Below are 57,671 nucleotides of genomic sequence, written 5' to 3' on the forward strand. Positions count from 1 at the left end.
AGAAGCAGGTGATCGATAAGGCTATTCACCTCTTCGAAGATCTCAACATCGCTCACAGGCTGCACCACAAGCCTACACAAATGTCCGGCGGAGAGGCTCAGCGTGCGGCAGTGGCGCGTGCGCTGATCAATTCCCCCAAAATCATCTATGCCGATGAGCCTACGGGCAACCTGGATTCTAAAAATGCCGATGACCTCCACCAGCTTTTTTTTGATTTGAGGGATAAGTATCAGCAGACTTTCGTGATCGTGACCCACAACCCGAAGCTCGCAGAAATCACCGACAGGAAACTGGTGATGAAGGATGGGCTGATAATCTGATGTCGAAATGCTTATAAAACAATTAGCTGAGGACGACAGGCCGCGCGAGAAATTCCTGATGAAGGGGAGGGCTGCGCTCTCCGATGCGGAGCTGCTCGCCATCATCCTGAAAATTGGGCACCGCGAAGCATCTGCCGTAGAGCTGGCGCGGAGAATCCTGAAAACTGTGGACGGCAGCTGGCACGAACTCTCCAAAATGTCTGTGAAGGATTTAACCAAATTCAAAGGCATCGGCGAAGTAAAAGCCATAGAAATCCTTACCGCATTGGAAATTGGCCGCCGCCGGGCATCGCAGGAAATCCCGGATAAACCGGTAATCACAGGGAGCAGGATGGCTTATGAAATCTTCAAGCCACACCTGGCAGATTTGCAAAGGGAAGAGTTCTGGGCAGTTTTTCTTAACCAAAGAAACCGCGTACTGCACCTTGACTGCCTTACGCGGGGGGGCATCGTAGCTTCTGTGGTGGATGTGCGCGTGCTTTTTAGGATGGCGCTGGAGCACTATGCCACGGGGATAATAGTGGCACACAACCACCCCACGGGCGTGCTGGCGCCCAGTACGCAGGATGTAGAGATCACAAGGCAGATAAAGGCGGCGGGAAGCACGCTGCAGATCCAGCTGCTGGATCACCTGATAATAGGGCAGGGCGGCTTTTACAGCTTCGCAGAAGAAGGAGCGTTATGATAAGGTATCTGCGGCACAGCGATATAGATTTTGATGCTTACCGAAGGAGTTTGAATTCTTCAGACAATTACCGTATTTATGCGGAGCCCTGGTATCTGGATGCCGTGACGGGCGGCTGCTGGGACTGCCTTGCGGATGAGGGCTACAGCAGAATTATGCCGCTGCCGTATGCGAGGAAGTTGGGTGTAAAGATCATCGTACAGCCATTGTTCTGCCAGCAGCTGGGGGTATTCGGTATCGGGAAAAACTCGGGTTCGGTTAATGATTTTTACAAAAAAATAAAGCATCTGCCTCTGCGTTCGTATGCTTTCAATGAAGAAAATACGGCTGGTAATGGCAAGTTTATCACCCGGAAAAATTTTGTATTAAGCCTAAACGAGAGCTATGAAGCTCTGCGGATAAATTTTAACAAAAACAGAAAGCGCGACATCAACCGCATCGGGAGGTTAAAAACGCAAGTCAGTACAGACTTCGTCGTCCAAGATTTTGTAAATGCCGTGCAGCAGGAATATCCTGATTTGCCCTATTATCGCAGCCCGGTATTCTTCAGGCTTCTGGAGGAAATTAAAAACCGCGGGCTTTACGACTTCCGTGGATTGATCTCCGATGGTAAAGAAATTGCCTCGGTTCTTTTCCTGGTTTCCGGCAGGCGGCGCATTCTTCTAATGTCGGTAAAAAGTACCTTCGATGCTTACCGCGGCGCAGCGGCATTCCTCATAAGTCGCTACATTCAGGAAAATGCCCAACAGGATTTACTGCTGGATTTCGAGGGTTCGATGATCCCCGGTATTGCCCGGTTTTACGGAAGTTTCGGCGCTTCGCCAAAAAATTATCCTGTCCTCAGCCGGCCATATTTGTTTTTCTAAAATTCTCCATCCATTTTCTTACTTTTGTGCCACGAAATGAACTTAGAGGATCTTCTACCATACGCAGCCGCGCTGATAATAGCCGCGCCATTCCTGGTATATTTCAGGCAATTTCTTAAAGATTTTGTCCGTCTGAAGGAGCAGGAACTCAGGTTGCTCGGCGCCGGTGTTTCTTCGCAGAGCCGCGCCGTGGCCTATGAGAAAATGACGATATTTCTGGACAGGCTCCGGCCTTCAAATCTTGTCCAGAATTTCAGTGCAGATCTCAAGCCGCACGAATTTATCTACCTTTCGGAGAAAAGCATTAATGAAGAATTCAGCTACAATGCACCGCAGCAGCTGTATTTGTCAAAAAAATTGTGGAAGGAGATTACCCTTGTGAAAAATGAAATCATAAATTTGAGCCATAAAACCTACGAAGGCCTGGGGGAGAATGCGACACTCGATGATTTTAAAACCATATTTCTTATGAACTATGCCACCGGGGGTGATTTCGTGGGAGAAACGATGGACAGCCTGAAACGAGAGGCTTTGTATTTTGCAAAACAATCAAATAATTTATAAATGAAACCAGAATTTAGAGCGCACCCGTGGCACGGTATTTCCACGGGGGAGAAGGCGCCGGAGGTAGTAAATGTCTTTGTGGAAATCGTACCGTCTGATACGATTAAGTATGAAATTGATAAAGAAACCGGGCACCTGAAGGTGGACAGACCCCAGAAATTTTCAAACATCATCCCAGCGCTTTACGGCTTTATCCCAAGAACTTATTGTGCGGATGAAGTACTCCGGGTGGCTCAGGAAAATGGAAGCGAGGATGTTACAGAAGGCGACCTGGATCCGCTGGATATCCTCGTGCTGAGCTCTCATAATGTAAACCACGGCAATATAATGCTCGAGGCGAAGCCGATAGGCGGGTTTAAAATGATAGACGGAGGGGAAGCTGATGATAAAATAATCGCGGTGATGGCTGGTGATCAGGCATTTGGAGATGTAACGGATATCGAAGATCTGCCGCCTGGTATGGTGATAAGGCTGAAGCACTATTTCCTTACCTACAAAAATATGCCTGGGGAGGAGCTGCAGTGCCGCATCGATTCCATCTATGGTAGGGAGCACGCGTATGATGTAATCCGCGCTTCGCAGAAGGACTACGAAGCTCTCGGATAGCCATTTTTTTGCTAAAATCTTAACGGCAGTCTTCGGGCTGCCCTTTCTTTTTCTTCGTTATAGGAATTTTATTTAATTTTGAAGAATGGAAAATTTCGTGGTTTCGGCGAGGAAGTATCGTCCACAGGAATTTGATACTGTGGTTGGTCAGTCGCACATTACCGATACTTTAGAGCACGCCATCGAAAGCAATCAGCTGGCGCAGGCGATGCTTTTCTGCGGACCGAGAGGTGTCGGCAAAACCACTTGTGCAAGGATTCTCGCAAGAAAAATTAACGAGAAGGACGGCTCTACTTCGGAAGATGGCTTCGCTTACAACATCTATGAGCTGGATGCTGCGAGCAACAATTCCGTGGATGATATTCGCGAACTTGTGGACCAGGTGCGTTTCGCGCCGCAAGTTGGCAAGTACAAAGTCTATATCATCGATGAGGTGCATATGCTTTCTCAGTCGGCATTTAATGCCTTTCTGAAAACGCTGGAGGAGCCGCCGTCTCACGCCATTTTCATTTTGGCAACCACGGAAAAACACAAGATTATCCCGACGATTCTTTCGCGCTGCCAAATCTTTGATTTTAAGCGGATTACGATTGAGCATATTCAGCACCACCTGAGAAAAATCGCAGAAAAAGAAGGCGTAAATTATGAGGACGATGCGCTGTACTTGGTGGCGCAAAAAGCGGATGGTGCCTTGCGTGACGCCCTGTCAATTTTTGACCGGCTGGCCACCTTCACGCAGAAAAACATCACGCTGGAAAAAGCGGCGGAAGTTCTCAACATCCTGGATTACGACCAATATCTGAAAATCGCTGATTTGGCGAAAGCAGAGGATATTCCGGGAATTTTATCAGCGTTCAATGAGATTGTGCAAAAAGGCTTTGACCCGCAGATTTTCATCGCAGGCTTGGGCAATCATTTCCGTGATTTGATGATGGCGCAAAATCCGCAGACTTTAGGTTTGATAGAAGTTGGCGAGCAAACCAAGCTGAAATACGGCGAGCAAAGCAAAAACTGGTCGGCGCAGCAATTGATTGATGCGATTGAAATTTGCAATCACGCCGATATTAATTACAAAAATTCCAAAAACCCGAGGCTTACCGTGGAAATTGCGCTGATGCAGTTGGCGAGCCTACAATCTTCGCAAAATCTTAAAAAAAAAAGTTCCTGATTTTAGCACCCCACGCTGAGAGCAGTGAATTTATATCTAAATCTTCAGAGCCTAGCGCTCTCTTATCAAAGCCTGCCAAGCAAGAAACGGCGGAAATTCCGGAACGGATTTCCCGGCAAATCACTACTGAAAAGCCAACCGGAGTATTGCCATCTTCAAAAAAATTCAGTATAGAAGATGCGCTCTCGGAAGCACCAGCAATGAAACAAGAGATTGAGAGTGCTTCGCAGGAATTGCCGGCACAGCATTTTTCAGACACTGACTTGCAAAATGAGTGGGCGGTATTTCTTTCCGAATTAAAGACTGAAGATGTGGTGATTTTCAGCGCGATACAGAATTTCAGACTCAGCAAAAAGGACGAGGAAACGATAGAAGTCCTCTACCCCTCGGAAGCGGCAAGGTCGGAATTCGAGAAAGTTCAAAATAGATTTTTTAATCATTTCAAAACTAAAGTAAACAATCAGAAAATAAAAACGGAATTCCGGATGGAAGCCGCGCTGCGCAAAGAGGTAGTGACTACGAGAAAAAAATTTGAAAAATTTGCAGAAATCAACCCCCTGCTGAAGGATTTGCACGAGCTGATGCAGTTTGATTTGAGTTGATTATTTTTGCCGGAATGAATTTACATCAAATCCATAACAGCTGGATTGCTGATTTTCCCCAGCCGCTCATTATCGCAGGGCCCTGCAGCGCCGAGTACGAGGAGCAAGTGCTGCAAACAGCAGCCGGAATCCGGCAGAGCGGAGCCGCAGTGCCGGTGTTCCGCGCAGGGATCTGGAAGCCGCGTACCAAGCCCAACGGTTTTGAGGGAGTGGGCGCCATAGGATTGGAATGGCTAAAAAAGGCTAAGGAAGAATTCGGTTTCCGCACGGCAACGGAGGTGGCTACCGCCCGGCATGCGGAGGCTGCACTTGCTGCGGATATTGATTTCTTATGGATAGGCGCACGCTCGGCGGCGAATCCCTTCACAGTGCAGGAAATCGCTGACGCTCTGGCAGATACGGGAAAAATCATCCTTGTAAAAAATCCTGTGAATCCCGATCTAGCGTTGTGGATTGGCGCTTTCGAACGCCTATCGGGTAGGGGGATCACGAAGCTCGGGGCCATCCACCGCGGATTTTCTACCTACCAAAAGGTAAAATACAGGAACAATCCCAACTGGCAGATTGCGCTGGATTTCAAAAATGAATTCCCAAACATCCCGCTTTTAATAGATCCTTCGCACATTTGCGGAAACCGGGAGGGTATTGCGGAAATCACACAATCGGCAATGAACCTGGGCTATCAGGGTGCGATGATCGAGACGCATTTTCAGCCAGAGAAGGCTTGGAGCGACGCAGCGCAGCAGATAACTCCCCATGCTTTGGCGGAGATCCTGGCCAACCTGCAGCTGAGAAACTCGGCTTGCGTCGGTGCCCCGGAAAGGCTGGATCAGTACCGCGCGATGATCTCCGATCTGGATTTGCAGCTTATCAACCTTTTGTCTCAAAGGTTTGATATGGTGAAAAATATAGGCGTGATAAAGCAGGAGCAAAATCTGGCAGTGTTCCAGCCAGAGCGCTGGAAAATAGTTTCTGAGTACGCTGCCCGCCGAGCAGAAGAAGCCAGGCTTTCGCCCGAGTTTGTGCAGAAGATTTTTAAAACCATCCACGAAGAGGCAGTGGATGTACAGAACAGGCTTATGAAAACCCACTGATTTGAAGGGCTTAGTCACAAAATCTACCGGCAGCTGGTACCAGGTGATGGAAGAGTCTTCCCGGGAATTTTTCGAAGCGAGGATTCGGGGGAAATTTAAACTTCAGAAAATTCGCCTCACCAACCCGCTTGCCGTGGGAGACCGTGTGGAATTTCAGATTGGGGAAGACGGTGTGGCGTGGATCACCAAAATCGAGCCGCGGGAAAACTATCTCATCCGGAAATCTGTAAATCTCTCGAAGGAGTTCCACATTATCGCTGCCAACCTGGATATAGCCTGCTTTCTTTTTACCCTGAAAAATCCGGAAACATCCACAGGCTTTCTCGACCGGTTTTTGGTTTGCTGCGAGGCATACAGCATCCCCCCCCTTATACTTTTCAATAAATGGGATCTGCTGGATGAGCAGGACATCCCTCTCGCGGAAAGCCTGATGGAGGTTTATCAAAATATTGGGTATGAGGCAATTAGCTTGTCCTCAGTTTCAAATTTAAATCTTGAATCAATAAAAGCCAAGATACAGGATAAAACTTCGGTATTTTTCGGGCACTCCGGCAGCGGAAAATCCACCCTTGTAAACAGCCTTCAGCCCGGGCTCAACCTGAAAACCGGAGAGGTTTCCGCAGCCCACCTGAAGGGCAGGCACACTACCACCTTTGCCCAGATGCACTTCTGGGATTTCGGCGGCGCGGTGATAGATACGCCTGGCGTGCGAGAATTCGCACTGACCGAAGTGGAGCCGGATGAAGTCCAGCATTATTTTCCTGAAATACTGTCGGCAGCGGAGGGATGCAAATATTACAATTGTATGCATATTTCCGAGCCTCATTGTGCCGTGGCAGCAAAGGTGGAAGCTGGGGAAATTGCGGAATTCCGTTTTGCTGATTATCTTAAACTCTTGGCTGAAGCTCAGGAAGCCCAGATTAAATAAAAACCTCCGCCATTACTGGCAGAGGTAAAAACTAATAACCATGAAAACTCAAATTAAAACATGAGAATCATTTTGTGATTATCAATTTTTATGCCAATGATTTTATTTCGGTATGGAAACCTAAAAATGCTTTTTTCGTAAATTTGCCAGAAATTTTATAAAATGGCAGGAAATATCACCTTTACGATGATCAAGCCCGATGCCGTAGCCGGCGGGCATATCGGAGCGATTCTTGGCAAAATTGCCGAGGCTGGGTTTAAATTTAAAGCGATGAAACTCACGCGCCTTACAGAAGAGGATGCAAAGAAGTTCTACGAAGTCCACTCTGAAAGGCCGTTCTACGGCGAGTTGGTGGAATTTATGTCCTCAGGCCCTATCGTGGCGGCAGTATTGGAAAAGGAAAATGCTGTGGAAGATTTCCGCAAACTTATTGGCGCTACCAACCCCGCAGAAGCGGAGGAGGGAACAATCCGCAAGCTGTACGCTAAAAATGTTGGCGAAAATGCTGTGCACGGCTCCGACTCTGATGAGAATGCTAAGATCGAGTCAGCATTTCATTTTGCAGGCCGTGAAATTTTTTAGACTAAGTATTGTAAACATAAAGCCGGGAACTCAGCCCGGCTTTTATAATTCCTAGTATTCAGCCTAATAGTTCGCGGATCGTGTTTTCCGGATTTTCTGTGGAAAATACTGCATTACCCGCTACCAGAACATCGGCACCAGCTTCGAAAAGTTTTGAAGCGTTCTCCAAATTTACTCCGCCATCTACTTCAATCAGCGCGGATGAATTGTTTTTTTCGATAAGATTTTTTGTCTCTACCAGTTTCCTGTAAGTATTTTCAATAAATTTCTGCCCGCCGAATCCCGGATTTACACTCATAAGCAAAACCAAATCTACCTCGGCAATTATATCCTCCAGCATCATCACCGGCGTAGCGGGGTTCAGCACCACGCCCGCCTTCGCGCCTGCCTCCTGAATCTGCTTTACGGTACGGTGCAGATGTGTGCAGGCCTCCACCTGTACGGAGACAAGATCCGCGCCAGCCTGCACGAATTGCGAAGCATACTTTTCCGGTTCCACTATCATCAGATGCACATCTACAAATTTCTCCGAGTGCTGCTTTACCGCCTTCATCACTGGGAAGCCGAAGGAAATGTTCGGGACGAATCTGCCGTCCATTACATCAATGTGAATCCACTCAGCGGCAGAACGGTTCAGCATTTCGATGTCCCGCTGCAGGTTGCCGAAATCCGCCGACAGCAGCGAGGGTGCTAAGATTTTCCTTTTCATCGGTCGTGGTATTTCAGGTTAAAATCCGGTGTTATACGCATCAGAGTTTCGTAAATCAGGCGGATCACATTAGCAACATCTTCTTTTGCCACCATCTCCACCGTGGTGTGCATATAGCGCAGCGGCAGGGAGATCAGCGCGCTCGGTATGCCGCCGTTGGCGTGTGCAAATGCATCCGTGTCCGTGCCGGTAGCCCGGCTAGAGGCCGCCCGCTGGAAGGGAATTTCTTTAGATTTTGCAGTGTCGATGATGAGCTCCCGCAAGTTGTGATGAACGGCAGGCGCAAAATATACCACCGGCCCGCCGCCGCATTTCTGGTCGCCCTCCTTCTTTTTCTCCATCATTGGTGTAGTGGTGTCGTGCGTCACATCGGTGACAATGGCGAGATTCGGTTTAATGCGCTCCGCAATCATCTGTGCGCCATATAGCCCAACTTCTTCTTGCACAGAATTTGTGATATACAAACCAAAAGGCAATTTATTTGCATTTTCCTTAATTAGCCTGGCGACCTCTGCAATCATAAACCCGCCGATACGGTTGTCCAGAGCGCGGCAGACGAAATAGCGGTCATTCAATTCAAAAAACTCGTCAGGATAAGTAATGATGCAGCCTACAGATATCCCGAGCTCTTCCGCTTCGGCTTTGGAAGTAGCGCCGCAGTCTATGAAGATATTTTCAATTTTAGGTTTTATATCTTCATCCTTACCGATTCTTGTATGAATGGCGGGCCAGCCGAAAACGCCTTTTACTACGCCCTTTTCTCCGTGGATAAGAACCGTTTTTGAAGGTGCAATTGCCTCATCTGAGCCGCCGTTGCGGATTACATAAATTAATCCGTCGTCTGTTATATAATTCACATACCAGGAAATTTCGTCGGCGTGGGCTTCTATTACCACTTTGAATTCTGCTTCGGGATTGATGATTCCGTAGGCTGTGCCGTAGAAATCTGTACGCACTTCATCCACAAACTCCGAAATATAATCTATCCAGAGCTGCTGCCCGGCGCGCTCGTAGCCCGTAGGGGATGGGGTATTAAGGTATTTTTCGAGAAAATTTAAAGATTGCTCTTTGAACATTTTTTGATTTTAAAATTAAAGGTTGCGCAAAAAATTGGTCATTTCGTCAGAAAAACTTATGCTGCGTTCCATTTTGTTTCTGCTGATTTTCTGATATGAGCCAAGTGCCCAGAGGATCATCTCCGCAAGGAAATATCTTTCCTCTGCAGGTAGGCCCGGCTGGTAGTCGCTGATTAATTTCCACAGCGGTTTCGCCCGGTCGAGTTCCTGGCGATATTGGTCGTCTGTAAGTTCATTGGAAAGTTCCAGCTCATTACCGTCAGCGAACCACGCGATCAGTGGATCATACGGCGTTGTGCTGGTTTTTTTCTGAAGTTTTTCAATTTTTGGGAAACGCTCATCGAACAAGGTCTTCACTGCGTTCTCTATCAGATTTTCCGCTACAAATGCCGCACCCTCCAGCTCGCCCTCGTATACCAGCTCTACCTTTCCGGTGATTGCCGGCACCACTCCGAGAAAATCGGATAATCTTATGGTGGTCTGGTTTTCATTGCTTTTCAGGAGGCGGCGCTCTGCCGTACTCATCAGGTTTTGATAGGCGGTAATGCTCATCCTGGCACTCACGCCGGATTTCTCGTCGATATATTCATTATTCCTTGCCTCGAAGCTGATTTGCTCCAAGACATCTTTCGCAAGTTCCGGCACGGTGATTTTTTCAGAAAGCTCGGGCTCGAATTTTGCTTCCTGCGCTGTGATTTTTTTCGCAGTCTCCAAGTCGGCAGGGTAGTGCGTGAGGATCTGCGAGCCGATCCGGTCTTTCAGTGGCGTCACGATGCTCCCCCTGTTGGTATAATCTTCCGGGTTTGCGGTAAAAACGAATTGAATATCCAGCGGCATCCTCAGCTTGAAGCCCCGTATCTGTACATCGCCTTCCTGCAGAATATTGAAGAGAGATACCTGGATTTTTGCCTGCAGATCCGGCAGCTCGTTTATCACGAAAATGCATCGGTTGGCGCGGGGGATCATGCCGTAGTGTAGCACGCGGTCGTCGGCATAGCTGAGTTTCAGGTTGGCTGCCTTTATCGGGTCCACATCGCCGATGAGGTCGGCCACCGTGGTATCCGGCGTGGCAAGTTTTTCTGAAAATCTCTCGCTGCGGTGCATCCAGCGGATCGGCGTGCCGTCGCCCATTTCCTCCATCAGCTCCTTTGCGAAGCGCGAAATCGGGCTGTACGGATCATCATTTATTTCGGAGCCGTCCACCACCGGGATGTACTCATCGAGGAGGTTCACCATCTGGCGTGCCATCCTGGTTTTTGCCTGCCCGCGAAGCCCCAGGAGATTAATGTTATGCCGGGAGAGTATCGCCCGCTCCAGTTCCGGGATTACGGTGTCCTCGTACCCGTATACGCCGGGGAAGGCATTTTCATTTTTCTTAATTTTTTGTATTAAATTTTCACGAAGTTCGTCTTTAATGCCTTTCGGCCTGTAGCCCGAAGCTTTCAGATCGCCGAAAGTTTTTATATTGGTAATGCTCATTTTAGGTATTGTTTCTGTTAATTATCTCGATTTCCTGCCGCGGTTTTGCTCATAATCCTGGAAAATCATTTCCCCCAAATTCCCCAGGCTGCTGTATATCGCCTTTCCTTGATTAGATTCTGTAAATTTTTCTATAAACTGCTCCAGCTCAGGATCTTGCGTGATCATAAAGGTGGTGATGGAAATGCCGAGCTTCCTCGCCTGCGCCGCGATGGTGTAGCACTGCCCGGTGATGAAGTCATCCAGCCCGAAGTGGTTGCGGTAGTAGTGCCCGTCCGGCAGGCGTATGCAGGTAGGCTTGCCGTCTGTGATCATAAAAATCTGCTTGTTGGAATTTTTTTTCCTCCGGAGGATGTCCATCGCCAGCTGCACCCCCGCCACCGTGTTGGTGTGGAAGGGCCCCACCTGGAGGTAAGGGATCTCCTGGATGCTTATCGGCCAGGCATCATCTCCGAAAACGATTACATCGAGGCTGTCCTTAGGGTATCGCGTCATTATCAGTTCGGAGAGCGCCATTGCCACTTTTTTTGCCGGCGTAATGCGGTCTTCGCCATAGAGGATCATGCTGTGGCTTATGTCGATCATCAGCACGGTGCTCATCTGCGTTTTCAGCTGCGTGTCCTTCACCACCAGATCGCTTTCTTCGAGGTAGAAATCCCCGATGCCGTGGTTGATTTGCGCATTCCTTAGGCTTTCCGTCATCGCGATGTGCTCCGGGCTATCTCCGAACTGAAATTCGCGGAGCTCGCCGCTGGTCTCATCGCCGGTGCCGCTTTTTCTGGTTTTGTGGTTGCCGGCACTGCTTTTCTTTAAATCGCCAAAAATCTGGTTGAGTGCGCGCTGCCGCAGCAGCTGCTCGGTTTTGGAGGTCAGGTTATAATCTCCGCCGTCGCCATCCTTGCCGGGCTTTGTACGCTGCTGGATGTATCCCTTTTGCAGCAGATCGTTTATGAAATCATCTATTGTGTATTCCGGCGTGGTCAGCTCATATTCCTCGTCCAGCTGCCGCAGCCAGTCTATCGCCTCATCAAAATCGCCCGAGGTATAGGTGATGAGTTCCTGAAAGATATCGAAAAGCTTTTCAAAAGGAGTCTGGGATTTCGGCTCATAGTTTTTAAAAATGAAGCCGGCAGAACTTTTTTTCATACCGTCAAAATTACAAAAATCATTTTCAGCATATTGTACAGCAGCGCCCGGGAAGAAAGCGGTATAGAATTTGAAACCCGAGATATTTGAAATGATGAGTTTTTTCCCAAAATTGAAGGGCATTTTGCTGATGCAGATTTTCCTAGTCTCAGGGGGTTTTGCGAATTCGCAAACTGTGGACAGCATAACGGTTACGCCGCTTAGCCAATATCCGAAGGACCAGATAAAGACAGATGAATTTGGCCAAAAATATTATTATGATGCCGCCCAGCGGGCAAAAATTTATGAGATAGAAGGGGAGGCAGTAGTGGTGCTGGATGAAGTTTTCCTTCGGGCAAAGCCTCATTTCAATAACCAGCTGGATAGGAATTTTTACTATTTCCTTAATAAGAAGCTCAACCGCGTGTACCCGCTATTCCTCACTGCATTGGTACAGTACAGGGCCCTTGAGGAGGAGCTGGCCTCGATGAACCCTTCCGACAGGCGAAAGTACACAAGGCAGAAACAGGCCGAGCTTGCCGAGCAATACGAAAAACAGCTTCGCGGTCTTACCACCACCGAGGGGCGGGTTTTTGCCAAATTAATGAACCGGGCCACGGGGAAAACCGTGTATGAAATCATCAGGGATTTTCGCGGAGGGTGGAGCGCCTTCTGGTGGAATGTGAAGGGAAATGCCGCCGATGTTGATTTAAAAACGCCCTATAGTCCGCGCCTACACCGCGAGGACGAGTATCTGGAATCTCTGCTACAGACGGGCTGGGCGCTTGGCTATCTGCAGCCGTACGAAGGCTATCAGGATTTTAAAATTAAATAAAATTCTGGCTCATATTCTGCCCTCGGAAGATTCAGTTTTAAGTTTTTCGAAAACGAGGCTGTCCACCGGCAGCGGGAAAGGGTTGCCCGTGGAATGCAGCGGGACCCAGCGCGCTTCGGAAATGCACGGATCCCGAAGGATCAGATCAGTATCATCGATATCTGCGAGATAATAAATCGTCAGCAGTTGCTCGTTCTCCCTGAATCGGGATTTTACAAAATCCTCCTGCGTGTAGAAATGCCGGAAATTTTCCGGAGTAAGATTCAGCTCTTCGCCCAGCTCGCGCCTTAGGCACTCCAGCGTGCCCTCGCCATACTCCAGTCCTCCGCCGGGGAATTTCAGAAGGCGGGTGCCGGCGTACTCCTCTGCAAGCGCGAGCACGGCGTGGTTTTTAATGCAGAGAGCATAAACACGGATGTTGAACATAATTGTTGTTTTGATTAGTTGAGCGTTAGCAGTAGGAATAAGCAGTGAGCAATATAGGAAAATTATCTTCAGCCATCATTCATCTAATAATCTTGCGGTGCACATTTCGCGTTTGCCTGGCGGCCCGGGGCGTTTTTGCACTTCAAAACCCAAAGATCGGAGGTTTCTCCGAAGGCTTCCTTTGGAAGCATAGGTGGTGAAGAGCCCTCCCGGACGCATTTTACCCCGAACCATTTTCAGCAGGGGTGTTTCCCAAAGATCTGGCTGAACCCGCGCCCCGAAACAATCGAAATAGACTAAATCTGCAGGAGGAATGTCCAGATTTTCAAGGTTGAAAAAATCGCACTGGAATTTTTTTAAATTTATCTCAGGTAAAATCACTACAGTTTCCTCCCAATCGCATGCGTGGATTTTATATAAAGTTTCCTCAAAATCTCCCTGGAATAATTGATGATAATTCAGCGATTGTGCCTCTTCTATAGTCACCGGATATTTTTCCAAAGAAAAATAGTTTATCTTCCTGATACCTTCATTTTGCAAAAATTCTTCGGCCGTTACCAAGAAGTTCAGCCCCGTACCAAAGCCCAGCTCAAGAATATTTATTTCCTCCTGAACCGTAAGTTTCAGCCCGTTTTCGATAAAAACATGCCTCGCCTCCTGAAGCGCCCCGTGTCCTGAATGGTAGTTTTCATTTAATTCATTGATATGCAGCGTGCTGCTGCCGTCCGCTGTGGTGCGGATCTCCCTGTGTAGTGCCATTTTTCAAATGTAAATGAATTATTCGTAAATTAGCATTTTATAGCTGAAAAATTATGAAAATTACAAAAACAGAAAATTCCCGCATCGGCAGTCTTGATGTTGGCAACATTACATTTGGTGAGGTATTTGGCGACCATATGCTGATAGCCAATTGGGAAAATGGAGAGTGGAGCGAGCCGCAAATAATGCCTTACGGGCCGCTGCAAATTTCGCCAGCCATCATGGTGGCGCACTACGGCCAGGCAGCATTTGAAGGTATGAAAGCCTATAAAGATGCAGATGGGCAGGTGTTTCTCTTCCGTCCCGACAAGAATTTTGAAAGATTGAACAAATCTGCGGAGCGCCTCGCGATGCCGCAGATTTCTGAGGAAATGTTCATCGGCGGGTTGAAGGCCCTTGTAGATCTCGACCGCGAATGGGTGCCGCACGGGGAAGGGCTATCGCTCTATCTGAGACCTGTACTTTTCGCATCTGAAGAAGCCCTGAAGGCGCGGATTTCAGAGAAATATATCTTCGCAATCCTTACTACGCCGGCAAAAGCCTACTACACGGCGCCGGTGTCTGTGAAGGTTTCCAAGTACTATTCCCGGGCGGCGAACGGCGGGGTAGGCTACGCAAAAGCTGCGGGAAATTACGGCGGCTCGTTCTACCCAACAATGATGGCTCAGGAAGAAGGCTACGACCAGATCATCTGGACCGATGATGCTACGCATACGCTGTTTGAAGAATGCGGCACCATGAATGTTTTTGTGCGGATAAACGACACGGTTTACACGCCGAAGACTTCCGAGCGGATTTTGGACGGTGTAACGAGAGACAGCTTCATACAGCTGGCAAAGCATAAGGGAATCGAGGTAATCATCGGAGATTTGAAGGTGGAAGATGTATATAAGGCGCATAAGGACGGTAGCCTGAAAGAAGCCTGGGGTGTAGGAACTGCGGTGGTTACCACGCAGTTTAAGGCGATTGGCTATGGTGATGAAAGGCTGGCCTTGCCTCAGCTTGATGCTGAAGATAGCTACGCGCTGCAACTGAAAAAGGCATTGGTGGATATTCAGACAAATCAGGCGGAAGATCCTTTTGGGTGGAGAGTTTTGGTAGAGAGAAAAAATTGATTTTGAGAAACTTTATATAAATAATAATCGGAAGTTTAACCTTCCGATTCTTTTTACCTTTACGGAAGCTTTCGCAAAAGTTCGGATTTTAAGTTCCAGAATTTTGTTTTAAGAAAAATCATTATTTTCGCAAATCTTAATTTGAAGATAATGATTAAGAAACTAATGCTCTCTGCAGCTGCTGCAGCGATTCTCACAAGTTGTACACCAATTTATAAAAAAATGAATGTTGATAAGCAAACTTACGAAGGGCTGAACGACGGCCTTTATGCAAATCTGCAAACTTCCCAGGGCAATATGCTGGTGAAATTTGAGGAGGAAAAATCACCGGTTACCGTGGCCAATTTCATCGGGCTTGCCGAAGGAAAAATCGATAATAATAAAAAACCGAAGGGCGTTCCGTTTTACGACGGCACCATTTTTCACCGTGTCATCCAGGATTTTATGATTCAGGGTGGCGATGCCCAGGGAACTGGAATGGGTGACCCAGGTTATAAATTTGAAGACGAGAAAAACGACCTGAAACACACCGGAAAAGGCATTCTTTCTATGGCGAATTCCGGACCGAATACCAATGGCTCGCAGTTTTTCATCACGCAGGTTCCTACACCGTGGCTTGATGGGAAGCACACGGTTTTTGGCAAAGTAGTAGAAGGCGAGCAAGTTATCGACAAAATTGCAGCCGTAGAAAAAGGGCCGCAGGACAAACCGAAAACCGATGTGGTTCTGGAAAAAGTTTCCGTTTTCAGCAAAGGAAATCAATATAAGGATTACGATGCGGCGAAGGTTTTTAACGAAGGCAAGGGAAAAATTCAGGAGAGCAATCGTGAATTTTTGAGAAAGCAGGAAGCTGAGGCAGCAAAGCAGCTGGAGGAGCTGAAGCAGGGTATGGAAACCACAACTTCCGGGCTGATGTATAAAATTACGAAGAAAGGCACCGGCCCGAAAGTTGAACAGGGGCAGATGGTTTCTGTGCACTATGCAGGCAGGCTGACGAACGGAATGGAATTCGATAATTCCTTCAAAAGAGGTGAGCCGATTGAGTTTCCTGTGGGAACAGGCCGAGTAATAAGAGGCTGGGATGAAGGCCTGCTGCTTTTGAATGTGGGCGATGAGGCTACGCTTTTAATCCCGTCCAACTTAGGCTACGGTGAAAGAGGTGCAGGCGGAATTATCCCGCCAAATGCCTGGCTGATTTTCGATGTTCAGGTAATGGGCGCGAAGTAAAAGCTATCACACCAAAACAAAAACGGCAACTGAGAAAGTTGCCGTTTCTTTTTTGAAAATCAGAGAGTTACTTCATATCGTACATAACCAGGGCGCTGATGACTTTCGGCTCAATCAGTGTGCATTTCGGCGGCATTTCGATTGAGTTTTCCGAGATTTTCACCAAATCATTATAGCTGATAGGGTGTACTCCGAAGCCTACTTCGTACTCGCCGGAATCCACCATATCTTTCAGCTGTAGAATACCATCCAGGGTAGAATTTCCTCGAACATAATTAATTCTGTCCGTTGTGCGGAAGTCTTCGATGTTCAGGATTTCATCAATCACATACTTTTCCAGCAGATAGTGGTCGAAATCACGCAGATTTTCCATCTCCGCCTGCCGCAGCTCGTGCTTTACATGTAGGCTATAAAATTTGCCGCCTAGGTACATGCTGATGTGGAATTTTTTTGATGGAAAATAAGGTTCGCTGCCCTTTTCATTTATCAGGAAGGATTTTTCCAGCTTCTTCAGAAATTCCTCCTCTGTAAGGCCGTTGAGGTCTTTGATGAGTCGGTTGTAATCGTGGATTTTAATGCTGTCTTTGGAAACGATGTAAGACAGGACAAAGTTGTGGGGCTCCGAGCCGAAGGTTTTTTTTGCCTTTTCGTTCCGGCTTTGCGCCAAAAGTGCCGTGGAACCCATGCGGTGATGCCCATCCGCAATATAAAATGACTCGATAGGGTCTAATGCCTCCTTCAGCTGCTGAATTTTCAGGCGGTTGTCTATCCTCCAGAGTTTGTGCCGAATTCCGTTGGGAGATGTGTAGTTCATTACAGGCACTGTTTTCTCCTCATTATTCATTATCAGCTCCACCTTTGGGTTAGAGTTGTAAGTCAGCAATACAGGTTCCGCCTGAATATTTACTCGGTCCAGATATTTAGCCAGCTGTTGCTTCCTCTCCGTAAGCGTAGATTCGTGTTTTTTTATTTTCCCGTTAATAAAATCCTCCACACTTATCAGCCCGAGAAGCCCGCGGTACACCGTTTTATTCGGGAGGATCTGCTCATAGAGATAATACGCAGAAACATCCTGCATAAGTACCTTATTTTCAATGAGATCCTCAAAATTTGTGCGTACTTTTTTTAGACTTTTATCCAAATCGGCAGCCTTGCCCTTTTCCGCGGGGCTCACCATATTTACATAAGTAGTCTTGTCTTCGGAAAGTGTAAGGTAATCCTGATCCGATAGGGATTCAATAGGTAGGGATGGAAAATTTCCCACATATTCTTCGCTTGGGCGTATGCCCCGGAAAGGTCTGAAAGTTGGCATTTTTTTATTTATAACTTTTGCTAAGTTCAATGATTTGCTCGGCGAGCTCTGTGCCGATTTTTTCCTGGGCATCCACCGTGTTTCCGCCAAGGTGCGGCGAAAGTGAAAGCGCAGGGTTCATCAGCAGCGAGAGCGCAGGCGTAGGTTCCTCTTCGAAAACATCCAGCGCTGCACCGGCTACCTTTCCGGACTCAATCGCATCGATGAGAGATTTTTCGTTGATCACGCCGCCTCTTGCCGTATTTACGATGAAGATACCGTCCTTCATCAGTTTAAATTGTTCATTATCAATAAGATAGCCATCGGTTTTCGGCGTATTAATCGTAAGGAAATCCAAATCTTTCAGGAATTCTTCCATATCATCCGTGGTTTCAATTTGGAAGTCCACGCTTTGCCCGTCGAAAAATTTCAGGCTAATGCTTTCCGTTCTTGCTTTGGTCGTCAGCACCTTTACCTGCATTCCGAAGGCTATTGCCATTTTCACCACCTCTTTCCCGATGCCGCCGAAACCAATCACACCCAGCGTTTTCCCGTTAAGTTCCACGGCTTTGGAATAAGATTTCTTCAAATCATTGAACTTCGATTCGCCTTCCAAAGGCATCATCCGGTTCGATTCGTGCAGGAATCTTGCGAGAGAAAGGAAGTGCGCGAAAACCATTTCTGCTACCGAGCGTGAGGAAGCGGAAGGCGTATTAATCACCTTGATGCCTTTGCTTCTCGCATATTCCACATCAATGTTGTCCATACCTACACCGCCACGCCCAATGATTTTCAGCGAAGGGCAGGCATCTATCAAATCCTGCCGAACCTTCGTTGCACTGCGTACCAGCAGCACTTCCACATTATTTTGATTGATGAAATCTGCAAGCTCTTCCTGCGGAATTTTATTTTCGAGCAATTCCTGCTCGCCTTCTTCCAGCGCCTTTTTTCCAGCTTTGGAAATACCGTCGTTTGCTAAAATTTTCATAGTTTCAATTTTTAGGATTTCGCAAAAATTCAGGCTTTAATCTAAAGATTTCATAACATCCACCAAAACCTGAACGCTTTCCAAAGGAAGTGCGTTGTAAATGCTCGCCCTATATCCACCGATGCTTCTGTGGCCATTCAGCCCGTTAATTCCGGCATCCTTCCAGAGTTTGTCAAAGGCTTCCTTCTTGGATTGGTCAGTCAAATCAAAGCACACATTCATTAAGGAACGGTCTTCCTTCGCCGCCATTCCGAAGAAGTTTTCATTATTGTCAATTTCATCGTACAGCAGTTTCGCTTTCTGCTTGTTGCGCTCTTGCGCCGCTTCTATGCCACCGTTGTTTTCCAAATGCTGAAGCGTAAGCAAGGTGGTATAGATTGGGAAAACAGGCGGCGTGTTGTACATCGAATCTTTGTCGATATGCTTCTGATAATCCAGCATTGATGGAATGTCCCGTCCGCTTTTCCCGAGAATTTCCTTTTTCACGACTACCACGGTTACGCCGGCAGGTCCCATGTTTTTTTGCGCACCGGCATACATCAGGTCAAATTTCGTGTAATCCCTATCATTACTGAAAATATCGGACGACATATCGCATACCATCAGGCAATCCACTTCTGGAAACTCGTGCATTTCCGTACCGTAAATCGTGTTGTTGGATGTGCAGTGGAAGTAATCATATTCGCTGCCCACTTTGTAATCTTTCGGGATGAATTTATAATTGTCATCCTTGGAAGAGCCCACCACATCTACAGTTCCAAACTTCTTGGCTTCCTTTATCGCGTTGTTCGCCCAGGTTCCCGTATCCAGGTAGGCCGCCTTTCCGCCATCCTTTTTCATCAGGTTGAAGGGCACCATACAAAATTGCATACTTGCACCGCCACCAAGGTAAAGCACCTCGTAATCATCGCCCAGCTTCATCAGGCGTTTCACGATGGCCCTCGCTTCTTCCATCACCGGTAGGAAATCTTTGCTTCGGTGAGAGATTTCCAGCAGGGATAGCCCGATGCCGTGGAAATCCAGGATGGCTTCCGCCGATTTTTGGAAAACTTCTTGCGGCAGGATGCAGGGCCCTGCGCTGAAATTGTGTTTTTTCATAATATTGTAGTGTTTGGTTTTTCTTTTTGTAAAGATAATAAAAATGCCCGACGAATTTGCCGGGCAATGTAAATTATTCTGCGTGAAGGAACGCTTTTTTCTGCAGCAGTGCGTCTTCGCTCTCGATATGATTTTCGTCAGGCACGCAGCAATCCACAGGGCATACCGCCGCACATTGCGGTTCCTCGTGGAAGCCTTTGCATTCGGTGCACTTATCCGTCACGATGAAGTAGAAATCATCGCTCACCGGTTCCTGCGGAGCATCGGCATCTATCGTTTTTCCCGAAGGCATCGTCACTGTTCCGCGAAGGCTCGTGCCTTCCGAAGCCTTCCAATCCACGGCACCTTCATAGATGGCGTTGTTCGGGCATTCCGGTTCGCAGGCACCGCAATTTATGCATTCGTCAGTGATTTTAATGGCCATATTTGATTAGGATTGTTTTAAATTTGCGCAAAATTACGAAAAAATAGGCAATTTTTAAGCAATGGAAATGCAGGGGAAAGTTTCAGCCTTGGCAAAGGTCGGCGATTTTTTGGGTAATTTTTTATTGACGGATGAAGTAGCTTACGGCGATCAGCAGAGAAATTTTGCAGGAATTCTCCAGCGTTCGGAGATTGAAAATCCGTGGTTTACTCAGCAGAATCTAAGATTTGCGCTAAATTCCTGGGCAGAACTATTGAATGAAGAAAATTTAAACAATTGGCTTGAAAATTATGACTTTCGTAATCAAGGAAAAAGGGTAGGGCTCATTCTTGCCGGAAATATTCCAATGGTTGGTTTTCACGATGTAATCTGCGTCATTCTTTCGGGAAATTTTCCGCTCATAAAATTATCGTCGAAAGACCGGCTTCTGATACCCTTCCTGCTGAAGCTTTGGCGGGAATTTTCCGAAGATGATGTTCAGTTCGAAATCGTGGAAAAGCTGCAGGATTTTGATGCGGTAATTGTTACTGGAAGCAATAATACGGCACGCTATCTGGAATTTTATTTCAAGGATAAGCCGAGAATTATCCGCAAAAACCGCACTTCCGTTGCCATACTTTCCGGCGAAGAAACCGATGCCGATTTGCAGAATTTAGCGGGGGATATTTTCCAATATTTTGGTATGGGCTGCAGGAATGTTACGCGGCTATTCATTCCTAAGTCATTCGAAATCAATAGGTTGTTCGAGAATTTTATCTCTTTTGGCAACATCATCTACCATCATAAATATGCCAATAATTACGATTACAACAAGGCGATTTTCCTACTGAACCGTGATGATTTTTGGGATAATAATTTCGTGATGCTGCGTGAAGAGGCGAGCCTTTTCAGCCCGATTTCAGTTTTGAACTTTTCCCGCTACGAAAATTTGCAGGAAGTGGCAGAGTTCATTGCAGAAAATGAAGCGGATATTCAGGCCGTGGTTTCCAATTTCCAGCTAACAATCCCAATGGTAAAATTCGGCGAAGCCCAGCAACCATCGCTCGAAACCTATGCCGATAATGTAGATACGATGAGGTTTTTGTCTGGATTATAAATAACTTTGTGAGATGCAATTTAATGATTTAGATTTAAGTGATTGGATGAGTATTGACATTGATGTTAACTCATTATGGATTATTAGTGAAAGGGATAAAAACGGAAAGCATAGTAATGTGTACCACGGCAATTTCATTCCGCAAATTCCAAATCAATTAATAAGAAGATTTACCAAAGAGAAAGATGTGGTTTTGGATGCTTTTTTAGGTAGTGGAACCACGCTGTATGAATGTGAAAGGTTGAACAGGAAGTTCATAGGACTCGATATAAATGACGTTGTAATCGATTATGTAAAAAAGCAAATGTCCGATGCTGAATATAAGGATTTCTCTATTCATAATTGCGATTTAACGGATGCGTTTCAAACAGAAAATAGTATAAAAGTTGGTTTAGATAAGATAAACGCTAACAATGTACAATTTGTAATCTTCCATCCACCTTATATGGATATAATTCGATTTACGGAACATTTCAATGATTTGTCACATATTACGGAATTGAAAACTTTCGTCAAAACTTTTATACATTGTTGCAATAATACGCTAAAGTTTCTTGAAAAAGGTAGATATTTTGCGATTATTTGTGGTGACGTTTATAAAAACAGCGAGGTTGTTCCGTTAGCTTTTTATTTGATGGATGCTGTTAGGAGACATTTCAACACAAAATTGAAAGGCATCATTGTAAAAAATATCGAGGGTAATAAGGGTAAACTTGGAAAAAATGGTTTATGGACTTATCGTGCAATCAAAAGTGATTATTATATTTTTAAGCACGAATATATTTTTGTTTTTAAATTAATATGACGAAAACGGATTTATTTATAGAGTTGGCAAATCCTGATGAAAAAGGTTTTAGTAGATGGGTCTATGTAGATGAATTTACGGGGAAATATTTTGCTCTAAAATTGGGAAACGGCGGAAGTTGGTGTCGTGCAAGCTCTACATTGGCGAAAATTTACAATATTGAATTTGATAAATCTAAAACTAATGGGAATTCCATAGATGCCATTCGTTTAGCAGGACTGAATAAGACGAAGGTTTTCAATCAAAATATCAGGAAAGATATTAGGGATTTTTATAAAACTCAAAATTGTGTGATGCTCGGCATAAATGGCACCTCCATAAATACAAAGGTCGAGGTTGACCATAAAGATGGCAGAAAAGATAATTTGAGAGTTTCGGAGATGACAACTCAAAAGTTCAATGATTTTCAGTCACTTAGCAAAGCCGCAAATGATGCAAAGCGTCAGATTTGCAAAAGGTGCAAGGAAACCAATATTAGATGGGATGCAAAAAACCTTAAAGGTAACCCCTATTCGTATTACGCAGGTACGGAAGAATATACGGTAGAGCTTGGCTGCATTGGCTGCTATCAGTATGATCCGGTGGAATACCGAAAAACCGCGGTGAGGAAGATTAGCCAGGAGGTTTGTGACGATATAATAAAAAAGCTTTATCCCGAAGATAAATGAATTATATAGGTTCTAAACATAAACTTTCTCGTTTTATAAAGCAGGCTATTTACGATGTTGCTGGAACGGATTTAAAGGGAAAGGTTTTTTGCGACATCTTCGCTGGGACAGGTATTATAGGAAGGAACTTTAAAGCCGAGGTGAAACATGTTATCGCTAATGATTTAGAGTATTATAGCTATGTGCTTCTAAAAAACTATATAGGCAACCATAAGCCTATTGACGCTCAACATCTTATTGACGAATTAAATTCACTTGAAGGATTGAGGGGATTTGTTTTTAATGAGTATTCAGAAAACGGAATGTCAGGGCGTCAGTATTTTAACGAGAGCAATGGGTGTAAAATTGATGCGATGAGAACTTATATTGAAAAGTGGAAGATTGAAGGAAGGATTTGTTCAGAGGAATACTATTTCCTATTAGCATCACTTTTAGAAAGCGCTGATAAGGTAGCAAATACAGCATCTGTTTACGGGGCGTATTTAAAGCACATTAAGAAATCGGCTCAGAAGGATTTAATCCTTCAGCCAGCTGAATTTATCGCCACTGAAAACAATAATTTCGTCTTTAATGAAGACAGCAACGTATTGATAAATCATATTGAGGGGGATATTTTGTATTTAGACCCGCCATATAACACAAGGCACTACGGAGCAAATTACCACTTGCTGAATACTATCGCCAAATATGATGGTTTTAACCCTAAAGGAAAAACAGGGCTTAGAGAGTATGTTAAATCACAATTTTGCAGAAAGACTTCAGCGTTACAAGCGCTTGATTATTTGGTGAAAAACGCACGTTTTAAGTACATATTCCTAAGTTACAACAACGAAGGCTTGATACCTGCCGAGCAGATTAAAAAAACACTTTCTGCTTACGGGAATTATGATGTCGTTAGTGTGGATTATCCACGATTTCGGTCTGACAACGAAAACCGAAGGATGTTTAAGGCGACTTCTACGAGTGAATATCTACATATACTTGTGAAAAACAGCTAAACCCGCATTTTCATAGCGTTCAGGAAAGTCTTGAAAATCAGCACCTGGTCGCCAAATTTGGATTCGATGCGTTCCCTGATGTTTTCAAATTCGTTCAGCATAAAATCTTCGCGCTTCTCATCGTTGGCAAACATTAGAAGCAGGTTGGTATTGCTGCCCTCGTTTATCATTGCGCTATCCACTTCGGAAAGTATGTAGCGCTCTGCATCGTACAGGTTTTCAGCGAGTTGTATCAGGGTTGTCTGCACATAATCTTTCCATTCGGCTTCTATCGATGGTATGCTGTGGAAGGTAAGGCTGATGATGGACATTATTCAGGGTAAAAGTTTCAAATTAAAGTTTAAGGCTCAAATGTACAAATATTGAATCTCAAACTTCAAATCCCGAGCTTCAAATTTTTAGAATTAATCCCACAATTTTCGTATTTTAGCGCATTAATTTGGTGAGATTTTAATCAGCAGTATAAAGTGCTGACTCTCACTTATTTACAGGATTTATGCAGAAAGAAGGAGAAAGGCTGATACCCATCAGCATTGTAGATGAAATGAAATCGTCCTACATTGATTATTCAATGTCGGTCATTGTATCTCGGGCACTTCCCGATGTGAGGGACGGCCTGAAACCGGTGCATCGCCGCGTTTTGTACGGCATGTATGGCCTTGGCGTATTTTCCAACAGGAAATATCTGAAATCGGCGAGAATCGTGGGCGATGTGCTCGGTAAGTACCATCCTCACGGAGATTCTTCTGTCTATGATGCTATGGTGCGTATGGCCCAGCCGTGGAGCCTTCGTTATCCGCAAGTTGACGGCCAGGGTAACTTTGGCTCGATGGACGGCGATCCGCCAGCTGCAATGCGCTACACCGAGGCAAGGCTCAAGAAGATTTCCGATGAAATCCTTGCCGATCTGGATAAGGAAACGGTGGATTTCCAGAATAATTTTGACGATTCCCTTACGGAGCCTAGTGTTCTTCCCACAAAAATCCCGAACCTTCTTGTGAACGGAACTTCAGGAATTGCGGTAGGTATGGCTACCAATATGGCGCCGCACAACCTTTCGGAATCCATAGATGCCATTTGCGCATACATCGATGATCGCGAAATTTCCATCGATGATTTGATGAAGCACATCATCGCACCGGATTTCCCAACCGGCGGAATCATCTACGGTTACGATGGTGTGAGGGATGCCTTCCACACAGGGCGCGGAAGAATTGTGCTGCGCGCCAAAGTAAACTTCGAGGAAGTGCACGGCAGAAATGCCATCATCGTTACCGAAGTGCCTTACCAGGTGAACAAGGCAGAAATGATTGAGCGCACTTCCAATTTGGTGAAGGAGGAAAAAATCCCGGGCATTCACGAAATCCGTGATGAATCGGACAGGATGGGCCTTAGAATCGTGTACGAACTGAAGCACGATGCCATCCCAAATGTTGTGCTGAATCTTCTCTTCAAATACACCGCGCTGCAAACTTCCTTCAGCGTGAATAATATTGCCCTGGTAAAAGGCAGGCCACAGCAGCTGAACCTGAAGGACATTATCCATCACTTCGTGGAACACCGCCACGAAGTTGTGACGAGAAGGACGGAATTTGAACTGAAAAAGGCCAAAGAAAGAGCCCACATCCTCGAAGGATTTATGCGGGTAATAGCCACGCAGGATACATTGGATAGGGCCATCCACATCATACGCCATTCCGCAACGCCGCAGGAAGCGAAGGAAGGCCTGATGGCGGAGTTTGAACTTTCCGACATTCAGGCTCAGGCCATTCTGGATCTTCGCCTGGCAAGATTAACCGGAATGGAACTTGATAAAATCCGGGCGGAATATGAGGAGATTATGGCGCTCATCAAAGATCTGGAGGACATCCTGAGCAGCGAAGCAAGGCGCTACCAAATCATCAAGGATGAACTTCTGGAAATCAAGGAGAAGTATGGCGACGAAAGAAGAACGGATATTGATTTTTCCGGCGGAGATATGTCCATCGAGGATTTCATCCCGAATGAAACCGTGGTGCTCACGATTTCTCACGCAGGCTACATCAAGCGCACATCGCTTTCGGAATACAAAATCCAGAGCAGAGGTGGCGTAGGAAACCGCGCCGCAACAACGCGGGACGAAGATTTCCTGGAATACATCGTTTCCGCGACGAACCACCAGTATATGCTGTTCTTCACAGAGAAAGGAAAATGCTACTGGCTGAGGGTTTTCGAAATTCCTGAAGGCTCGAAAACATCGAAGGGGCGGGCCATTCAGAACCTTATCAACATTGAGGCTGGCGATAAAATCAAGGCCTATATAAGGACGGACGATCTCACCAATTCAGAATATGTGAACCAAATGAATGTGGTGATGATTACGAAGAACGGCACCATCAAGAAAACTTCGCTGGAAGCCTATTCCAGACCGAGAACGAACGGAATTAACGCGATTGAAATCCGTGAGGGCGATGAACTGCTTGGCGCAAGGCTTACCAACGGAGAATCCGAAATAATGATAGCCACCAGGAAAGGAAAATGCATCCGCTTCCCTGAGGAAAAGGTGCGAGAAGTTGGCCGAGGTTCCATCGGTGTTCGCGGAATTTCGTTGGAAGATGATGATGCTGTGGTTGGTATGATTGTTGTGAAAGATGTTGAAAATGAAACCGTTCTTGTGGTTTCGGAAAAAGGCTACGGCAAGCGAACTGCGGTGGAAGACTACCGCATTACGAACCGTGGTGGAAAGGGCGTCATCACGCTGAATATTACCGATAAAACCGGCGACCTTATCGCTATCCAAAATGTGATGGATGATGATGGGCTGATGATTATCAACAAATCTGGCGTGGCAATAAGGATGGGCGTGGAAGAACTTCGCGTGATGGGCAGAAACACCCAGGGCGTGAGGCTCATCAACCTGAAGGGTGACGATGAAATTGCAGCAATTGCCAAAGTGGAAATGGATAAGGAAGTGGAAGAAGATGCGGAGGAAACAAATGCGGACGGCATCAGCAATGTGGATTCTTCCCACCCGGAATTTTCGGATTTGCCTATGACTGGGGATAATTCGATGACGAACATAGGCACCGAAAGAGAACTTCGCAAGGCGGAAAAAGAGGAGGAGGAGGAACTGAAACGCCTTGAAAATGAACAGGATAGCGACGAAGAAAATTAACAACCAAAATATTAAACAATGAAAAAAACATTTTTAAGCCTCGCAGTTCTGGCTGCAACAACGGCTTTCGGACAAAAGAAAGAGATTCAGGCAGCTGCCAAAAGTGTGGACAGCAAAGATTTTGCTGGTGCCCGCGCGCAGATCTCCGCTGCTGAAGGATTAATGGGGGACAGGATCTATATGCTAGAACCGGCTGTACAGGAGCAGTACTACTACGCAAAGGGCTCCGCGCTGATGAATGAAGGTAAAACAGCAGAAGGTGCAAAGTACCTTTCAAAAATCAACGATTTGAGAACGAACAAAATATACGCCGGGAAATCCGGGAAGGATAGGGTGTATTTTGTGGGAAAAGATGCTGCGGACAGAGCCGGAATTTCCGGGCTGAAAGAAGAAACCTACGAGCCGAAAATGAATGTAGCACCGCTAATAAACGATGCGCTCAACAAATCCAACCAGGCTGCAGTGGATGCTTACAACAATAAAAGCTATGCTGTAGCAGGAGATAAATTTAAGGAAACCTACTACTTGCTAAAAGCGGCGGGCTCCGATGATAAAACTTATCTGATGAATGCAGCAGTTTCTTACAACGCGGCGGGGAACAATAATGCAGCCATAGAGATCTACGACGACCTCATCGCGTCTGGATATACAGGAGAAAACACAATTTATACTGCAAAGAATAAAAAATCTGGGAAGGTAGAGAGCTTTGATAAGACGAATTTTGAGCTACAGAAAAAACTTGCCGACAAGAGTGATTATACAGAATTTAAAGTTGAAAAAACTCCAAACATCCAGAAAGAACTTTATCAGGCTAATGTGAAAAATCTTTACGATGCACAGCGCTTTGATGAAGCTGCAAAGCTTGCCGATGCAGGGCTACAAAAGTTCCCGAATGACAGTGTTCTGCTGAATCTACAGGGGCTTTCCTATTACAAGAGCGGCAGATCCAACGAGTTTATTCAAAGCCTAAAAACGCAGCTTCAGGCGGATCCGAACGATCCTGAAAAATGGTACAATCTTGGCGTGATGCAAAGCAACGATCCGGCGATGAAAAACGATGCTGAGCAGTCTTTCCAGAAGGCGTTGCAGATTAATCCGAACTATCTTCCCGCTCTGCAGAGTATGACTTTTCTTGCAATGGGCGATGACGAGAAAGCAGTAAATAATTACAACGCGCTTAAGAAAGCCGGTAAAACTGACGCGGCGAATAAGGTTTTAGACCAAAGACGGGAAAACTTTAGAAAGGCAATTCCTTATGCGGAGAAATGGTATCAGCTGGAGCCGGACAACCTGGATGTTGTAACTACACTAAAAGGCCTGTATCAATCAACGCGGAATGAGGCGAAGTTTGAAGAATTTAAGAAAAAAGAGGCAGCGCTAAAGAAGTAGTCCCACCAATTAAAAACATTAAAGCCGCAGAAAATCCTGCGGTTTTTTTTGTAATTAAATTATCCTTTAGATAGAGCTTAATAATTAAAAATCGCTGTAAATGCTTTATTTACAGCGATTTGGTAATTTTTAGTACTCGTTTGTTACTTTCCCTACTTGACCTCCTCGAAAATGAACATGTATAGTAGTCAAGTAGTTACAATTTTTATGGTACAAATAAGATTGATAAAAATCGGTCAAAATATCCTGTCCCCCAAATTTCGACCACGGTTAAGCAGATTTAAGTTTGTTGGTTGGTTCAAAAATAAACAAATCTTTTGGTTTTTGATGATTAATTCCTTGGTGTCTTCTTTGGTTATATTCATCAATAAAATCTCTAATACCATCTCTCAATTCCCATGCTGATTCTATTGCATACAAGTAAATGTAATCATATTTTATCGTTCTAAAAAAGCGTTCAATATAAATATTGTCCGTAGCTCTACCTTTTCCGTCCATGCTGATTTTTATGCCATGTCCTTCCATGCAATCTAGCCAGTTTGATGAAGTATACTGGCTCCCTTGGTCGGAGTTAACGATTTCAGGCTTGCCATATTTCTTTATCGCCTCATTCATCGCCGAAGTCTGGGTTTCCATCTCCAAAGTGTTGGAAAGTTGCCAGCCCACAATATAGCGGCTATACACATCGATAATCGCCGTAAGGTACATAAAGCCCCTTTTCATCGGGATGTAGCTGATGTCTATCTGCCAAACCTGGTTGGGTCTTTCTATTTTTAAACCCCTCAAAAGATACGGTCGAATATAGCTTGTCTTGCCCAATTTACTCAAATTTCTTTTAGGGTAAATGGTGGCGATGCCCATCACCTGCATCAGGCGGCGAACCCTCTTCCGGTTCACGCTAAAGCCCATTTCCTTGAGTTCCCGGGTGATCCTTCGGATGCCAAAACTGGGATATTTCAGGTGGATTTTATCGATTTCCGTCATCAATATTAAATTTGCATCGCGTTCTCTTTGCGGACTATAATACAAATTACTCCTGTTGATGCATAGTAAATCGCACTGTTTGCGGATGCTCAGCCGGTGCTTCCTGTCTATCATTTCCTGTCTTTCCTTTATTCCTCGAGCATCCCTAAGTTTTTTTTTAGAAAATCGATTTCTATCTGCAGCTGCCCGATTTTCTGATAGAGCTTTTCCTCTTTCCCGGCGGAGTGTTCTTTTTTCTTTTCTAAAGCAAAAACCTGCTCGGACTTGCTTAAAAATTCCTTCTTCCAGTTTTGGATTTGCTGGGGATGGACTTCGAACCGGGAGGCTAATTCTGCCAACGTTTGCCTTTCTTTCAGTGCTTCGAGGGCAACCTGTGCCTTGAAGCTTGGAGTAAATTTTCGTCTTTGTTTTTTCATCTTTTTACGAGTTAAAATTAATTCTTTTTTTTAAACTTAACTCGTGGTCTGAGTTTAGGGGTACATTATAAAAATTTTGCAATTTGTGAAGTAACACACTATACATCATCCGTTTACGACCAAAAATAATAAAATTTATTCATTTTATCAAAAAACAGGGTTTTGTTCAATAAAAATGGATGTTCATTGACATTAAACGGGAGAAATTATTGAACATTTTGGTTGTTTTAATTGCTCTAATCATAAATATGCAATCCTCGTCAAAATAAAAAAATTAATTTCACAACTCCTTTGTTAATTACTCGCAATCTTCACCCTACTTCCATCTATCTCTGCCACTTTTTTTTCTACGGCAAATTTGATTGCATTATCCATCAAGGTTTCAATCTGCATACCCATTTTAGAGTAGCCAAATGTTCGAGTGAGATATCGCATTAAATCGGTTTTTTCAATACTCAAATTATTGATTAATACTTCTTCTAATGCTACTAAAACCTCTTCGGGTGCAATGTCTTCTACTGACCGCTTTTCAATATCATTATTTCGGTAAAATGTGCAGTAAAAATCGGAATTATCTATCCAATAAAAATCTTGATGATGAGTACTTTTTTTGATATTAGTTTCATCAATAATTTCTTGTAAATGTCTGTCCAATTTTGCTCCTACTCTGCTTGTATTCCACACATTTAATAATCTTCTGTAAAGTAAATTTTTACTAATCGGGGATTCCGTATTTACAATTTGGTTAATCTGTGAGCGAAGTAAGTTTCTGTTTCCAAAATCGTAAATGGTCTCACTATTTGCATTGGGAACAAGATCTAAAACCGTTGCGACATACTCTTGTTTTTTGTTTGCGTGAACCTCTTCTGCACCATGAGAAGTATTTTGAACTGCGGCTTCTTCAACTTCGAAATGTTCAATATCAGATGGGATTATTTCTTCCTCCTTAAAATTGTCTTCTGAAATCGACTGGACTTTTTCTTTGATTTCGTTCAAAATCCTATCACTGTTTTCGTACCAATCCATTGTCCAAATCCTATGGATTTTCCAACCCAATGCAGACAATACGGATGGCATTACCATTTCCCTGTCGTTGCTGGTTTTCGCTTCAAGATAATAATATCCGTCTATTAAAATTGCAAGTATATATTGTGCGGGATTTTTGGGGTTTACAATTCCAATATCCACCTTAAAGTCGGAAGTTCCAATATTAGTCTTTGCTTCTAAACCAATGTCATTGAGTTTTGTCGCAATACTGTTTGCCAATGATTTTCTATTTGAGACACTCTGTTCATCAGCATTTATTGGTAAATGTCCTTTTTCAGCAAAATTCAGGAAAGCCTTTAAGCCGGCAACACCTTCTGCAGATGTTCTTGCCAAATCAATTTGTTCGGATTTCAAAGTAGAAAAAACGTGCATTTCATAACGCGAGCGTGTAACCGCAACATTCAGCCTGCGCCAACCTCCATTTCTGTTTAACGGACCAAAATTCATACTTACTTTTCCATTTTCATCGGCACCGTAACCGATGGAAAAAAGGATAAAATCCCGTTCATCACCTTGTACATTTTCAAGGTTTTTCACAAAAAGTGGTTCTTCAGATTCGGTTGCCCATCGTTCCAATTCCGTATTTTTTGAATAAACCTCTAGCAATTTTTCTTCAATAAGGTTTTGCTGGGTTTGGCTAAATGTTACGATTCCGATACTTCTTTTTCTATTTTCTGGATTGGAGTGATGTGCTTCGACAAATTTCACGATTGCATCTGCCTCAAAACGGTTGGTTCTGGTTTTGCCTTTATCGTAAAATCCAGAAATCTCGTGGAATTTCACTTGTTTATCTAAATCATCGTGTGAAGGGAAAGTTAATAGTTTATTTTCGTAATAATTGGAATTACTAAAGGCAATCAAACTTTCGTGCTTACTGCGGTAATGTCTCAATAAATATTTGGACGGAATGGATAGCGACAGCGCATCATCAAGAATGCTTTCCATATCCTCAATATCTATATTTTCTTCATCAATTTTTATCGTACTGAAGAAAGAAGTTGGCGGCATTTGCTTTGGATCTCCCACAATAATTGCCTGTTTGGCTCTGGCTAACGAACTTACCGCCTCAAATGTTGGCAACTGTGATGCTTCATCAAAAATGAGCAAATCAAATAACTCGTGATTTACATCAAAATATTGTGCAACCGAAATCGGGCTCATCAACATACAGGGTACAAGTCTTGGCAGCAATGTCGGAATCTGATCAAACAGTTTTCTGATGCTGGTTCCTCTTCCTCGGTTTTTGATATTCCGCTGCAATATTCCAATTTCCGAACTTTGTATCGCTTCTAAAGTGGGATTGGGCAATCTTGCGGAAAGGTCTGCTTTCAAATCGTTTAATGTAAGCACCCGATAATTAGTGGCTATTTTTTTGTATTGCTCTATTTTCGAATTAAACAGTGATGCATTGAATAAATTCAAAGACTCGTGTGCAGAAATAACCTCTTTGGCAACAGAACGATTTACTGTATAATGAAAATAATCCAAACAATTTCTTTTGGTAAATTTATTTTGAAGGTAAGCATCTGTAAACCAATTCAATTGAAGTTCATTACCTTTTTCCACCAACTGCACATATAAAATCCAATCTTTAAGATTGGGCAAATGGAGATTAATTTCATTTAATTGCTGTTGAACTCCTTTAATCCAGTTTTCACTTTCTACAAAATTGATTTTCGAAATTTCATATAAATTCCTTGCTTCATTTTGATATTCAACAACCGACTGTTTAAATGAAAGATAAATTTCACGGTTTTTATCTTTCAGTTCGGACAAGTTTGCAATTTGATTTTCCGAAAGAAATTTGCACCATTGATGAATCATTTCCACTCCCCAAGTATTGCAGAGTTGGATGATTTTTGAAGACTGATGGCTTATTCTACTAATTAATCTTATATCAGTTTGCTCATCTTTATACAAGTTTTTCAAAGTTGATTTCACAATAGAAAATCTATCTTGCTGCACCAAACGAATATTTTCTGAATATTGATGATAGTCCCTAAAAAGATTTAACACTTCTCTATTATCTTTTACAGGATTTTTTCGATAAAGTGAAATCGTTTTCTTGAGTTTGTTTTTTTGTAGCCATTTTGGAAGAAACCAAGTTTGTTCTGCTTTTTTCCATAGCATTTCCCACTCGAAGATATTTTGGTCTAAAACATTTCGTTGGTAATTGTTTAGAACTGAATTTAATGATTTCTGATAGTCTTCAAATACGCTTTTCCATTCATCAAAAACATCTGCATTTTCTTTTTTGGAAAGGAACTGGAGCAATTCCAACGGAACATCTTCAGCAACTTCAACCTCAGCAATAAGTTTCACAAAATTTGTCCAGTTTTCTTTTTCTAAAACCGATGCAGGGTAATAACTACTAAAAACTGCAGATTCTGTTGCTGTTTGCAATTTGGAAAGTATCTGAGAAAGTGAAGTAGACTTTGCTGCAATTTTCTCTGTTAAATCATAAGAATACTCCTTAATGTCCAGATTTCGCAGCGGATTTTCGTTAGGATGAATTAGTATATTTATCAACGAATGATACTGATGCAACCAATCTTTCCACTGTAGCCATTTTTCTTCATCTACATTTTTTAGGACATCTTCAGGCACTGCATCTTTTGAAAGATTCTGACCATCAAAAAGTTCAATATTCACGATACTTTCATACAAAGACCAGCCAATTTTTTGCTTTTGATGTAAAACTGAAACATAGCCATTCAAATCTTTTTTAGCGACATCAAGTCGCATAGATTCTCTGGAAAATTGAGTATCGGGCAAAGTTCGTTGCGCTTGAAGAGACCGTTCTAACTGCGCAAGAATGTCTGATTTTTTTGCTTTGTTGGAGTGTAATTCTAATGTAAAATTTCCAAGCCCAATTTGTTCCAGTCTACGGTGTACTACATCCAATGCTGCTTTTTTGGCAGCAACGAACAGAACTCGCTTTCCACGGTGCAATGCATCTGCAATGATATTGGTAATCGTCTGCGATTTTCCTGTTCCAGGAGGACCGTGCAAGATAAATGTATTTCCTTTTTGTGCAGAAAGTACCGCTTCCATTTGCGATACATCTGTTGGAATTGGTAGCGTGATGCTTTCTGCTGGAATATCGTCGTATTCCTGATCCTCATTTTCTAACTTAGGCGTAAACGCAAGTTTTCCGTCCACAAGACTCTTCACTATATCGCTTTTCAACAACTTTTCCTGATTGGACACAATGTCTTTCCATAAAATAAGTTTGCTAAAGGAAAAATTCCCTAAAACCACCTGCTCTTCAACATCCCAACCTTCCATCTGCATAATTGCTCGGCGTAAAATCCCCATAACTTTTGCTACATCAACACCTTTTTCATCATAAGGCAAGTTTTCCAGCGATTGTATGTTGAGTTCGTACTCTTGCCGAAGAAATTCAAGCAAGGTAATGTTGATCATCGTTTCTTCTTCCCTGCTTCTTAAAGTAAAATTACTGTTTACGGATCTACGGCTTATCTCAACCGGCATCAGGAGAATAGGAGCAAATCTTGGCTGTGTTGGTGTTTTTCGGTCATACCATTTCAATAAACCAACAGCGAGATAAAGTGTACTGGAACCGTTTTCATCAATGGCCTGTTTCGCATTCTTGTGTATATAAGACAAAATACTTTCTAAATCCTGACGGTGATAATGTGTATGTAGTTTGAAGTATTTCAAATCTTCATTTGCCATCTGATAAAGAGGCGACGACTGATGTAATGGTTGTGTAAAAAGATTGTATTTTCTTAATATTTCTGCTTTAGGATTAGGCTGAATTGTGAATGTTTTTCCCTCCCACAATACATCCTCCAAATCGTTGATATTAATATCAACCAATTGCAGCATATTTCTTGTTATCCGAAGATTGAGCAAATTGTTCCGTAGGGATAAATCAAGAAGTTTTCGCTCCCAAATTTTCTGCTTGGTCGTTACTACCGTACCACTCTGCAACTCATCCGCATAAATTTTTCCAATTTCAAAATCGGTTTGCATGCGTTCTGCCTCCAACTGTTCAATTTTTTCTTCATCAATCTCAATCCTGTTAGATTCCGCAACCAGTGGCAAAGGTCGAATCCGGAAAGTTCTAGCCCTTTTCAAATCAATCGAAACAAGAAAATCTTCCTTCTCAACCAACTGAGATTCCCCCAAATTCAACGCTTCTCCAAATACAATATTATTTCCTTTGCAAATACTCGTTGCTTCCCAAGCGGCAATTTCTCGAATTCCTTTCGAAATTCTTTTTGTAATTGCAGATTTATCATCGTTTATTGTTTCCGAAAACCGGTCGTCATTCAGCCAACAACCTACAAAAGCATGTCCACGAACGATTATGACAATCGGATTTAAATCAACCGCCTCCAAACACGCAGCAAAAAGTAAACTTAAATCGATGCAGTTTCCAAATTTTTCGTTTTGCAAAGTATTGAGCAACCGTAATCTTTGCCCCGTGATTTCATAACCTGGAGGTAGTGAACTATAGACAATTTGCTCATTTTGAACCGCAGTATAAATTGCCGAAACTATTTGCAATACTCGCTCCGGATCGTTGCTTTGATATCCTTCAAAAGCTGTCGACAAACCTTCTTTTTCAAGAATTTCTATGGCTTTTCTTTTTATTTTATAAACATAAGGATGGTTTGGCGTGATATAAGATGCTATCAGTTCCGGCAAAATTTCAAAACCTCCAAAATACTCAATAGGATGAACATCTAAATTCCAGTTTTCAGAGAAAATTATTTCTTCATTTTGGACAATTTCTATTTTTATAATCGCTGTTTCCGTTTCGGAAATGGTATTAAAAAAATCTCTGTTTATCTTAAGTTGCTCCAACGGAATTTTCACTTCTGAATTGGCAGGAATTTCATTTACCTTAAAACAGAACCGCTCCATTACAGGAAGATCCGAAGTGATATTCAATTCCAAGTTTTCCTTGGGCTCATCTGATGAATTTAGGACAAAAATCGAGCGAATCGGCTTGATTTGATTGAGATAAAGAGAAATGTTGAGAAAGGGAAAAACCTCTTTCCTAATACTAATTTGAGTCATAGTTTTGCGGGAAAAATTAGTTTTTGAAGTTAGTGTTTTTTTGCGGAATGAGAAAGTTATTGAAGAGCTGGAATACGAAATTACTTAAACCATTTCAATCAAACTTCCTCGTTCTGCATCTTTGGTAATGGAAAGCGAAACAGGAATTTTTTCCTTCAGTTCTTCCACATGAGAAATGATGCCGACAATTCGATTTTCTTTCTGTAAGTTCATTAATGTCTCGAAAACAATATTCACAGATTCCTGATCTTGGGTTCCGAAACCTTCGTCTATAAAAAAGAAATTTCGGTCGGCTTTTGCATGACTCTGCACACTTTCAGCCAAAGCCAAGGCAAGCGAAAGCGAAACCTGAAAAGATTGCCCTCCCGACAAAGTTTTTACACTGCGCGATTTACCGTCGTTTAAGTAATCTATAATTTCGAAATCGTTGCTTTCGTTGACACGCAAACTGAGTTGATTTCTCGTCATTTTGTGAAAGCGTTCATTGGCGTTGTCGCACAAATTGCCGAGGTAAATGGAAGAAACATATTCTACAAATCCAGAACCTTTGAAGAGATTAATCATTTTGGATAAGTTTAATGCCCGTTTTTCCAGCGCCTCTTTTTTATCCAGATGTTCTTTCATTTTTTGCAACTCGCCTTTTTGACGGCTCAATTCGGCTTCTTTTTGAATGACTACTCTATTTGCCTCATCTACATTTTTACTTGCTTCGTTGAATTTCGTTTCTGATGCGGAAAACTCTTCTTCGCTGAATGACAAATCTTTCAACTTCTTCTCTAACTCAGCGATAGATGACTTCAAAATACCATATGCGATATTGAAATTTTTTATTGTTTCGTTATTGGCAATTACATCTATTCCTTCGGCCAAAACACTTGAAATAAATTCTTCACTTTCAATTTGATGATCACTTATTAATTGCAAAATTTGATCTTGAACTGATGTTTTCTCTCCATCCAATCTTTTTACATCATCTTCCAAAGTGTTTTTCCTTGTTTCGGAAGCCGTTATTTTGGGTAGAATTTCCTTTTTGGAGTTTTCAAGTTCGAGCAAATCTTTTTCTAATTGATTGTTTTTAGCAAGATTTTGATTGAATAAATCTTGGACTTCCACCAAAGTTTTTTCTTTGAAGTCTTGAAGTTTAAGAAGTTGAATTTGAGAACTATTTTGTGCAATCTGTCCTTGAATTCGACCAATTTTAATGTCAATATCTTTAATAGCATCGGTAATTTCCTGAAGTTTTATGTCTGTATCTTTCAGGTCTTCTCTGTTTTTTTTGATTGCTTTTTGTCGGGTTGAAATTTCCTTTTGATTATTGTTTGATAAATCTCTCGCAGCCATAAAATTGTCTTCGTTTTCAGCATCAAACTGTTTCCATATAAAGGTTTCTTTATGTTTATTCAGTTCCTTTTCCGTTTCGCCATATTTTTCTTTGGCAATATTGAACTGCTCCTGATAAAACCTGCGGTCATGAAAAATCTTGTCCACTTTCTTTTCCAAATCTGCCAATTTTGTTTCATCATTTTCCAGATTTTCAAAATCCCTTTTCAAAGATGCTTTTTCTGCCGTTAAATCTTCTATTTCGATAATTTTCGGGTGTTCATCGGATCCGCAAAGTGGACACGCTTCGCCATTGTGCAAGTGCTCAGCGTATTTTGAAAGTTGAGTTCGCAAATCAAAATTTGATTTGCGAAGATTCATCGTTTCCCGACGTTCCTTTAGTTTATCTTTTTCCAAATCGAAATTTATTTCCACTTTTTTGGGATCAATTCCAAGAATTTCGAGTTCTCTGTTAAGCCGAAGAATTTCATCTTTGCGCGATTTTCCATCGTTTTTAAGTTTAATCAAATCATCCTGAAAGTTCTTTCGTGCGCTGAACCAGTTGTTTATCACCAGCAAAAGTTCGGCATCCAGAATATTTTTGTTTAATTCATTGATTTCGCTTTCTGTTTTTTCAATGTTTTTTTCTAAATCTACTTTCTTTTTAAGTAAATCAGGTTGATTTTCCAGTTTTGCTTTTTTGTCGGACTCTAAATCACTTTCCTCTTTTTCCAATCTTTTAATTTCGATGATTTTCTGCAAATCAATTTCTTCTTTTCTTTTCGTGGGAAGGTTTTCGAAATCTTCTTTTAATTCATCAATTTTCTTGGTTATTTTTTCCAGTTCTTTGTTTAAATTCCCCAAATTTTCCGTTTCCGAAGTCAGCAAAGCATTTTTTCCATCATATTCTTTTTCAGTCCGCTTTCTGTCTTCAAACTTTTGAAAAAATATTTGGTGGATTTTTTCATATTCGGCAGTTTCTTTTGCGAGTTCATCGATTGCAATTTTTTCTTCGTTCTTAACATCCAATTCGTTTTGCTTTGTTTCAAGATTATTAAAATCGTCTTTCAAAGTTTTAAGTTTATTAAAATGCTCTGAAATGGGTGTAAAAACATCGCGCAAAGTTTTCAGACTGTCTTTTTCTTTACCTAAATCTTCTTCTAAAAGATTAATATTTTCCTGACTAATTCCTTCAAAACCTGCCAATGTTCCCATCAATACATCAAGAGCAGATTTGTTCTCATCGTTTAATTTACTTGCTTTGTGATAGAGGTCGAATTTTTCGAGTTCGGGATAAATTTCCTTCATCATTTTGGTTCGGTCCGTTGCGCCCAATTCTATAAATTCTTTAAACTGACCTTGCGGAATAATGATGGTTCTTTTGAAATTCGTATAACTTAAATTGATGATTCTGGCAGCGTCGGTATGAGCCAAAGGAATGAAATTACCATCTATTTTTTCATAAAAAGTGGGGGTTTGGGTTTTTACATCGTCAAATTTTTTGCTGTTTCTTCTAAAATCTCTGATAATTCTAAAAATTCTGTTTTCAAAATTGATGAAATCAAATTCAATAAAAGATTTCGATGATTTCAGGTTCATCATATTGTAGGCTCTATTATCTCTTTTGTTCATGCGTTCGGTTTCGCCATAAAGTGCAAAAGTAATCGCTTCTAAAATCGACGATTTTCCAGAGCCAACAGAGCCAAAAACACCGAAAAGACCTGCATCTGTGAGTGATGTGAAATCGATAGTCTGCTTTTCCTGATAAGAATACAGACCTTCCATGGTTAATTTTAATGGAATCATAATTAGTTTTTTTGGATTTCCTTGAACAGTTCTATGATTTCTTCGTTCGGTTCCTGTCCTGCATTTTTTGATTTGAAATAATCGGAAAAAAGTTCCATGATATCCGCAGTGACATCAATAGATTTCGATGCAGAATTTTGCGACATACTTTGTGTCTTAACCTTAGGAATTAAATGAACGATACCGTTATGCGCCTGAAAAATGCGTTTATTATCGTCTGCTTTCAAATAAGTATCGCTTTCCATTGTAAGTTCAACCAAGCAATTTGGATTTTCGCGCAACCATTGTTCAGCTTCATGAATTACAGAAAAAGTTTTGCGAAACAATCGCTTTCCATTTTTGAGTTCCATGTTTTTAAAACTCACTTTTTCATTGGGAAATGCTTCTATAATAGTGACTACTTTTTGTTGTCCACATTCGCTAAAACTGTATGCCAAAGGCGATGACGAGTATATGACAGGACAATTTTCCGTTCCTATATTTTGATGACCGTGAAGATGTCCCAAAGCAACATACTGAATTTGCGGCGGAATTGCATCCGAGAAAATCAAATCTGCATTTCCTATTTTGATTGGTTTTTCACCTTCGGGTTCTTCCAAAAGAACAGCACCTCGCTTGTTCATATAGAGATGTGTCATAAGTATATTCACACCATTTTCATCACAGTATTTTTCTGCGGTCTTTTTCCAACTGTTTTTCAAAGACAGATTCAGTTCATCTTCTTTATTCTCGCCAAAATATTCTTTCAATCTCACTTCGTTGGCAAATGCGGTATGAATAATTCTGATTGGAAAGTCATGCTCTTCGAGTTCCAGTTCCAGAAAACCTTCATCGGATTTCGAAATTCTGAAATCTTCCAAAATCAAAGGAGCGACAACTGCTTTAGGCTGCCCAATCAAGATAATTCCACACTCCCTTGCCAAAGGATCCGGTGCGTCAATCAAGGACGGAGAATCGTGATTTCCCGCAATGGCGATTACAGGACGCTTTCCGTTTTTGGAAAGGCGTTTCAATGTTTTATAGAACAAATCTACTGCTTCTGTCGGTGGATGAAAAGTATCGAAAAGGTCTCCTGCAATCAGCACCAAATCCACATTTTCCGATTCGGCAATTTCCACGATTTCATTCATTAAGTCGATCTGTTCCTCAATTCGGGAAAACCGGTCTAATTTTTTTCCGAGATGCCAATCGGCGGTGTGAAGAATTTTCATTTTTTAATTTTAGTTTTTTAAAGTGTTTTTTTGAAATCAAGCCAAAATCATCTCCAATCTCTCTTTCCATCTCTCCCAATCAGGCAATATTTTAGATTGCAAATCGTAAAAATTACGAGTGTGATTGTGATGCACCAAATGGCATAATTCGTGTACCATCACATATTCAATACAGGCTTTTGGTGCTTTAATCATTTCCGGATTAAGAGTTATTTTTCCGTTCCTGGTGCAACTTCCCCAACGCTTTTCCATCCACCTTACTACAATTTCCGGTTTGATTATTTCATATTTACTGAATAACGGCAGTTTATTTTCTAAGACGATGTCAAATAAAGATATGGCTTTCTCACGATACCAGTTTTTAACTATTTTTTCAACAGTTTCTGAACTCGTTTTCGGGGTGTACACCATCATTTTTCCACGATAAAGTTTTACAGCAACTACATCTGCTTTTTCAATTTTTAAAAGATATTGCCTTCCAAGGTATAAGTGTGTTTCACCATTTTTATAGATTCTTGCTGGAATGCCCGGCTGAAAACTTTCATATTTTTTCTGCTGTTTCAGTATCCATTTTGCCTTTGACTTGACTTTTTCAACAACTTCTTCTTTTTTCGTTTCCAAAGGAGCAATAACTTTTACTGACGCATCAGGATACACCTTTATACCCAAAGTTTTTCTATCAGCAAACTCCAGATTAAAGTTTATTTCAATTTTACCATAATCCACCGTCATCACCTGCATTTCCTTTATTTGTATCTGTTTTTAGCGATTTTGATTACTTCTTCTATGATTTCATCCATCTTATCAAAAGGAATTGAAAGATCGTACCTTTGTTGGGATTCGAAAAGAAAATCATCCAATTTGATTTTTAATTCATTCTCCAGTTCGGTATTGGTCTGCCAGTCTACGATTAGTGCATCATCCTCGTATATAACTTCTTTAATTTCTGCTTCAAGTTCTACTGCCAAATCTGCTTCAACATCCTTATGATTTTCCAAATTTTCAAAAACTTCTTTAGCAACCACATCCAACACATTATAATACGCGGTTGCTACAGGCTTATGTTCCAGAACCTCAGGAATCCCTAACTGTTTGCCGGTTAAAAACTGATTTTCATAGTCTTTTACTTTATTCAGATATTCTGCTTCGTCAATACGGTGCTGACGGTAATCTTCAATTGCCTGCTTAATAAGTTCGGAGAGTTTTTTATAGAACACAGAATCATCATTCATTTTGACATTTATGGCACTAATCGTCCGGGAAGCAATATGGTCTGCTTTTGCGGCTTTACCTGTAATTTTCTCAACTTCCGTTTCGCGCTCTTCTTTATCAAAAATATTAACCAACTGGGTGATTTTCAAAACATCGCCTTCCGTTGTTATATGCTTGTCAATAAGTTTCTGCACCTGTGGTTCGTATTCTCTATAGTCGATATCATCATAATATCTTCTGGTAACATCAACTCTTAATTTCAAGAAGAAATGAGCGTCTTTTTTGTAACGGTCTATCAGTTTTTCATTAGATGCATCGTTGAATTCCACTGTGGACATCGCCATTTTGAACAAACGAACAAAGAAGGACAACTTTTCATAAAAACTGTGGCGAATGCTTTCATCACCCAATAATGTAGAATAGTCTTCTACATCATATTTGTTTTTAATGGTCTTAAATAAATCCCATAGGTCGGAATGTGCCTGAGGAAGTTTTGCAATTTCTTTCTGAATATTGATCAGTGTCCCCTCCAGTTCTTCTTCATCAAACCCTTCCAAACCACTGTAGGTATTTAAAGCACTGTCCAGGTTTTCAAGATTGCCAAAATAATCAATGATATAGCCATAATCTTTTCCGGGAGCCACACGATTTACTCTTGCAATTGCCTGTAATAGAGTGTGCTCTTTTAGACCTCTGGTTAGATACAGAACCTGAGCCACTGGTGCATCAAAACCCGTCAACAATTTATCCACTACAATAATGATTTCCGGAGTTTCTTTCTTTTTAAATGAATTAATTATGGCTTTTTCATATTTCTGAGATGTTCCATATTTATCCATCATAGATTTGTAGAACCTTTTTACCACCTCTTCCTTTTCCTCGTAGGCGTCATCATTTCCTTCTCGTGTATCATCAGGAGAAATCAAAACTTCGCAGGAAACTTTTCCTATTTCCTTTAAGTATTCTCGGTATCTTATTGCGCTGGTCTTATTGGGTGCAACCAACATCCCTTTAAAACCTGTATTCTGAAAATTAGAAACAAAATGGTCCGAAATATCCCAGGCACGAGCATAAATTACCTGATCAGCCTTATTCAACTGGCTTGTGGTGCTGTATTTCTTTTTCAATTTTGCCTTACCGTAAGGCGTTAAAGGTTCGGAAACTTTATCAAAAAAAGTGTCCAGTGGTTTTTCGTTGACTTCGATCAGATTATGACGGCCTTCGTACAGAATCGGAACAACCGCCTTATCTTCTACCGCATCCATTATGGTGTACGGATCGCCGATAATTCCACCAAATTTACTTGCAGTGCTTTTCTCCTTTTTCATTAAAGGTGTTCCGGTAAAGGCAATAAAGCAGGCATTCGGAAATGTCTTTTGCATTTTTACATTGAAAGCTCCATACTGACTTCTGTGACCTTCGTCTATCAGTACGAAAATTTCAGAAGATGGAAATCCCTCCTTCTGCTGGCGAACTGCCGCTTCAAACTTGTTGATAATCGTCGTAATGACCGCATCAGAAGGATCTTTTATTAATTCTACCAAATGTTTTCCTGTTTGAGCATTTTCCACCGGAACCTGGCATTTTTGGAATGTTTTGGTAATCTGATCATCCAAATCAATACGGTCTGTAACCAAAATAATTTTGTGATTTTTTACTGATTTTAAAGACGCTATCAACTGTGCCAACATTACCATTGTCAGTGATTTTCCGCTTCCTTGAGTGTGCCATATTACACCGCCCGTCCTTTTTCCGGAAGCGTCCTGTACACTGATTTTTTTCAAAGTTTCTTTAATAGCGAAAAATTGTTGGTAGCGGCTGATTTTCTTAATACCGTCATCATACACAATGAAATTAAAAATAAGGTCTAAAAGACGGTTTTTCTGACATAAACTGAACAATAACTTGTCCTGTTCCGTTACCAAAATATCTTCCTGCTCTAGGTTGTTAAAGTGTTGCAGAACGCTGAAATATCTTTGTTTAAAAATTTGTGTTCTTTCGTCTTCAGGAAGTGGACTGTCCTTAAGTAACTTCAAAGCATCAGCATAAGCCACACCCTGATCTTTTGTTCGGAAAATTTCTTTCCAGACATTCCAGAATTCTTTGGAACTTCCTGTAGTTGCGTAACTTGCTTCGTTTACCGCCAATGACATCAGCACATTGGAATAAAGGTATAAATCGCGAATACCGTCTTCCTGCTGATTGCGAATATGCTGGGAAACTGCCTCTTCCAAAGGTTTTTTAATTGCAGGTGATTTACATTCAATCACCAACATTGGAATACCATTCACAAACAGGACAATATCCGGACGATAATGGTCATTTCTGCCGGAACGCAACACGGAATATTCTTCGGTAATGTGGTAGGCATTATTTTCGGGGTTCTTCCAGTCAATATACTTAAAGGAAAAGCTTTTTTTGTCGCCCAAAATATTTTGCTCCAAACTTTTCCCTAATGTGATTAAATCATAAAATGCTTCATTGGCACTGATATATCCATCCTGAACAGGCAAATCCCTTAATTCGTTTATAGCTAAAGATATATTGGCATCTGAAAATTCAAAAGTCTTTTCCTTATACTCAATACTGTTGATTTTTTGCAACTGATCACGCAGAATAGGTTCCAGCAATACATTGCCGGTTCTTTCGCTACGCAAAACCATTGCTTCATCCGGCGACAGGTAAGTATATCCCATTTTCATAAGCAACTGCAAAGCGGGAATCTGGCTAATATGATCTTCAATGTATGACGGTGTGGACATCTTTATTATTTTATCTATTTACTATTTTGTCGTTTAACAATTGCTCTAAGAGAAGTCTAACAAAACTCTAGCACATTTCAATTAATATATTTATAATTTAGTAGAGCAATAATCCCTTGTAAAACAAAACGTTACATTACTTCCTCTAATAAATTCTCTCTTAAACTCTCTTGAAATCTCTCTTAAGATCTCTCTTAAAATTTACTTTTTAAGAGACCATTTCGGATTACCAAAAGTTCCTTTGTTTTCAATAATTTCTTTAATCCTCAGCTCAGACAACAAGTTCCCAATCTTATTCTTCTTCTGTCGTTCCTCCATCCATTCTGGTAATTTGTTCCACAACAATGCATCCACATCTCTCCTTGTCAGTTCCTTGTGCTCCTTTATTGATTTCACAATTAAATCCAAATAATACTTCTTATCAAACCCTTTATTCTTAGAATATTCTGCTTTCTGACCGGTATTTTGCGCTACCTTCAGACCGATAAAATAGTTCGGTTTTCTGCCTTCTATCAATTTTTTGCTTTTCAGGTGTTTTTCTTCGAAGGCGGTTAAAGGATTTTTTTTCTGCACTTTATCCAGCATCATAATTTCTTCCAGGGACAGGTCTTTGTTCTGTGCCAATAAACGCGCATAATCCATATCCAGAATTTTTCCGGAAATGGACATTTTTACTTTCTCTTCCGATAGATCATAATCGGGCATCGGGAAATATCTTGCACGCTGGAAGTTGAAAATTTTCTTTATTCCGCCGCCGGCCGTATCCACCATTTTCAGGTTGAACATTGCTGTAGCCAAAAATTTATTTCGGTAGAATTCTTCCGGTGCATCCTCAATTACTACTTTTTCCACACTTCCGGGAATGAAAGTGCCGTGATTGGTAAACACCAACTGATCTTCCATTTCTATCACATTAATTCTGGCTCCTTTGGTGTAATCCTGGTGCGCAATACAGTTGTTTATGGCTTCACGAATTGAGAAAGGTTCGTATTTTGCCACTTCATCCGGAAAGATCGTTCCTTCCTTCATATAGCGGTATTTGATATTTCTAATCTTCGCAAAAACCTTTTCTACAGAAAGAATGAGCGGTAAACTGAAAATCTCATAATCAATATCGTTATTGTTTTCATCTACCAACTTCCAGCGGATTTTTACTTCGGCAGGATTCAGAAAGTGTTCGGATTCGTCTTTGCCTAAAAGAATGAGTGCCGTTCTTGTAATTTTACCCTTAATGGTAACCTTGGCCTTGTTCAGGAATTTGACGTCATCCCAAGTGTCCACTTCTGCTGCTTTCTCCGGGAATTTACTTTTATAGTTTTTTCTTGCCAGATCAATAGCGTCCTGGTCCAAATCTTCAAAAGCAGCATCGGGAACTATTGTAGCGCTCCAGTCTTCTGTGGTTGCCTGTGCACGGATTCTTTCAATTTTCTCCAAATTAAGAGGCACCAGTTCTTCACCATCTCTTGCATAATAATGACCGTCAAAACTTACCGGAATTCCTTTGGGTGCAGCAGGAATTTTGAACATTACCACACGACCTTCCGGTTCCTGAAGTTCGTAAATTTCTATAAAAGAAATGCGGTTGGTGGTTTTATTGGCCAATTCGCCTTTCAGACTGTCCAAGTCTTTTCTATTCGGGCGGAACTGCGAACCGACAATGGTGTGTTTTTTATCTTCCACACCGAAAATAAGCCAGGCATTGGGTTTGCCGCAAAGATTGGCTTCGTTGCTTAATGCCGAAAAATATTTCCCCAGTTTGGTAAAATCGTAGGTGTTTTTGGCTTCTTTGAACTCTACCACTTCATTTTCCGCAGAAAGACTGCGAAGGCTGCATAATATATCAAGTAGTTGTTTTGGTGTCATAATTTTCAAATTTTTAGATATTTCTTAATACAGCGTCGCAACAGCAATTTTAAAATCTAGAGCAAATACATAAAATCACATAAAATAAGACAGACAATATCAGACCCAAGCCAAAAATAAATGTTGCAATCTTGAACAACTGATATTTTAACCAAGCAATGCCAGAATTATAAATTATCTGTGACACTAATTCTCTTTCGTATTCAGTAAATATCTCAGATGAATTTGTCTTACGTAAAAATTCCCTTTCAAACTCTTCTTTGTCAATATCTCGCAAATATCCATAGAAATGAATGTTTTCAAATTTGTCTTCTTTATCTATGAAATTGCTAAATCTGTTAATCCACGATTTTGCCCATTCTCTTTTTTTAATTTTAGTAAGAATAGGGAAGAGAGAAATTAGACAAATCACAATTGAGAAAACTGCAAAAGGTATGAAGACACAATTTGTTGCATACGCAACTTTTGAATATTCGGGAAAATCAATCTGTGTAAGGCCAAAAATAAAGGCGGCACTTAATGTAAGCAGACCGAAATTTTTTGCTTCCGCAAATTTCAACCACTCATTAACATTTGCAAAAATGTTTCTTAATTGATTTTCATATTTTAATTCATTCATAATATTTTTCTTTTATTAAACACCCCAAGTGACATTCCCGCCAAAAACTTTTTGAGTAACATTTTTTATTGAGTCTGTTTCTTGTATCCAATAATTTTCTCTGATATCTTTTCTTGTTGGGTTAGCATTTTTTAAACCCTCGTAAACTGAATTAGTCATTAAAATCGGAAAGAAAATTTTAGTTCGGTTCCTCTTCTCAAATTTAATGAAATTACCTCCCGTCATATGCAAATTACCCTCTGAAAACGACCTAATACTATTTGCAAATTCTTCCGTTGTTAAATCAACAGTTTCAATTGCATCCAAATATAATGGAGCATTAGGATCATAATTGGAAGCCATTCCCATAAATGTTGGAAATTCAAATAGAGGCTTTATAGCGCGGGGATTAATCTTGTTTCTCGTTACCCGAAATATGTCCTCTGCAATAGTTTTGTTAGCAACATCGGTTAATCTTGACGCAATGTTCGCAGGATTACCCGTCCATATTAAACTGCGGTTTTCAACTGCTTCATTACCTTGTCTATGAACACCAACTTTTATAACTTTCATTTGGCCGTAATCAATGCCAATACCACATTTAAAATCTACACCAGTAAATCTTGCATTAATAACTTTATTTGCAATATGATTAATTGATATTGCGCAGTCCACCGCATTAGTAAAGCAATTTTCAGCTGGGAAAATAATCATTACCCGATCTCCAATAATGTTGCGAATATGGCCGGAATGACGCTTTGCTGCTTTTATAATCGCTTTTGCAAAAGCGGTATAAACTTTACCCATAATTTCAGCTGAATGAGTTTGCGTTAAACCGACGGAATTTCTTACGTCAACGTATAGTACACAGGTTTCCAGTATTTTTCCTTTTTTGGTTATTCCTCTTTCAAAAGACAACCCTGTATCACTACGGTTTGGAACATATTTGGTGGAAACATATTCAAAGTCTGTTCTTAATACATCAAGAACATCTGCATCTATTTCTTGTATAAAATCTTTTATTGCCATTTTATCAAGTTTTATATGAGCAGTAAAAGTTTCTTACAAATCTCCATTCAACACCTTTTAAATCAACCTTTTTTGAATCTGATTTTCTCCAATACGAATGAATGTTTTTTCTTGAATATTTAAAAACACCATCCTGACTACATTCCATATTTTGATAAGGTGAAACATTATAAAAATTAATGGAATTATTTTCAGCAATACTCTCAAGCCGAAAAAGCTCCGTAATGGGTTTACCAATCATCGTATATTCTGGGTAATTTTCAGATTTATTTTTGTAATACATTACATTTCCGTGGTGCAAAGCAATCTTTACTTCCATATCCGATTCCTTTAGTTCAATAATAATATCTTTTGCACAAGCATCAGCCTTTTGGAATAAAGTTGAAGGGTTATCATTTAAAAATGGTTCACCAAAAACACATATAATACCGTCTCCAATAATTTTTTCAATTTCACCACCGTGATGATAAATTGTCGAAATTACAGTATCGTAATATATGTCCAGATATTCAGATAATTTTTCATTAGTGTAGGCGGAACATCTTGCAGAAAAATTAGTTATATCTATAAACAACAAAACAACCTCTGCTGATTTTTGATCTTCAAAATATTTTACCAAGTCCTGCTCAGCACCATTTCTAATAAATAAACTTTTTATTTCAGTTCTCGACCTATTGAAATTCTCTGATAGTAACCTGATATCACTTTTTCTAATAATACTTTTGGAATCATACTTGTCCCGAAGTGCTTTAATCTGTAGTAAATTCGGCATATTAGTTTTCTTTAATTAGTTCTGCAATTTCTTCGGCAATCTCTTCCACCGTATAATTTGCAGTATTTCTAGCCAATTTATCGGCAAGTGAAGGCGAGTAATCAACCACTTCCTTCTTTGTGATATCGTGCCAAATCGGAAGTAAAACCTGGCCACCGTCAACAACCCTCGTCATAATGCCATCCAATTCGTAGTTGGTCCATCCTTTTTTAATAAAATTTCTGGACAAAACTACAATTCCGAATTTGCTTGTTGCTAGACCTTTATCGATTTTGCGTCTTAAACTGTCGCCAATTTTCAACTCAAATTCGTCATACCAAACTGAAAGCCCTTTTTCCTTTAATGCTATGGCTAAAGGACGAACAACATCGTCTTTATCTTCGGAAGCGTGTGAAATAAAAACATCGTGATCTCTTACATCATCACTTTCATCAAATGGCATTTTTTCTTTTCCTTGAACTAAAGATGGAACTGATGCCAACGGCGCATCTCTATATTCCGGCAAAGCAGAAGGCAAAACTTTTACGCTTGCATTTGTAGAACCGCCTAATCCCTGCATATCCACAACTACATACCAATGACCGGAACTCGGAACACCTAATGTAACGGGTGACTTTTTTACCAATCCTCCAACATATTTATGGTTCCTTCCAGACTTATAATTGCTGTAATTTGAACTGTCCATAAGACGGACATTAGCAGCGTTTCCTTTTAACGCAACCTGCACTCTGGCTCCTCGCGGCTGCTGTTTTAAGTCCCAAACTAAATATTTCATCCTTAGTATTTTTTATGTTTTTGTTTAAATTCTCACTCTCACTTTCCCAGTAAGCAACTGCTGCATCAGACCTTTTTTCTGAAGTTTCAGGTTGGCCAGCTTTTCTTCGTAGTGTTTGATTTCTTTATCAGCATTACATAAAATATTTCCAATTTGTTTTTGTTCTTCCAATTCAGGAATTGAAATGGAAATATTTCTAAAATATTCTTGTGAAACCACATATCTTGTTCCACTGCCTTCGCAAATTCTTTGAGCCTGACGAAAGAATAAATCAGTTTTAAAAATATGGGCCTTAAACTGTAAGTCCATTTCCTGATTGAATCTTAAACGAACAACGTGGTAACTGTAAACAGTGTTTTCAAAATCTTCCATTGCAACCGCTGAGACAGCAATATCGTTTCGGACTTCCGAAGAAGGTGTAAAAAAGACATCACCTTTTTTCACATCACAAGTCAGTACTTTTTGCTGTGTAGTAGTAACTGTGTGTGATATTTCATTAGAGAATAGATAATTTCTTCTGTAAACATCCAAATAATTTAATAACCTAACAGGTATTTCACCTTCAATAATTTTCTTGTCAACACCATTAGAAGTTATTTTACCAATTTCACCCAATTTCACCGCCTTCCATTCCGTCTTCTCAAAACCTTTCACTTTTGTTTTCCCTGAAAGCAACTGCTGTGCAAGCCCTTTATTTCTTTGTTTAAGTACTTCAATGGTTTTTTGGCAGGTTTCTATGGCCTTGTCCCAAGTGGAAAGAATTTCAGCGATTTTTTGCTGCTCGGGAAGTGGGGGAAGTGGGATTTTTAATTTTTCCAATTGTGAACTATAAATATGAACAACAGAATGACCTTGTCCAAATTTATATTTTTGTCTTTTTGCTGTATCTGAATTGAGAATATATGATAATGTTACAGCGTTATTATCTGAACGAAAAACGATAATATCACCCCCAGCATAACCAATTTCGTCTGCTACAAATGTTGCACATTTACCAATATCTTCAATAGTTTCACCAGAACCCGCAATACAAATATCCCCAAATTCAATTTGTTGGCTAATTTCTGCAGTTTCCTGAGTAATATGTGATTTTACATCTTTTATTAAAATGTCATATTTTGTATATAAATCGCCATAAGTAAGACATTTAAAACCTTCTTTAACAATTTTATCTTTTGGAACACCTCTACCTTTGAAAAATTTGCCAATTTTTCCCAATTCCATCTCCTCCCAATCTTCGGGAATGATCCCGATGGAAGTTTGTTTGTAGCCTTGTGGTACTTCCATTCTATACTAATTTTAATTCTGTTAAATATTTTTCCATTTGTGCTTCCACTTCGCTTAGCTGCTGTTTCAGCGATTGGATATTGGCGTGAACGGTTTTAATGTCCACTTCTTCCTCTTCCTCAAAAGTGTCCACATAACGCGGGATATTCAGGTTGAAGTCGTTTTCTTTAATATCTTCAATGGTTGCACGGTATGCGTATTTATCTTCCAGCACTTCGCCTTTTTCCTGCTGTAAAGGTTCGCCGTTTCTGTAGTTTTTGTAAGTGGTAACGATATGCTCAATATCCTTTTCGCGAAGAACATTCTGGTTTTTACCGCTTTCAAATTCTTTACTCGCATCGATAAACAACACATCTTTGTTAGCGCTTCTCGCTTTATCAAAAATGAGAATAGCCGCAGGAATTCCCGTTCCGAAAAACAGATTGGCAGGCAAACCGATTACTGCATCCAATAAATTTTCTTCAATCAGTTGCTTACGAATTTTCCCTTCGGAACTTCCACGGAACAACACCCCGTGTGGCACAATTACGCCAACACGACCGTCGGTTTCATTGGCTGTTTCTATCATATGGCTGATGAATGCATAATCTCCTTTACTTTTTGGCGGCACACCACGGTGAAAACGCCCAAATTCATCAGCCGCTGCATTATCGGCTCCCCATTTATCCAGAGAAAATGGCGGATTTGCAACGACAATATTGAACTTCATCAGGTTATCATTCTCTAAAAGCAGAGGATTGTTAATGGTATCGCCCCATTTAATCGTTGCGCTGTCCTGCTCGTGCAGAAACATATTCATATTACACAAAGCCCAGGTGCTTCCGTTGTTTTCCTGTCCGTAAAGCGAGTAGTTTTTCCCCGGAATTTCTTTGGCTACTTTAATCAGCAAAGAACCCGAACCACAAGTAGGATCGGAAATACGATTGCCCGGTTGCGGATCTACCAGTTTTGCAAGCAATGTGCTCACTTCGGCCGGCGTGTAGAATTCTCCCGCTTTTTTGCCTGCTTCACCTGCAAAGAGAGAAATGAGGAATTCGTAAGAATCTCCAATCACATCATTGCCATCCAAATGCGAAGGCTGCAGATCCAGTTTAGAAAAATCTACCAACAGGTTTTTCAAAATGGCGTTACGCTGTTTGGTAGGACCAAAAGCCGTTTCCGAATTGAACGAAACCGAACGGAACACCATATTTAATTTTGCACGGTTGGCATCTTCCAGCGCCGCCAATCCCATATCTATAATTTCGCCCACATTGGCTTCGTTGCGGTTTTCAAAAAGATAATCAAACGTGCTGATTTCCGGAACCTGAAAACGCTCGCGCTGCAACTGTCTTTTTACCATTTCTTCGTTGCCAGGATATTTTTGACGGTATTGCTCCTGTTTATCTTTCCATACATCAGAAAGGTATTTCACGAAGAGTAAACTCAGGACATAATCCTTATAAGAACCGCTTCCCATCACAGGACGCAGAGAATCGCAGGCTTTCCAAACGATATTGTTGATTTCTTTTTGGGTAATTTTATTTTCAGGCATTATGAGTTATTTTAAAATGTTATTAATGGCGGTTTGGTATAATAGTATTTTCTGATCTTTAATAGCGTCGGCAAGTTTCATTTCTTCATCGTGCAGTTTTTTCATCGCGACAATTTTTTCCTGTATTTCCAAAGGCGGAATTTCAATCTCAAAATCTGCCAATTCTTTTTTACGCAGTGAAGGAATATTACTTCCGGCTCCAGCCTGCTGAAAATAGGCAATGTTTTTTGAAAGATTAAGCACGGCAGACAAATAGCCGGGTAAAATTAAATCTTCATCCACAGTAAGCACGTAGAATAATGAAGAAGGAACTACATCGCCCCATTCATCTTGATAATCAGCTGCGAAAAAGCGACTGCCTTTTCCTGCAAAAAGCACAGTACCCTTTTGCAAAAGAGAAGCGCGGGTATTCTCGTCGTCAGACACGAAAGCATCAAAATTATCCAAAAGACCACCGTTGTCTGAAAAGTTTTTGGCCTGCAAAAAGCGCAGAGAACCTGCATTTGAAGGCTTCAGATAGGTGCCGAATTGAATGTTGCAGATTTCTTTTAATTTTAATTTCATCCTCTATATGATTTGTAATCACTCTACAAAAATATAAAATAAAAAGAAATAAAACGATATTTCAAATAGATTTTTTATTGTAGAGCGCTACAAATATAATATTTTATGAACTCTGTACTGTTTTTTTTTAATTTTTTTAGTTTCACTTGCTCTCATACCCATCCTTAAACCTCAGAAACTTATCAGCATCTTTCGGGTTTTTCTTCATCCATTTGTTCATCAGCTCAGTATTGTGCTGAAGCTGCTCGTAATCCTCAATTTTGTAAATTGCTTTTCCGTTGTTGTGTATTTCGTCCAGAATCTCCTGTCGCAGTTCGCTTTTCGAGCGGATGCTTGCAGAATAAAATTGACGGGTAAAGTAAAGGGATGCTAACAGAATCAAAAACGAAAATACCAGAACTCCGATTCCTACAAGCAGAAAGCGGTATTTCTTTTGAAAACTATTGAGGGCTTGCACCGCCTCTTCAGACAGATCAACTTTGTTGAGTTCAGAAAGCCGGACGAGAAACGCTTCCCTTTTCTTGGCTTCTTTATTTAGGAAACCGCCCGTTTCGCGGAATATCTCTTCTACAGCTTGCAAAGCAAATTCTGTTTCCGTAAGCCGAGCATTGAGGTCTTCAATTTGACCGCTTGAGGTGGCCGACTGTTCTGAAATTAAGGCTAAATAAGACCTAATAAGGCGCACATTATCCGCATTTAAGGCGCGGTACAAATATGAAACAAATATAAGGCAAAAATCGATTAAAATCGACAATTATTTAAAATGGGTCAAAATTAAAAATCGCCGTAAACAAATAGTTTACAGCGATTTAGTAATTAATGATTATCGTTTGTTACTTTCCCTACTTGACCTCCTCAAAAGTAACGATATATGAAAATCAATCACTTACGATTTTATGGTACAAATATGATACAAAATTTTCTAAGTTTATGTACTTTTATAAAGCGGATGCCAATGATTTCTGCTTTATGGTATTGACACCAACATTGTAGGCGTACACGCACGACGGAATAAAGGTAAAGTTTAAATCATTGATTGCTTTTGTTCCAAACTGCTCTATCGTGGTTATTACTGCTTTATCAAATTGATTGCTCTCGCAAAATTTGATTAAACTTTTCAACTCCTTGGGGTTTCTGAAAAATTTATCACTCCACTTAATCTCTGCTGCCCATACAGGCTTAAAATATCTGTCAACCAATACCATATCAACCTCTCCTTCCGTACTTCCCACTTTCCATCTTGCGTAGGTGAGATCCAGATTTTCACGGTGCATCCATTGGGAAAGTATGGCGGTTTCCACAAGGTTGCCCATCTCTTTATCTGTTTCTGAAACCGGGGAAAACAGGGCCGTTCTTAATGAAGGATTTGTAAGATAAACTTTGAAATTTGTGATTCTTTTAAACCTTTTTGCATTGATATCCACCTTGTGTAATACCTTAATCAGAAATGCAGATTCCAAATATTCCAGGTATTTACGGATGGTAACCTTGCTGATTCCGCTATCATTACTCATACCCTCATACGAAAGCTCTCCGCCTGTGTTGTAAGCAAGATAAGAAAAAAAACGGTTGAGCTCCTGCACATCGCTGATACCGTAAAGACTGGGCAAATCCCGCAATAACACCTTGTCCACAATATCATTTTTCACAAAGCGCCCCATATCACTTTGGATTTTTTCAGAAAGCACAACTTCCGGATAACCACCAAAATTAATGTAGTTCAAAAACTCCCGGTTCAGCGCTTTGATATCTTTAGACTCAAAGTAGGGCAGCACCTTATTACCGTAAATGACTTCTGTTTCAGACAGCAAATGTTCTAAATCCTTCAAATAAATATACTCTTGAAAGGTAAGCGGCGGAAGTAAAAAATCCGTAAAGCGACCGGCACCGCTTTCCGCACTTTTCCGATGCAGGGCAGCTGCTGCAGAACCCGATACAATAAACTTTGTCTCCGGATAAGAGTCCACTAGCACTTTTAAATGCCGCTCCCAATCTTTCAGATATTGTATCTCATCAAAAAACACAAAACAGCCTTTAAGATTGCCTAATTTTAGCGCAGCCCTAAAAAGGTTTAAAATATCTTCTAAAGACAGGTGAATATAGATCGGATTATCAATTCCAGCAAACAGAATTTTCTGCGGATCTACCCCCTCCTCAATTAATTCACTTATGGTATGGAACATCATTACGGTTTTCCCTACACGGCGAGGCCCCATCAAAACAACGGCCCTTCTAACATCTTTTTCCATAACGAAAGGATAAAACAAGTTGAAATAAAGGCGCTTCTTCATCGCAGAAAAATCAGCAGGGATATTCCTGGATGTCCACCAAGGGTTTTCGTACTGAAGCCGCTCAACAATCTTATCGGTTGGAATAAAGTTGTTTGTTTCCATAAAAACGCTTATTTCACCACAAATATATAAAATAAGAATACAGCATAGACCTTATTTTAATAGAATTTGTAAAATAATAAAAACTAGCGATAATAATTTCTTATTTTAAGACCTTTAAGCCATCACTTCTTTCCACCATTCTTTCCTTTACAAACTTTGCAACCGTGAGCCTGTGAACACCGAGAATTCTTGCTATAGCAGAGTGAGAAACACGCTTATCCAAAAGCTCTTTTATTTTCTTTTCTTGCCCTGTTAGCTTTGTCTTTGCTGACTTTCTTCCAACTGGCCGACCGAGTATTACGCCCTCCGCTTTCTTTCTTGCCAGTGCTTCTTTAGTTCTTTGCGAGATTAAGTTTCGTTCAATTTCAGCGGAAAGCCCAAATGCAAATGCCAAAACCTTGCTGTTAATATCGCTACCTAATCTATAATTGTCTTTAATAGTCCACACTTTGATGTCCCTATTCATACACTCGTTCAGTACGCCCATAATCATTAGGAGATTTCTGCCCAGCCGTGAAAGTTCGGAGCAAATCAAAATATCATCTTTCTTCATTTTTTTCAGAAGCTTTCCAAGCTGTCGTTCCTCAATGTTTTTAGAACCAGAAACTGTTTCTTCAATCCATCTGTTCACCACTATTTCCTGCTTTTCGCAAAAATGATTGATTTCAAAGCGTTGGTTTTCCACCGGAGAGCCTGCCGTACTGCTGGGGAAACCGTTTCCCGGTAGCGTGGAGGTCTCCAGTGAGAAAGCCGAACTCCTTAAAATATCAAGGCAGAACTTCATTGAATATCTTAAAAAAAACCCGGAAAATTTTCTTGCTTTACCATGTCCATTGCAGAAAAGTCCATCAACAAGAGCATGAACCTCAAAAATCTCATCTTTCTGGGGCCCGAAGAACGCATCCTGAAACAGTTGAAAGACCATAAAAACAGTATGAAGGCAAACGGTGAGCGCGTGCTCATCAGCCTTACCCGCAAGGAACTTTCAAACATGACCGGGCTCCGCATTGAAACGGTAATCCGCGCCGTGAAAAAAATTGGAAAGGACAAACTGCTGGAGATAAAAAGCGGCAAGATTTATTTTTAACGGCACCAGGAGGTGACTGTAATCATAAGTAACTTCATTTCATTGGCCTAATTTTGCAATATGAAAAATCTCGCTTTTTGGCTTAAATTCTCTGTTTTTAATTTATTTTTAGTGGCGGTTCTCGGTGTGCTGATGCGCTATAAAATTGCGTTTTCATTGCCCTGGCTGGATCAGAAATTTCTCCAGGAAACGCATTCTCACTTTGCTTTCTATGGTTGGATTACCGCCTGTATTTATGTGCTGATTGTAAGATATCTGCAGCGTACACAACCCAATCTTCCCACAGAAAAATACAAATTCCTTTTGGTTGTGAATATGATTACCTCTTTCGGAATGCTGGTAACCTTTCTGTATAACGGGTATTTCTGGCTTTCGATTATTTTTTCTGCCGTGGCATTGCTTACGAGTTTTGTTTTTTTCTTCTTTTTAATCAAAGATTTGAAGGGTGTCCGTGAAAATTCCAGAATATGGTTTCTGGCAGGGGTGTTTTTTGCCGTATTATCTTCTTTAGGCGTCTTCTACCTCAGTTATATGAAGATGGGCGGAAGCATTTCGCAGGATTTTTACCTGGCGTCAACTTATTACTACCTTCATTATCAGTACAATGGCTTTTTTAATTTTTCCTGCATCGGTTTCCTTCTGTTTTCGCTGAGAGAAGCCGGCGCAAAAATTTCTGATAGGGATAACAAACTGATTTTCTGGCTGATGTTTTTTGGCTGCCTCATTGGTTTTGGACTGTCGGTGCTGTGGATGAAACTTCCGGTCTGGATTTTTATACTGATTGTTGCTGCAACCATTTCGCAAACTGTTTCCAGCGTGAAACTCTACCAAACGGTGAAGACTCACTGGCCCAAAATCGTACTCTCGTGGTCGCCTATGCAGCGTTTTGTCCTGCTTTTTGCCGGGTTTGCGTTCATGGTGAAAATCGTTCTTCAACTGGGTTCCAACATTCCGGCGGTGAGCCAGTTTGCTTTCGGATTCAGGAATGTGGTTATTGCGTACCTGCATTTAATCCTGCTGATGTGCATTTCAACATTTTTGCTAAGCCAGGTTTTGGCGACGAATTATTTCAAAATCAATAAACCGCTTTTAACAGGGCTGAAACTTTTTCTCCTGGGAATTTTCCTTAATGAAGCCATTCTGGGTTTTATGGGAGTGTTTTCCATTAAATACATCTCCATTCCATACAGTGCGGAGATGCTTTTGGGAGTTTCGGTGCTGATGTTGATTGCAATTTTCATTGTTTTTATCCAACTGAAACCTAAACAGCCAAATTGATTCTCTTCACAAAGAAAAAACTTAAAAACGGCCTCCGAAATCTTTCCGGAGGCCGTTTCTTAAAACATTAAAATTAAATATAACTATTGCAGTCTTTTTATTGCGGTAAAATTACCCCATCCACCACGTGAACCATTCCGTTGGATGCAGGAACAGAGGCAATAATATTTACATTTCCGTTTACTGTGGGTTTACCGTCCACCATTTTTATGGTGATATTTTTACCGTCCACCATTCCAAGATTTTGCCCGTCGGTAAACTGTTCGGCTTTTATGACCCCAACATACGTGTGGTGCCCTAGAATATCGGTGAGTTTCCCGTTGTTTTCGGGTTTCAGCAGATCGTCAACTGTTCCGGCAGGAAGTTTATCGAACGCAGCGTTGGTAGGCGCAAAAACGGTAAACGGTCCGGCGTTGGAGAGGGAAGTGGTTAATCCGGCTGCCTGAACGGCTTTAACCAAAGTGGAAAGATCCTGATTTCCCGCAGCAAGTTTTACAATATCGGGAGCAGAATCAGTGTCCTGTACGCCCTCCTGTCCGTGTGAAGTAGGGGCTTCGGTTGCAGTAGCAGATGAATCTGCAGAAGTTACGGTTTCGTTCTTTTT

General features: G+C 41.4%; 50 protein-coding genes and 1 pseudogene (2 of these 51 running past the window's edge). 21 read left to right on the top strand and 30 right to left on the bottom strand.

Annotated features, from left to right (window positions below):
- The 10 genes from IMZ16_RS00795 to IMZ16_RS00840 all read left to right on the top strand — a co-directional run.
- Window positions 1–320 carry the end of an ABC transporter ATP-binding protein gene (locus IMZ16_RS00795; RefSeq protein ID WP_193440095.1) on the top strand. 346 nt of this gene lie to the left of the window's left edge, so 320 of the gene's 666 nt are visible here — the last part of the coding sequence; the start codon falls outside the window, past its left edge; it ends in the stop codon at window positions 318–320.
- A gap of 7 nt (window positions 321–327) precedes the next feature.
- Window positions 328–1,005 carry a RadC family protein gene (gene radC / locus IMZ16_RS00800; RefSeq protein ID WP_193440096.1) on the top strand — a complete coding sequence of 226 codons (678 nt, stop codon included), beginning with the start codon at window positions 328–330 and terminating at the stop codon, window positions 1,003–1,005.
- Window positions 1,002–1,871, top strand: coding sequence for a hypothetical protein (locus IMZ16_RS00805; protein WP_193440097.1), 870 nt, complete (start codon window positions 1,002–1,004; stop codon window positions 1,869–1,871). The genes radC and IMZ16_RS00805 overlap by 4 nt, the downstream gene beginning before the upstream one ends.
- Before the next feature lie 36 nt (window positions 1,872–1,907).
- Entirely contained in the window at window positions 1,908–2,435 is a 528-nt protein-coding gene (locus IMZ16_RS00810; RefSeq protein WP_193440098.1) for a DUF7935 family protein, read from the top strand.
- On the top strand, window positions 2,436–3,041 hold the full coding sequence (locus tag IMZ16_RS00815; protein ID WP_073178333.1) for an inorganic pyrophosphatase: 606 nt from the start codon (window positions 2,436–2,438) through the stop codon (window positions 3,039–3,041).
- 85 nt (window positions 3,042–3,126) lie between these two features.
- Window positions 3,127–4,209, top strand: coding sequence for a DNA polymerase III subunit gamma/tau (gene dnaX / locus IMZ16_RS00820; RefSeq protein WP_193440099.1), 1,083 nt, complete (start codon window positions 3,127–3,129; stop codon window positions 4,207–4,209).
- A 200-nt stretch (window positions 4,210–4,409) separates the two neighbouring features.
- Window positions 4,410–4,811 (top strand): hypothetical protein, encoded by a 402-nt coding sequence (locus IMZ16_RS00825; protein WP_227411529.1) that lies wholly within the window; start codon window positions 4,410–4,412, stop codon window positions 4,809–4,811.
- Between the two features lie 14 nt (window positions 4,812–4,825).
- The gene (locus IMZ16_RS00830; RefSeq protein WP_193440100.1) at window positions 4,826–5,905 is read left to right on the top strand and encodes a chorismate mutase; all 1,080 of its coding nucleotides are present in this window, start codon (window positions 4,826–4,828) and stop codon (window positions 5,903–5,905) included.
- 1 nt (window position 5,906) lies between these two features.
- Window positions 5,907–6,833 (top strand): ribosome small subunit-dependent GTPase A, encoded by a 927-nt coding sequence (gene rsgA, locus IMZ16_RS00835; protein WP_193440101.1) that lies wholly within the window; start codon window positions 5,907–5,909, stop codon window positions 6,831–6,833.
- A gap of 162 nt (window positions 6,834–6,995) precedes the next feature.
- A complete protein-coding gene (locus IMZ16_RS00840; protein ID WP_073178322.1) occupies window positions 6,996–7,415 on the top strand; it encodes a nucleoside-diphosphate kinase in 420 nt (139 codons plus the stop codon).
- A gap of 58 nt (window positions 7,416–7,473) precedes the next feature.
- Here IMZ16_RS00840 and rpe read toward each other — a convergent pair whose 3' ends face one another.
- From rpe to IMZ16_RS00860, 4 genes are read right to left on the bottom strand one after another with little or no spacing between them, the layout of a single operon-like run.
- Window positions 7,474–8,124, bottom strand: a complete 651-nt coding sequence (rpe, locus tag IMZ16_RS00845; RefSeq protein WP_193440102.1) for a ribulose-phosphate 3-epimerase — start codon at window positions 8,122–8,124, stop codon at window positions 7,474–7,476.
- Window positions 8,121–9,200 carry a M28 family peptidase gene (locus tag IMZ16_RS00850; RefSeq protein WP_193440103.1) on the bottom strand — a complete coding sequence of 360 codons (1,080 nt, stop codon included), beginning with the start codon at window positions 9,198–9,200 and terminating at the stop codon, window positions 8,121–8,123. Before IMZ16_RS00850 ends, rpe begins: the two co-directional genes overlap by 4 nt.
- Window positions 9,201–9,215: 15 nt before the next feature.
- Window positions 9,216–10,679, bottom strand: a complete 1,464-nt coding sequence (locus tag IMZ16_RS00855; protein WP_193440104.1) for an AAA family ATPase — start codon at window positions 10,677–10,679, stop codon at window positions 9,216–9,218.
- A gap of 21 nt (window positions 10,680–10,700) precedes the next feature.
- The gene (locus IMZ16_RS00860; RefSeq protein WP_193440105.1) at window positions 10,701–11,825 is read right to left on the bottom strand and encodes a vWA domain-containing protein; all 1,125 of its coding nucleotides are present in this window, start codon (window positions 11,823–11,825) and stop codon (window positions 10,701–10,703) included.
- Between the two features lie 91 nt (window positions 11,826–11,916).
- On the opposite strand from IMZ16_RS00860, the gene IMZ16_RS00865 reads away from it, so the two are divergent.
- A complete protein-coding gene (locus IMZ16_RS00865) occupies window positions 11,917–12,639 on the top strand; it encodes a DUF4294 domain-containing protein (protein WP_227411530.1) in 723 nt (240 codons plus the stop codon).
- Window positions 12,640–12,648: 9 nt separating this feature from the next.
- Here the strand turns inward: IMZ16_RS00865 and IMZ16_RS00870 are convergent, their stop codons facing one another.
- The gene (locus IMZ16_RS00870; RefSeq protein ID WP_193440106.1) at window positions 12,649–13,065 is read right to left on the bottom strand and encodes an NUDIX domain-containing protein; all 417 of its coding nucleotides are present in this window, start codon (window positions 13,063–13,065) and stop codon (window positions 12,649–12,651) included.
- Window positions 13,066–13,140: 75 nt separating this feature from the next.
- A complete protein-coding gene (mnmD, locus tag IMZ16_RS00875) occupies window positions 13,141–13,824 on the bottom strand; it encodes a tRNA (5-methylaminomethyl-2-thiouridine)(34)-methyltransferase MnmD (protein ID WP_193440107.1) in 684 nt (227 codons plus the stop codon).
- Window positions 13,825–13,877: 53 nt separating this feature from the next.
- Here mnmD and IMZ16_RS00880 point away from each other — a divergent pair, with 53 nt between their 5' ends.
- Window positions 13,878–14,939: a branched-chain amino acid aminotransferase gene (locus IMZ16_RS00880; protein ID WP_193440108.1), complete on the top strand. Its 1,062-nt coding sequence runs from the start codon at window positions 13,878–13,880 to the stop codon at window positions 14,937–14,939.
- A 165-nt stretch (window positions 14,940–15,104) separates the two neighbouring features.
- The gene (locus IMZ16_RS00885) at window positions 15,105–16,166 is read left to right on the top strand and encodes a peptidylprolyl isomerase (protein ID WP_392438068.1); all 1,062 of its coding nucleotides are present in this window, start codon (window positions 15,105–15,107) and stop codon (window positions 16,164–16,166) included.
- Between the two features lie 67 nt (window positions 16,167–16,233).
- On the opposite strand, the gene IMZ16_RS00890 is transcribed toward IMZ16_RS00885, so the two are convergent.
- The 4 genes from IMZ16_RS00890 to IMZ16_RS00905 all read right to left on the bottom strand — a co-directional run bounded on the left by IMZ16_RS00890 (window position 16,234) and on the right by IMZ16_RS00905 (window position 19,967).
- Complete coding sequence (locus IMZ16_RS00890; protein ID WP_193440109.1) at window positions 16,234–17,478, bottom strand: DUF1015 domain-containing protein; 1,245 nt, start codon at window positions 17,476–17,478, stop codon at window positions 16,234–16,236.
- 4 nt (window positions 17,479–17,482) lie between these two features.
- Entirely contained in the window at window positions 17,483–18,445 is a 963-nt protein-coding gene (locus IMZ16_RS00895; RefSeq protein WP_193440110.1) for a D-2-hydroxyacid dehydrogenase, read from the bottom strand.
- Between the two features lie 36 nt (window positions 18,446–18,481).
- On the bottom strand, window positions 18,482–19,543 hold the full coding sequence (gene serC, locus IMZ16_RS00900) for a 3-phosphoserine/phosphohydroxythreonine transaminase (protein WP_193440111.1): 1,062 nt from the start codon (window positions 19,541–19,543) through the stop codon (window positions 18,482–18,484).
- A gap of 73 nt (window positions 19,544–19,616) precedes the next feature.
- Window positions 19,617–19,967: a 4Fe-4S binding protein gene (locus IMZ16_RS00905; RefSeq protein ID WP_193440112.1), complete on the bottom strand. Its 351-nt coding sequence runs from the start codon at window positions 19,965–19,967 to the stop codon at window positions 19,617–19,619.
- Window positions 19,968–20,028: 61 nt separating this feature from the next.
- Between IMZ16_RS00905 and IMZ16_RS00910 the strand changes: the two genes are divergently transcribed.
- The 4 genes from IMZ16_RS00910 to IMZ16_RS00925 are packed head-to-tail and all read left to right on the top strand — an operon-like array spanning window position 20,029 to window position 23,534.
- Entirely contained in the window at window positions 20,029–21,063 is a 1,035-nt protein-coding gene (locus IMZ16_RS00910) for an acyl-CoA reductase (RefSeq protein ID WP_193440113.1), read from the top strand.
- A 13-nt stretch (window positions 21,064–21,076) separates the two neighbouring features.
- Window positions 21,077–21,868, top strand: a complete 792-nt coding sequence (locus IMZ16_RS00915; RefSeq protein ID WP_193440114.1) for a TRM11 family SAM-dependent methyltransferase — start codon at window positions 21,077–21,079, stop codon at window positions 21,866–21,868.
- Window positions 21,865–22,536: a restriction endonuclease gene (locus IMZ16_RS00920; protein ID WP_227411531.1), complete on the top strand. Its 672-nt coding sequence runs from the start codon at window positions 21,865–21,867 to the stop codon at window positions 22,534–22,536. The genes IMZ16_RS00915 and IMZ16_RS00920 overlap by 4 nt, the downstream gene beginning before the upstream one ends.
- Entirely contained in the window at window positions 22,533–23,534 is a 1,002-nt protein-coding gene (locus IMZ16_RS00925; protein ID WP_193440115.1) for a DNA adenine methylase, read from the top strand. The genes IMZ16_RS00920 and IMZ16_RS00925 overlap by 4 nt, the downstream gene beginning before the upstream one ends.
- Here IMZ16_RS00925 and IMZ16_RS00930 read toward each other — a convergent pair.
- Window positions 23,531–23,845 carry a DUF4286 family protein gene (locus tag IMZ16_RS00930; protein ID WP_193440116.1) on the bottom strand — a complete coding sequence of 105 codons (315 nt, stop codon included), beginning with the start codon at window positions 23,843–23,845 and terminating at the stop codon, window positions 23,531–23,533. The two genes, IMZ16_RS00925 and IMZ16_RS00930, sit on opposite strands and share 4 nt — an antisense overlap.
- 185 nt (window positions 23,846–24,030) lie before the next feature.
- Here IMZ16_RS00930 and gyrA point away from each other — a divergent pair, with 185 nt between their 5' ends.
- Window positions 24,031–26,688, top strand: coding sequence for a DNA gyrase subunit A (gene gyrA, locus IMZ16_RS00935; protein WP_193440117.1), 2,658 nt, complete (start codon window positions 24,031–24,033; stop codon window positions 26,686–26,688).
- An 18-nt stretch (window positions 26,689–26,706) separates the two neighbouring features.
- Window positions 26,707–28,077, top strand: a complete 1,371-nt coding sequence (locus IMZ16_RS00940) for a tetratricopeptide repeat protein (RefSeq protein WP_193440118.1) — start codon at window positions 26,707–26,709, stop codon at window positions 28,075–28,077.
- A 270-nt stretch (window positions 28,078–28,347) separates the two neighbouring features.
- Here IMZ16_RS00940 and IMZ16_RS00945 read toward each other — a convergent pair whose 3' ends face one another.
- The 18 genes and pseudogenes from IMZ16_RS00945 to IMZ16_RS01030 form a co-directional block, all read right to left on the bottom strand.
- On the bottom strand, window positions 28,348–29,349 hold the full coding sequence (locus tag IMZ16_RS00945; protein ID WP_317173240.1) for an IS3 family transposase: 1,002 nt from the start codon (window positions 29,347–29,349) through the stop codon (window positions 28,348–28,350).
- Window positions 29,289–29,477: pseudogene (locus IMZ16_RS00950) on the bottom strand (transposase); the annotation flags it as partial. The pseudogene IMZ16_RS00950 and the gene IMZ16_RS00945, both read right to left, overlap by 61 nt.
- Window positions 29,478–29,771: 294 nt before the next feature.
- Window positions 29,772–35,576: a DUF3320 domain-containing protein gene (locus tag IMZ16_RS00955; protein WP_193440119.1), complete on the bottom strand. Its 5,805-nt coding sequence runs from the start codon at window positions 35,574–35,576 to the stop codon at window positions 29,772–29,774.
- 84 nt (window positions 35,577–35,660) lie between these two features.
- Window positions 35,661–38,702 (bottom strand): SbcC/MukB-like Walker B domain-containing protein, encoded by a 3,042-nt coding sequence (locus IMZ16_RS00960; RefSeq protein ID WP_193440120.1) that lies wholly within the window; start codon window positions 38,700–38,702, stop codon window positions 35,661–35,663.
- Window positions 38,703–38,704: 2 nt separating this feature from the next.
- A complete protein-coding gene (locus tag IMZ16_RS00965) occupies window positions 38,705–39,913 on the bottom strand; it encodes a metallophosphoesterase family protein (protein WP_193440121.1) in 1,209 nt (402 codons plus the stop codon).
- Between the two features lie 36 nt (window positions 39,914–39,949).
- Window positions 39,950–40,645, bottom strand: coding sequence for a M48 family metallopeptidase (locus IMZ16_RS00970; RefSeq protein ID WP_193440122.1), 696 nt, complete (start codon window positions 40,643–40,645; stop codon window positions 39,950–39,952).
- A 14-nt stretch (window positions 40,646–40,659) separates the two neighbouring features.
- The gene (locus IMZ16_RS00975; RefSeq protein ID WP_193440123.1) at window positions 40,660–43,887 is read right to left on the bottom strand and encodes a type I restriction endonuclease subunit R; all 3,228 of its coding nucleotides are present in this window, start codon (window positions 43,885–43,887) and stop codon (window positions 40,660–40,662) included.
- 201 nt (window positions 43,888–44,088) lie between these two features.
- Entirely contained in the window at window positions 44,089–45,750 is a 1,662-nt protein-coding gene (locus tag IMZ16_RS00980; protein WP_193440124.1) for an ATP-binding protein, read from the bottom strand.
- Between the two features lie 49 nt (window positions 45,751–45,799).
- Window positions 45,800–46,369 (bottom strand): Pycsar system effector family protein, encoded by a 570-nt coding sequence (locus IMZ16_RS00985; protein ID WP_193440125.1) that lies wholly within the window; start codon window positions 46,367–46,369, stop codon window positions 45,800–45,802.
- Between the two features lie 15 nt (window positions 46,370–46,384).
- Window positions 46,385–47,377: an adenylate/guanylate cyclase domain-containing protein gene (locus tag IMZ16_RS00990; protein WP_193440126.1), complete on the bottom strand. Its 993-nt coding sequence runs from the start codon at window positions 47,375–47,377 to the stop codon at window positions 46,385–46,387.
- Between the two features lie 4 nt (window positions 47,378–47,381).
- Complete coding sequence (locus IMZ16_RS00995; RefSeq protein ID WP_193440127.1) at window positions 47,382–48,149, bottom strand: adenylate/guanylate cyclase domain-containing protein; 768 nt, start codon at window positions 48,147–48,149, stop codon at window positions 47,382–47,384.
- A 1-nt stretch (window position 48,150) separates the two neighbouring features.
- Window positions 48,151–48,924: a DUF1883 domain-containing protein gene (locus IMZ16_RS01000; protein WP_193440128.1), complete on the bottom strand. Its 774-nt coding sequence runs from the start codon at window positions 48,922–48,924 to the stop codon at window positions 48,151–48,153.
- A 24-nt stretch (window positions 48,925–48,948) separates the two neighbouring features.
- Complete coding sequence (locus IMZ16_RS01005; RefSeq protein WP_193440129.1) at window positions 48,949–50,211, bottom strand: restriction endonuclease subunit S; 1,263 nt, start codon at window positions 50,209–50,211, stop codon at window positions 48,949–48,951.
- 1 nt (window position 50,212) lies between these two features.
- A complete protein-coding gene (locus IMZ16_RS01010; RefSeq protein ID WP_193440130.1) occupies window positions 50,213–51,745 on the bottom strand; it encodes a type I restriction-modification system subunit M in 1,533 nt (510 codons plus the stop codon).
- A 6-nt stretch (window positions 51,746–51,751) separates the two neighbouring features.
- The gene (locus tag IMZ16_RS01015) at window positions 51,752–52,309 is read right to left on the bottom strand and encodes a restriction endonuclease subunit S (protein WP_193440131.1); all 558 of its coding nucleotides are present in this window, start codon (window positions 52,307–52,309) and stop codon (window positions 51,752–51,754) included.
- Between the two features lie 142 nt (window positions 52,310–52,451).
- Window positions 52,452–53,021 carry a hypothetical protein gene (locus IMZ16_RS01020; protein WP_193440132.1) on the bottom strand — a complete coding sequence of 190 codons (570 nt, stop codon included), beginning with the start codon at window positions 53,019–53,021 and terminating at the stop codon, window positions 52,452–52,454.
- Between the two features lie 226 nt (window positions 53,022–53,247).
- Window positions 53,248–54,702: an ATP-binding protein gene (locus IMZ16_RS01025; protein WP_193440133.1), complete on the bottom strand. Its 1,455-nt coding sequence runs from the start codon at window positions 54,700–54,702 to the stop codon at window positions 53,248–53,250.
- Window positions 54,703–54,802: 100 nt separating this feature from the next.
- The gene (locus IMZ16_RS01030) at window positions 54,803–55,486 is read right to left on the bottom strand and encodes a master DNA invertase Mpi family serine-type recombinase (RefSeq protein WP_227411532.1); all 684 of its coding nucleotides are present in this window, start codon (window positions 55,484–55,486) and stop codon (window positions 54,803–54,805) included.
- A gap of 42 nt (window positions 55,487–55,528) precedes the next feature.
- Between IMZ16_RS01030 and IMZ16_RS01035 the strand changes: the two genes are divergently transcribed.
- Window positions 55,529–55,789, top strand: a complete 261-nt coding sequence (locus IMZ16_RS01035) for a helix-turn-helix domain-containing protein (protein ID WP_193440134.1) — start codon at window positions 55,529–55,531, stop codon at window positions 55,787–55,789.
- A gap of 60 nt (window positions 55,790–55,849) precedes the next feature.
- Window positions 55,850–57,067, top strand: a complete 1,218-nt coding sequence (locus tag IMZ16_RS01040; protein ID WP_193440135.1) for a hypothetical protein — start codon at window positions 55,850–55,852, stop codon at window positions 57,065–57,067.
- 97 nt (window positions 57,068–57,164) lie between these two features.
- Here the strand turns inward: IMZ16_RS01040 and IMZ16_RS01045 are convergent, their stop codons facing one another.
- Window positions 57,165–57,671 carry the 3' portion of a fasciclin domain-containing protein gene (locus IMZ16_RS01045; protein WP_193440136.1) on the bottom strand. 54 nt of this gene lie beyond the right edge of the window, so the window shows 507 of its 561 coding nt (coding positions 55–561); its start codon lies beyond the right edge, outside the window; it ends in the stop codon at window positions 57,165–57,167.

It is taken from the genome of Cruoricaptor ignavus (genome assembly GCF_014961145.1).
In the GTDB taxonomy this organism is placed as follows: Bacteria; Bacteroidota; Bacteroidia; order Flavobacteriales; family Weeksellaceae; genus Cruoricaptor; species Cruoricaptor ignavus.

What these genes read in the sequence shown, in the direction of transcription:
- mnmD (WP_193440107.1), bottom strand. Translation starts at nt 13,824, where the DNA reads ATGGCACTACACAGGGAGATCCGCACCACAGCGGACGGCAGCAGCACG.
- IMZ16_RS00910 (WP_193440113.1), top strand. Translation starts at nt 20,029, where the DNA reads ATGGAAATGCAGGGGAAAGTTTCAGCCTTGGCAAAGGTCGGCGATTTT.
- IMZ16_RS00865 (WP_227411530.1), top strand. Translation starts at nt 11,917, where the DNA reads ATGATGAGTTTTTTCCCAAAATTGAAGGGCATTTTGCTGATGCAGATT.
- IMZ16_RS00970 (WP_193440122.1), bottom strand. Translation starts at nt 40,645, where the DNA reads ATGACGGTGGATTATGGTAAAATTGAAATAAACTTTAATCTGGAGTTT.
- IMZ16_RS00815 (WP_073178333.1), top strand. Translation starts at nt 2,436, where the DNA reads ATGAAACCAGAATTTAGAGCGCACCCGTGGCACGGTATTTCCACGGGG.
- IMZ16_RS01015 (WP_193440131.1), bottom strand. Translation starts at nt 52,309, where the DNA reads ATGAAATTAAAATTAAAAGAAATCTGCAACATTCAATTCGGCACCTAT.
- IMZ16_RS00850 (WP_193440103.1), bottom strand. Translation starts at nt 9,200, where the DNA reads ATGTTCAAAGAGCAATCTTTAAATTTTCTCGAAAAATACCTTAATACC.
- IMZ16_RS01005 (WP_193440129.1), bottom strand. Translation starts at nt 50,211, where the DNA reads ATGGAAGTACCACAAGGCTACAAACAAACTTCCATCGGGATCATTCCC.
- IMZ16_RS00955 (WP_193440119.1), bottom strand. Translation starts at nt 35,576, where the DNA reads ATGACTCAAATTAGTATTAGGAAAGAGGTTTTTCCCTTTCTCAACATT.
- IMZ16_RS00825 (WP_227411529.1), top strand. Translation starts at nt 4,410, where the DNA reads ATGAAACAAGAGATTGAGAGTGCTTCGCAGGAATTGCCGGCACAGCAT.
- IMZ16_RS01000 (WP_193440128.1), bottom strand. Translation starts at nt 48,924, where the DNA reads ATGAAATATTTAGTTTGGGACTTAAAACAGCAGCCGCGAGGAGCCAGA.
- IMZ16_RS00880 (WP_193440108.1), top strand. Translation starts at nt 13,878, where the DNA reads ATGAAAATTACAAAAACAGAAAATTCCCGCATCGGCAGTCTTGATGTT.
- IMZ16_RS00915 (WP_193440114.1), top strand. Translation starts at nt 21,077, where the DNA reads ATGCAATTTAATGATTTAGATTTAAGTGATTGGATGAGTATTGACATT.
- IMZ16_RS00995 (WP_193440127.1), bottom strand. Translation starts at nt 48,149, where the DNA reads ATGCCGAATTTACTACAGATTAAAGCACTTCGGGACAAGTATGATTCC.
- IMZ16_RS00940 (WP_193440118.1), top strand. Translation starts at nt 26,707, where the DNA reads ATGAAAAAAACATTTTTAAGCCTCGCAGTTCTGGCTGCAACAACGGCT.
- IMZ16_RS00920 (WP_227411531.1), top strand. Translation starts at nt 21,865, where the DNA reads ATGACGAAAACGGATTTATTTATAGAGTTGGCAAATCCTGATGAAAAA.
- IMZ16_RS00965 (WP_193440121.1), bottom strand. Translation starts at nt 39,913, where the DNA reads ATGAAAATTCTTCACACCGCCGATTGGCATCTCGGAAAAAAATTAGAC.
- IMZ16_RS00925 (WP_193440115.1), top strand. Translation starts at nt 22,533, where the DNA reads ATGAATTATATAGGTTCTAAACATAAACTTTCTCGTTTTATAAAGCAG.
- IMZ16_RS00810 (WP_193440098.1), top strand. Translation starts at nt 1,908, where the DNA reads ATGAACTTAGAGGATCTTCTACCATACGCAGCCGCGCTGATAATAGCC.
- IMZ16_RS01040 (WP_193440135.1), top strand. Translation starts at nt 55,850, where the DNA reads ATGAAAAATCTCGCTTTTTGGCTTAAATTCTCTGTTTTTAATTTATTT.
- IMZ16_RS00870 (WP_193440106.1), bottom strand. Translation starts at nt 13,065, where the DNA reads ATGTTCAACATCCGTGTTTATGCTCTCTGCATTAAAAACCACGCCGTG.
- IMZ16_RS01025 (WP_193440133.1), bottom strand. Translation starts at nt 54,702, where the DNA reads ATGGAAACAAACAACTTTATTCCAACCGATAAGATTGTTGAGCGGCTT.
- rpe (WP_193440102.1), bottom strand. Translation starts at nt 8,124, where the DNA reads ATGAAAAGGAAAATCTTAGCACCCTCGCTGCTGTCGGCGGATTTCGGC.
- IMZ16_RS00860 (WP_193440105.1), bottom strand. Translation starts at nt 11,825, where the DNA reads ATGAAAAAAAGTTCTGCCGGCTTCATTTTTAAAAACTATGAGCCGAAA.
- IMZ16_RS00895 (WP_193440110.1), bottom strand. Translation starts at nt 18,445, where the DNA reads ATGAAAATTTTAGCAAACGACGGTATTTCCAAAGCTGGAAAAAAGGCG.
- radC (WP_193440096.1), top strand. Translation starts at nt 328, where the DNA reads ATGCTTATAAAACAATTAGCTGAGGACGACAGGCCGCGCGAGAAATTC.
- IMZ16_RS00905 (WP_193440112.1), bottom strand. Translation starts at nt 19,967, where the DNA reads ATGGCCATTAAAATCACTGACGAATGCATAAATTGCGGTGCCTGCGAA.
- IMZ16_RS00960 (WP_193440120.1), bottom strand. Translation starts at nt 38,702, where the DNA reads ATGATTCCATTAAAATTAACCATGGAAGGTCTGTATTCTTATCAGGAA.
- gyrA (WP_193440117.1), top strand. Translation starts at nt 24,031, where the DNA reads ATGCAGAAAGAAGGAGAAAGGCTGATACCCATCAGCATTGTAGATGAA.
- IMZ16_RS01035 (WP_193440134.1), top strand. Translation starts at nt 55,529, where the DNA reads ATGTCCATTGCAGAAAAGTCCATCAACAAGAGCATGAACCTCAAAAAT.
- IMZ16_RS00980 (WP_193440124.1), bottom strand. Translation starts at nt 45,750, where the DNA reads ATGACACCAAAACAACTACTTGATATATTATGCAGCCTTCGCAGTCTT.
- IMZ16_RS00975 (WP_193440123.1), bottom strand. Translation starts at nt 43,887, where the DNA reads ATGTCCACACCGTCATACATTGAAGATCATATTAGCCAGATTCCCGCT.
- IMZ16_RS00830 (WP_193440100.1), top strand. Translation starts at nt 4,826, where the DNA reads ATGAATTTACATCAAATCCATAACAGCTGGATTGCTGATTTTCCCCAG.
- IMZ16_RS01030 (WP_227411532.1), bottom strand. Translation starts at nt 55,486, where the DNA reads ATGAAGTTCTGCCTTGATATTTTAAGGAGTTCGGCTTTCTCACTGGAG.
- dnaX (WP_193440099.1), top strand. Translation starts at nt 3,127, where the DNA reads ATGGAAAATTTCGTGGTTTCGGCGAGGAAGTATCGTCCACAGGAATTT.
- IMZ16_RS00805 (WP_193440097.1), top strand. Translation starts at nt 1,002, where the DNA reads ATGATAAGGTATCTGCGGCACAGCGATATAGATTTTGATGCTTACCGA.
- IMZ16_RS00930 (WP_193440116.1), bottom strand. Translation starts at nt 23,845, where the DNA reads ATGTCCATCATCAGCCTTACCTTCCACAGCATACCATCGATAGAAGCC.
- IMZ16_RS00885 (WP_392438068.1), top strand. Translation starts at nt 15,105, where the DNA reads ATGCTCTCTGCAGCTGCTGCAGCGATTCTCACAAGTTGTACACCAATT.
- IMZ16_RS01010 (WP_193440130.1), bottom strand. Translation starts at nt 51,745, where the DNA reads ATGCCTGAAAATAAAATTACCCAAAAAGAAATCAACAATATCGTTTGG.
- IMZ16_RS00840 (WP_073178322.1), top strand. Translation starts at nt 6,996, where the DNA reads ATGGCAGGAAATATCACCTTTACGATGATCAAGCCCGATGCCGTAGCC.
- IMZ16_RS00990 (WP_193440126.1), bottom strand. Translation starts at nt 47,377, where the DNA reads ATGGCAATAAAAGATTTTATACAAGAAATAGATGCAGATGTTCTTGAT.
- IMZ16_RS00855 (WP_193440104.1), bottom strand. Translation starts at nt 10,679, where the DNA reads ATGAGCATTACCAATATAAAAACTTTCGGCGATCTGAAAGCTTCGGGC.
- IMZ16_RS00985 (WP_193440125.1), bottom strand. Translation starts at nt 46,369, where the DNA reads ATGAATGAATTAAAATATGAAAATCAATTAAGAAACATTTTTGCAAAT.
- serC (WP_193440111.1), bottom strand. Translation starts at nt 19,543, where the DNA reads ATGAAAAAACACAATTTCAGCGCAGGGCCCTGCATCCTGCCGCAAGAA.
- IMZ16_RS00890 (WP_193440109.1), bottom strand. Translation starts at nt 17,478, where the DNA reads ATGCCAACTTTCAGACCTTTCCGGGGCATACGCCCAAGCGAAGAATAT.